Origin of the sequence: Arthrobacter sp. B1805, assembly GCF_002929745.1 — a bacterium.
In the GTDB taxonomy this organism is placed as follows: Bacteria; Actinomycetota; Actinomycetes; order Actinomycetales; family Micrococcaceae; genus Arthrobacter_D.
In genome coordinates, this window is sequence record NZ_PJIQ01000004.1 from 229471 (window position 1) to 286919 (window position 57449).

Annotated in this window: 51 protein-coding genes (2 of these 51 only partly in view); 18 read left to right on the plus strand and 33 right to left on the minus strand. The window is 69.0% G+C overall.

What is annotated here, in order from left to right; all coding sequences use genetic code 11:
• Positions 1-289, minus strand: the 5' end (the start) of a protein-coding gene (locus CXQ96_RS06570) for an ABC transporter substrate-binding protein (protein ID WP_104117220.1). 1004 nt of this gene lie to the left of the window's left edge; only the first 289 of its 1293 coding nucleotides appear in the window; the start codon lies at positions 287-289; its stop codon lies off the left edge, out of view.
• A 153-nt stretch (positions 290-442) separates the two neighbouring features.
• Here CXQ96_RS06570 and CXQ96_RS06575 point away from each other — a divergent pair, with 153 nt between their 5' ends.
• Complete coding sequence (locus tag CXQ96_RS06575; protein WP_104117221.1) at positions 443-1426, plus strand: acetylxylan esterase; 984 nt, start codon at positions 443-445, stop codon at positions 1424-1426.
• A gap of 90 nt (positions 1427-1516) precedes the next feature.
• Here CXQ96_RS06575 and CXQ96_RS06580 read toward each other — a convergent pair whose 3' ends face one another.
• The 5 genes from CXQ96_RS06580 to CXQ96_RS06600 all read right to left on the minus strand — a co-directional run bounded on the left by CXQ96_RS06580 (position 1517) and on the right by CXQ96_RS06600 (position 8715).
• Positions 1517-1966 carry a BLUF domain-containing protein gene (locus tag CXQ96_RS06580; protein WP_258058913.1) on the minus strand — a complete coding sequence of 150 codons (450 nt, stop codon included), beginning with the start codon at positions 1964-1966 and terminating at the stop codon, positions 1517-1519.
• Between the two features lie 172 nt (positions 1967-2138).
• Positions 2139-4703 (minus strand): rhamnogalacturonan lyase, encoded by a 2565-nt coding sequence (locus tag CXQ96_RS06585; RefSeq protein ID WP_104117305.1) that lies wholly within the window; start codon positions 4701-4703, stop codon positions 2139-2141.
• Between the two features lie 131 nt (positions 4704-4834).
• Positions 4835-5992 (minus strand): mannitol-1-phosphate 5-dehydrogenase, encoded by a 1158-nt coding sequence (locus CXQ96_RS06590; protein WP_104117222.1) that lies wholly within the window; start codon positions 5990-5992, stop codon positions 4835-4837.
• A complete protein-coding gene (locus tag CXQ96_RS06595; RefSeq protein WP_104117223.1) occupies positions 5993-7924 on the minus strand; it encodes a PTS mannitol transporter subunit IICBA in 1932 nt (643 codons plus the stop codon).
• Between the two features lie 62 nt (positions 7925-7986).
• Positions 7987-8715 (minus strand): TetR/AcrR family transcriptional regulator, encoded by a 729-nt coding sequence (locus CXQ96_RS06600; protein ID WP_104117224.1) that lies wholly within the window; start codon positions 8713-8715, stop codon positions 7987-7989.
• Between the two features lie 119 nt (positions 8716-8834).
• Between CXQ96_RS06600 and ptsP the strand changes: the two genes are divergently transcribed.
• A complete protein-coding gene (ptsP, locus tag CXQ96_RS06605) occupies positions 8835-10520 on the plus strand; it encodes a phosphoenolpyruvate--protein phosphotransferase (protein ID WP_104117225.1) in 1686 nt (561 codons plus the stop codon).
• A 191-nt stretch (positions 10521-10711) separates the two neighbouring features.
• Here ptsP and CXQ96_RS06610 read toward each other — a convergent pair whose 3' ends face one another.
• Both CXQ96_RS06610 and CXQ96_RS06615 read right to left on the minus strand, forming a co-directional pair.
• The gene (locus tag CXQ96_RS06610) at positions 10712-11659 is read right to left on the minus strand and encodes a DUF6807 family protein (protein ID WP_181036381.1); all 948 of its coding nucleotides are present in this window, start codon (positions 11657-11659) and stop codon (positions 10712-10714) included.
• A complete protein-coding gene (locus CXQ96_RS06615; RefSeq protein ID WP_258058914.1) occupies positions 11656-12804 on the minus strand; it encodes a Gfo/Idh/MocA family protein in 1149 nt (382 codons plus the stop codon). The genes CXQ96_RS06610 and CXQ96_RS06615 overlap by 4 nt, the downstream gene beginning before the upstream one ends.
• 171 nt (positions 12805-12975) lie before the next feature.
• On the opposite strand from CXQ96_RS06615, the gene CXQ96_RS06620 reads away from it, so the two are divergent.
• The 5 genes from CXQ96_RS06620 (at position 12976) to CXQ96_RS06640 (ending at position 16318) form a co-directional block, all read left to right on the plus strand.
• Positions 12976-14028, plus strand: coding sequence for a LacI family DNA-binding transcriptional regulator (locus tag CXQ96_RS06620; RefSeq protein ID WP_104117226.1), 1053 nt, complete (start codon positions 12976-12978; stop codon positions 14026-14028).
• Positions 14029-14206: 178 nt separating this feature from the next.
• Positions 14207-14533, plus strand: a complete 327-nt coding sequence (locus CXQ96_RS06625) for a hypothetical protein (RefSeq protein WP_104117227.1) — start codon at positions 14207-14209, stop codon at positions 14531-14533.
• A gap of 41 nt (positions 14534-14574) precedes the next feature.
• Positions 14575-14871, plus strand: a complete 297-nt coding sequence (locus CXQ96_RS06630) for a hypothetical protein (RefSeq protein WP_104117228.1) — start codon at positions 14575-14577, stop codon at positions 14869-14871.
• 88 nt (positions 14872-14959) lie between these two features.
• Complete coding sequence (locus CXQ96_RS06635; protein WP_104117229.1) at positions 14960-15259, plus strand: hypothetical protein; 300 nt, start codon at positions 14960-14962, stop codon at positions 15257-15259.
• A 240-nt stretch (positions 15260-15499) separates the two neighbouring features.
• Positions 15500-16318 (plus strand): SRPBCC family protein, encoded by an 819-nt coding sequence (locus CXQ96_RS06640; protein ID WP_104117308.1) that lies wholly within the window; start codon positions 15500-15502, stop codon positions 16316-16318.
• Positions 16319-16394: 76 nt separating this feature from the next.
• On the opposite strand, the gene tsaD is transcribed toward CXQ96_RS06640, so the two are convergent.
• From tsaD to alr, 5 genes are read right to left on the minus strand one after another with little or no spacing between them, the layout of a single operon-like run.
• Positions 16395-17480, minus strand: a complete 1086-nt coding sequence (tsaD, locus tag CXQ96_RS06645) for a tRNA (adenosine(37)-N6)-threonylcarbamoyltransferase complex transferase subunit TsaD (protein ID WP_104117230.1) — start codon at positions 17478-17480, stop codon at positions 16395-16397.
• On the minus strand, positions 17477-17923 hold the full coding sequence (gene rimI / locus CXQ96_RS06650; protein ID WP_104117309.1) for a ribosomal protein S18-alanine N-acetyltransferase: 447 nt from the start codon (positions 17921-17923) through the stop codon (positions 17477-17479). Before rimI ends, tsaD begins: the two co-directional genes overlap by 4 nt.
• 17 nt (positions 17924-17940) lie before the next feature.
• Positions 17941-18621, minus strand: coding sequence for a tRNA (adenosine(37)-N6)-threonylcarbamoyltransferase complex dimerization subunit type 1 TsaB (gene tsaB, locus CXQ96_RS06655; protein WP_104117231.1), 681 nt, complete (start codon positions 18619-18621; stop codon positions 17941-17943).
• A 9-nt stretch (positions 18622-18630) separates the two neighbouring features.
• Positions 18631-19179, minus strand: coding sequence for a tRNA (adenosine(37)-N6)-threonylcarbamoyltransferase complex ATPase subunit type 1 TsaE (tsaE, locus tag CXQ96_RS06660; RefSeq protein WP_104117232.1), 549 nt, complete (start codon positions 19177-19179; stop codon positions 18631-18633).
• Positions 19163-20329: an alanine racemase gene (gene alr, locus CXQ96_RS06665; protein WP_308662602.1), complete on the minus strand. Its 1167-nt coding sequence runs from the start codon at positions 20327-20329 to the stop codon at positions 19163-19165. The genes tsaE and alr overlap by 17 nt, the downstream gene beginning before the upstream one ends.
• A 209-nt stretch (positions 20330-20538) precedes the next feature.
• Between alr and CXQ96_RS06670 the strand changes: the two genes are divergently transcribed.
• The gene (locus tag CXQ96_RS06670) at positions 20539-21030 is read left to right on the plus strand and encodes a GIY-YIG nuclease family protein (RefSeq protein ID WP_258058923.1); all 492 of its coding nucleotides are present in this window, start codon (positions 20539-20541) and stop codon (positions 21028-21030) included.
• 94 nt (positions 21031-21124) lie between these two features.
• On the opposite strand, the gene CXQ96_RS06675 is transcribed toward CXQ96_RS06670, so the two are convergent.
• Both CXQ96_RS06675 and CXQ96_RS06685 read right to left on the minus strand, forming a co-directional pair.
• The gene (locus tag CXQ96_RS06675; protein ID WP_181036382.1) at positions 21125-21301 is read right to left on the minus strand and encodes a DUF1508 domain-containing protein; all 177 of its coding nucleotides are present in this window, start codon (positions 21299-21301) and stop codon (positions 21125-21127) included.
• 270 nt (positions 21302-21571) lie between these two features.
• On the minus strand, positions 21572-22708 hold the full coding sequence (locus tag CXQ96_RS06685; RefSeq protein WP_104117235.1) for a PfkB family carbohydrate kinase: 1137 nt from the start codon (positions 22706-22708) through the stop codon (positions 21572-21574).
• 123 nt (positions 22709-22831) lie between these two features.
• On the opposite strand from CXQ96_RS06685, the gene CXQ96_RS06690 reads away from it, so the two are divergent.
• A complete protein-coding gene (locus tag CXQ96_RS06690; RefSeq protein ID WP_258058915.1) occupies positions 22832-24202 on the plus strand; it encodes a 6-phospho-beta-glucosidase in 1371 nt (456 codons plus the stop codon).
• Here CXQ96_RS06690 and CXQ96_RS06695 read toward each other — a convergent pair.
• The 9 genes from CXQ96_RS06695 to glmS form a co-directional block, all read right to left on the minus strand.
• Complete coding sequence (locus CXQ96_RS06695) at positions 24150-25010, minus strand: HpcH/HpaI aldolase/citrate lyase family protein (RefSeq protein WP_181036383.1); 861 nt, start codon at positions 25008-25010, stop codon at positions 24150-24152. The genes CXQ96_RS06690 and CXQ96_RS06695 overlap by 53 nt on opposite strands.
• A gap of 16 nt (positions 25011-25026) precedes the next feature.
• Positions 25027-25536, minus strand: coding sequence for a GNAT family N-acetyltransferase (locus tag CXQ96_RS06700; protein ID WP_104117237.1), 510 nt, complete (start codon positions 25534-25536; stop codon positions 25027-25029).
• A gap of 143 nt (positions 25537-25679) precedes the next feature.
• A complete protein-coding gene (locus CXQ96_RS06705; RefSeq protein WP_104117238.1) occupies positions 25680-26885 on the minus strand; it encodes a diguanylate cyclase in 1206 nt (401 codons plus the stop codon).
• 158 nt (positions 26886-27043) lie between these two features.
• Positions 27044-28798, minus strand: a complete 1755-nt coding sequence (gene treZ, locus CXQ96_RS06710; RefSeq protein ID WP_104117239.1) for a malto-oligosyltrehalose trehalohydrolase — start codon at positions 28796-28798, stop codon at positions 27044-27046.
• Complete coding sequence (treY, locus tag CXQ96_RS06715) at positions 28795-31107, minus strand: malto-oligosyltrehalose synthase (protein WP_104117240.1); 2313 nt, start codon at positions 31105-31107, stop codon at positions 28795-28797. The genes treZ and treY overlap by 4 nt, the downstream gene beginning before the upstream one ends.
• 59 nt (positions 31108-31166) lie before the next feature.
• Positions 31167-33353 (minus strand): glycogen debranching protein GlgX, encoded by a 2187-nt coding sequence (glgX, locus tag CXQ96_RS06720; RefSeq protein WP_104117241.1) that lies wholly within the window; start codon positions 33351-33353, stop codon positions 31167-31169.
• A 146-nt stretch (positions 33354-33499) separates the two neighbouring features.
• Complete coding sequence (locus CXQ96_RS06725; protein WP_104117242.1) at positions 33500-35059, minus strand: NAD(P)H-hydrate epimerase; 1560 nt, start codon at positions 35057-35059, stop codon at positions 33500-33502.
• A 44-nt stretch (positions 35060-35103) separates the two neighbouring features.
• Positions 35104-35475, minus strand: a complete 372-nt coding sequence (locus CXQ96_RS06730) for a holo-ACP synthase (protein WP_104117243.1) — start codon at positions 35473-35475, stop codon at positions 35104-35106.
• 54 nt (positions 35476-35529) lie between these two features.
• On the minus strand, positions 35530-37470 hold the full coding sequence (gene glmS, locus CXQ96_RS06735) for a glutamine--fructose-6-phosphate transaminase (isomerizing) (RefSeq protein WP_104117244.1): 1941 nt from the start codon (positions 37468-37470) through the stop codon (positions 35530-35532).
• 61 nt (positions 37471-37531) lie between these two features.
• Here glmS and coaA point away from each other — a divergent pair, with 61 nt between their 5' ends.
• Positions 37532-38509, plus strand: a complete 978-nt coding sequence (coaA, locus tag CXQ96_RS06740) for a type I pantothenate kinase (protein ID WP_258058916.1) — start codon at positions 37532-37534, stop codon at positions 38507-38509.
• Between the two features lie 26 nt (positions 38510-38535).
• On the plus strand, positions 38536-39411 hold the full coding sequence (locus CXQ96_RS06745) for a D-alanyl-D-alanine carboxypeptidase family protein (protein WP_258058917.1): 876 nt from the start codon (positions 38536-38538) through the stop codon (positions 39409-39411).
• A gap of 83 nt (positions 39412-39494) precedes the next feature.
• On the opposite strand, the gene CXQ96_RS06750 is transcribed toward CXQ96_RS06745, so the two are convergent.
• Both CXQ96_RS06750 and CXQ96_RS06755 read right to left on the minus strand, forming a co-directional pair.
• Positions 39495-40382 (minus strand): CAP domain-containing protein, encoded by an 888-nt coding sequence (locus CXQ96_RS06750; protein ID WP_104117246.1) that lies wholly within the window; start codon positions 40380-40382, stop codon positions 39495-39497.
• Positions 40383-40566: 184 nt separating this feature from the next.
• Positions 40567-41169, minus strand: coding sequence for a GNAT family N-acetyltransferase (locus CXQ96_RS06755; RefSeq protein WP_104117247.1), 603 nt, complete (start codon positions 41167-41169; stop codon positions 40567-40569).
• Between the two features lie 199 nt (positions 41170-41368).
• Here CXQ96_RS06755 and CXQ96_RS06760 point away from each other — a divergent pair, with 199 nt between their 5' ends.
• From CXQ96_RS06760 to CXQ96_RS06770, 3 genes are read left to right on the plus strand one after another with little or no spacing between them, the layout of a single operon-like run.
• Entirely contained in the window at positions 41369-42745 is a 1377-nt protein-coding gene (locus tag CXQ96_RS06760) for an MFS transporter (RefSeq protein ID WP_258058924.1), read from the plus strand.
• Positions 42746-42748: 3 nt separating this feature from the next.
• Positions 42749-44938: a molybdopterin oxidoreductase family protein gene (locus CXQ96_RS06765; RefSeq protein WP_104117249.1), complete on the plus strand. Its 2190-nt coding sequence runs from the start codon at positions 42749-42751 to the stop codon at positions 44936-44938.
• On the plus strand, positions 44935-46458 hold the full coding sequence (locus tag CXQ96_RS06770) for an FAD-dependent oxidoreductase (protein ID WP_104117250.1): 1524 nt from the start codon (positions 44935-44937) through the stop codon (positions 46456-46458). Before CXQ96_RS06765 ends, CXQ96_RS06770 begins: the two co-directional genes overlap by 4 nt.
• A gap of 46 nt (positions 46459-46504) precedes the next feature.
• Here CXQ96_RS06770 and CXQ96_RS06775 read toward each other — a convergent pair whose 3' ends face one another.
• Genes CXQ96_RS06775 through nirB form a run of 3 tightly spaced genes read right to left on the minus strand, consistent with a single transcriptional unit; the run spans position 46505 to position 51354 of the window.
• Positions 46505-47626, minus strand: coding sequence for a uroporphyrinogen-III synthase (locus tag CXQ96_RS06775; protein ID WP_104117251.1), 1122 nt, complete (start codon positions 47624-47626; stop codon positions 46505-46507).
• The gene (gene cobA, locus CXQ96_RS06780; protein ID WP_104117252.1) at positions 47623-48687 is read right to left on the minus strand and encodes a uroporphyrinogen-III C-methyltransferase; all 1065 of its coding nucleotides are present in this window, start codon (positions 48685-48687) and stop codon (positions 47623-47625) included. Before cobA ends, CXQ96_RS06775 begins: the two co-directional genes overlap by 4 nt.
• 3 nt (positions 48688-48690) lie before the next feature.
• On the minus strand, positions 48691-51354 hold the full coding sequence (gene nirB / locus CXQ96_RS06785) for a nitrite reductase large subunit NirB (RefSeq protein WP_104117253.1): 2664 nt from the start codon (positions 51352-51354) through the stop codon (positions 48691-48693).
• A gap of 225 nt (positions 51355-51579) precedes the next feature.
• Between nirB and nirD the strand changes: the two genes are divergently transcribed.
• Together nirD and CXQ96_RS06795 are read left to right on the plus strand one after the other, a co-directional pair.
• A complete protein-coding gene (gene nirD / locus CXQ96_RS06790; protein WP_104117254.1) occupies positions 51580-51942 on the plus strand; it encodes a nitrite reductase small subunit NirD in 363 nt (120 codons plus the stop codon).
• A gap of 18 nt (positions 51943-51960) precedes the next feature.
• Complete coding sequence (locus tag CXQ96_RS06795; protein WP_104117255.1) at positions 51961-52773, plus strand: sirohydrochlorin chelatase; 813 nt, start codon at positions 51961-51963, stop codon at positions 52771-52773.
• Here CXQ96_RS06795 and CXQ96_RS06800 read toward each other — a convergent pair.
• From CXQ96_RS06800 to rplM, 4 genes are all read right to left on the minus strand, one after another.
• A complete protein-coding gene (locus CXQ96_RS06800; protein ID WP_104117256.1) occupies positions 52756-53373 on the minus strand; it encodes a DinB family protein in 618 nt (205 codons plus the stop codon). The genes CXQ96_RS06795 and CXQ96_RS06800 overlap by 18 nt on opposite strands.
• Positions 53374-53419: 46 nt before the next feature.
• A complete protein-coding gene (gene glmM, locus CXQ96_RS06805; protein WP_104117257.1) occupies positions 53420-54778 on the minus strand; it encodes a phosphoglucosamine mutase in 1359 nt (452 codons plus the stop codon).
• Between the two features lie 223 nt (positions 54779-55001).
• On the minus strand, positions 55002-55499 hold the full coding sequence (rpsI, locus tag CXQ96_RS06810; RefSeq protein WP_104117258.1) for a 30S ribosomal protein S9: 498 nt from the start codon (positions 55497-55499) through the stop codon (positions 55002-55004).
• Between the two features lie 40 nt (positions 55500-55539).
• Positions 55540-55983, minus strand: a complete 444-nt coding sequence (rplM, locus tag CXQ96_RS06815) for a 50S ribosomal protein L13 (protein WP_104117259.1) — start codon at positions 55981-55983, stop codon at positions 55540-55542.
• An 847-nt stretch (positions 55984-56830) separates the two neighbouring features.
• Between rplM and CXQ96_RS06820 the strand changes: the two genes are divergently transcribed.
• Both CXQ96_RS06820 and CXQ96_RS06825 read left to right on the plus strand, forming a co-directional pair.
• Positions 56831-57280, plus strand: coding sequence for a hypothetical protein (locus CXQ96_RS06820; RefSeq protein WP_104117260.1), 450 nt, complete (start codon positions 56831-56833; stop codon positions 57278-57280).
• 161 nt (positions 57281-57441) lie between these two features.
• On the plus strand, positions 57442-57449 hold the start of the coding sequence (locus CXQ96_RS06825) for a Flp family type IVb pilin (protein ID WP_258058918.1). The gene runs 229 nt beyond the window's last position; 8 of the gene's 237 nt are visible here — the first part of the coding sequence; the start codon lies at positions 57442-57444; the stop codon falls past the right edge of the window.

Here is a 57449-nt window from a genome sequence, read left to right on the forward strand (position 1 = left end):
ACCCGCCGCCCGCAGCTTCGGTCTGGCGCTTCTCCCAGTAGGAGGGGTAGTCCGTGAACGTGTCGTTGATCGTGATGTTCGGGAACTTCTCCTCGAACGCAGCGATCGCCTTGTCGTAGCGGGCCGCGCGATCGTCATTGCCCCAGAACGTGTAGTTGAGCGTGATCTGCTCTTCGGTGTCGAGGGCTGCTGGCTCGCCCCCGCCGCCGCCGCAACCGGTCAGGACCAATCCTGTGGCGGCTAGGGCTGCGACGCCCGTGAGCGTGCGCCGTGAGAGTGTGCGGAACATCTTTGTCCTCCTGGAAAACTTCTTCGTCAGCCATCGTGGAACGCCTTCGGGAAAGCGTTATCCACAGCGTAGATTGAATCGTATCAACGGTCAACAGCCGGTTTGTGTCCGGGCTCTATCTTCGCCTATCCGTGCTGTGGCAGGATGCAGCCCATGCCACAATTCGATCTCCCTCTGTCCGAACTGCGGACCTACCTTCCCCAGCGCGAGGAACCCGCCGACTTCGACGGCTTCTGGGACCGCACGCTCGCTGCGCAACGTCCGTACGTCGCCGCTCCCCGCTTCGAGGAGGTCGACGCCGGCTACACCCAGCTGGTCACGGAGGACGTCACTTTCGCCGGCTACGACGGCGAGCCCATCAAGGCCTGGCTGCTGACGCCGCGTCACCTCACCGGTCCCCTGCCGACGGTCATCACCTACATCGGCTACGGCGGCGGGCGGGGGCTGCTCGGGGAATGGACCGGGCTCCCCAGCGCGGGCTTCGCCCACTTCGTCATGGACCTGCGCGGACAGGGCTCCGGGCACCGCACCGGCGATACCACGGATGGAGGGTTCGCCGGGCCGCACCTCGGCGGCTTCATGACGCTCGGTATCAGCAGCCCCGACTCCTACTACTATCGGCGCCTCTTCGTCGATGCGGTGCATGCCGTCGAAGCCGCCCAGGCGCATCCTGCCGTCGATCCCTCCCGCGTCGTCATCTCCGGCGGGAGCCAGGGCGGCGGCATCACGCTCGCCGCCGCCGCCCTCACCCAGCGCGTGAACGACGTCCCACCCGTCGGCGCCATCGTCGATGTCCCATTCCTCGCCCACATGCGCCGCGCCACCGAGATCGTCGACACGGCCCCCTATTCGGAGATCGCACGGTACCTGGGCACACGGCGCAACGACGTCGAGACCGTGTTCCGCACCCTGAGCTACTTCGACGGAGTGAACTTCGCGGCGCGCGCCACGATGCCTGCGATGTTCTCGGTAGGACTTCTCGACGCCGTCTGCCCGCCATCCTGCGTCTTCGCCGCCCACAACCACTATGCGGGGCCCAAACGCATGAAGGTCTACCCCTACAACGGGCACGAGCAGGGGGGCGCCTTCCAGGACGTCGAGCACCTGGCGTTCATCAACGAACAGGTCCGGACCTGACGCGCTGCCGACGGTGACACTGCTATCGCCGGCTCGGATTGTCACCCGTCATCGTGTGATCGGCAGAGGCGTTGGTCGTCACCGCAGGCGTCACCTCAGCTGGATGGCGCGATCCTGGAACCATCGGATCAGCTCGCGCAGGGCGCGGACCGATCGCTGGGGATCGTCGTCGTCCTCGACGTCGGACAGGGTCGCGCGATACCCGGGAATCTCGTCCGCCATCCTGTCGGACACGGGCTCGTAGCCCATCGTCCAGTCGGGGAAGTACCGCCGGTCGATGGTCTCCTGGAGGAGTATGCGCACCTCGAGGTGACGGGGATCAGCGGCGATGACCGACATACGATGACGCAGTGCATCCTCGGGGCCCTCGAGCACCTGCAGGAAACGCCCTTCGCGGTAGAGCAACATCCCCGTGAGCTGCGAGCGCGCATTGTTCTCGCGGCAGAGGACCAGTAGCGCCCCGAGATCCTCGTCCGTGAAGGGGTGCGCTGCACTGCTCGAGTAGACGATCGACAGCAGGTTGTTCTCGGGAAGGGTCATGCTGCCCAACCTACCGGGGCCGCCAGGCGGTGGGCGAACGAACCTTTCCCTTCCGCTGGGCCATCGTTCCCCCGCCCTGGGGCGGTAGCATCGGGCGCCTGCGGAAACAGCTCCGGCAGGGCCGCGTGCCCGTCCGCACGCGACCCTGCCGGAGGTTCGTTGCCCGACGCCGTCAGTCCAGCGTGGAGCGGACCTTCGACCCTGCGTACGCGAGCTGGATGCGCGCGTCCTCCGAGACGGTGCCGGGCTTCTTCTGCTCCAGCCGTCCGAGGAACTTCTCGAGCGCCCTGGCGGCGTTGCCGGCCTGGTCGCGTTCGACCGCACGCTGAGCCTGGTCGAGCGACGCCCGCAGTTGCTGGACGGCCGGCCCGGATACCTCTCCCGCGACGACGAGCGCCTCGTACTGACGCTGCAGGGCTGGAAGCGCGCCCGGCAGGTAAGCATCGGGGACGGGAACACGGGTGAAGTCGGTGTCCGACGCGAGGTAGAAGCCCGTGTACGCGGGCTGGTTGTAGGCCGTGTTCTGGCGAGCAGTCTCGGCACGGTATTGCGGATCGTGCATCAGGGTGTACAGCTTGCGGTCCGTCACCTCGGTGCTCATGAAGATCCGGATGGCCGAGCTGTCCGCAGTCCGGACCAGCAGCTCCTCGCGCCAGTCACCGAGGACGTCGGCCACGAGCGAGGGGTTTCCCTTGGTTCCGTTGTTGGTCCGGGTGCCCGTCGCCGTCAGGAGCCGCCCCCGGCGTGCGTCGTCGATGGTCGGCGTCTGGTTGCCCGACCCGTTGACGAGTTGCGTGGTGCCGTCGGCTGCCCACCGGATGCTCATGTTGGTTCCGTACCCACTGCCGGGGAGGACCCGCCCGGCAGCCGATCGCAGGCCCACGGCCCAGTTCTCGATCCCGCGGACGGTGGGATCGACGTCGCCGATCATCCCTCGACCGGTGTCCTTGCCGGTATATCCCCCGAACAGCACCTCGCCGGTCGAGGCGTCCCGCATCGCCCAGCCGTACGGCGCGCCCGTCGCTCCCTCGTGGACGGAGAAGATCTCCTGGCCCGGGCGGTCCGGATCGATATCGGTGACGTGAATGGCATCTCCGTGACCGAGCTTGGCCTCCGTGCCGGGTGCCGCACTGCCTTCGGGGAGCGTATCGAAGGAGCTGTACAGCAACGAGCCGTCATCGTCGATGGTCGCGCTTCCGTAGACGATCTCCTGCCTGCCGTCGCCGTCGACGTCGAAGGCGCTGAGGGAGTGGAAGCCCTGGCCTGCGAGGGTGCCGAACTCCTCACTGCTCCCCGTTCCGCCATGGGGGCCGCTGTTGAACGGATTGGCCATGGGCACGTGACCGGAGTCGACGACCCAGTCCTGCGTCAACTGCTCGCCGTCCCAGCTGTAGGCGACGACGTTGGCGCGCGTGTAGTAGCCCCGGGCGAAGACGGCGGAGGGGTTCTGCCCGTCCAGGTACGCGACACCGGCGAGGAAGCGGTCCACCCGGTTGCCCGGCTCGATCCGCGACATCGCGTAGTCGCCCCACAGCAGGCCGTCGTCACCGCGGCCGGGCTCGTACGGGACCGTCTCCAGTTCCGCTCCGGTCGCTCCGTCGAACACGCTCAGGTACTCGGGGCCGTCGAGGATGAAGCCCTCGAAGGCGCGCAGGTTGTTCCGGGCGCTGCGTGCCGGCGCGTAGACGTCCATGAAGTAGTCCGCCATGGCGCGGGCATCGGCGTCGGACAACGGGTAGTCGTAGCGTTCCTCGATACCGAATGCCGCCTCGAGCGTGCGGGGCCAGGTGCCGGCCTCCACCTCGGGGTGGTCCTGCCAGCCCTTGAACAGCCCGACCACGTGCTCGTAGTAGCCGCCGGCGCTCAGCCTGTAGTCGTCCTCGTTGGTGAACCCCGCAGCGATGTCCGCCTCCGGAAGCGTCACGTAGCTCTCGGACGTGACGTCGCCGGCGGGCCCGTACGTGGTGGTCTTCGTTCCCGGCGCCGTCTTGAGCATCAGCTCGGATCGGCCGTCGCCGTCGAAGTCCGACACCATGAACTGGGTGTAGTGCGCGCCCGACCGGATGTTGACGCCGAGGTCCACGCGGCTCAGCAGGCGCCCCTCCCCCGTGTAGGTGTCGATGTAGGTGGTGCCGGTATACCCGATCTGGGAGACGTCCTTCGAGTTCGAGGGCTCCCACTTGACGAAGTACTCGTACGCGCCGTCACCGTCGACGTCCCCGACACTCATATCGCTCGCCGAATAGGTGTATGCCTCCCCGGTCGGTGTTACGCCGTCCGCCGGTTTCACGAGGGGCAGGTCCTTGGACGCCTGGGTCCACGGGGTCACCTCCGCGCTCACCTCGACTTCCACTCCGCCCACGACGGCGCCGACGCTGTATTGCGCGCCGGCGGCAGCGGCGCCGACCACGGCTGTGTCGAGATAGTTGGTGCTGTTCGTGACCGTACCGATCGCTTCACCGTTGCGGTAGACGGTGAAGTCGGTGCCGGTGAGGCCGTCCGCCGTCGCACCCGCCACCTCGGTCGCCTTGAGCCGCCAGCTGAGGAAGACTCCCTGGGGCGTTGCGGCGGCGACGAGCCCCCGGTCGAGGTATTCGAGCTGCACTCCGCCGATGGGAGCGGCGTTCCCGGTGCCGTGCCCCTGGGCCATCGCGGGAACGGCGAGTCCTGAGAGGGTCAGCACGACCCCGGTGGCGAGGACCGTGCACGTCGAAACCGCTGACTTGATCGAACTCATCATTGAATCCCTTGGTTGGAAAACGCTTTCCATTTCCAACCTAGGGTTGGACGCGGTCCCCGTCAAGGGTAGGGAACGGAAAAAGAGGGAGCAGCTTCTGCTGCTCCCTCTCATCTCCTGCTGGTCGTGCGCTATTCGCTAGGGTGCCCCGGCGCGTGCTGGGCGATGAGGTCCCGCACCGGGCCGTAGAGCGGATGATCCGCTCCGAGACCCGTGATCGACGTCGTCGCCTCCCCTGGCTCCTGGCTCGCGAGGATCTCCGCCAGCGCCGTCACCTCGGGATCATCGGGCGCGGAGAAGGACAGCGCCGCACGCATCGCCTCGAGCAGCGCCGCCGGGTGGATGCCCGCCTCCGCCAGCTCGGCAGCAGGGCCGACGAAGCGTTCCTTCCGGCTCAACTTGCGCAGTGGCGCCCGTCCGACACGCACCACGGTGTCCGGCAGGTGCTGGTTCGTGAAGCGCCGCAGGATCTTTCGAACATAGGCCTCCTGCTCCGAAGGATCGAAGCCGTGCTTGGACACCAGGAGCTGCTTCGTCTCGTCGAGCACGGCGCGCACCTTGCCGGCGATGGCGTCGTCGGCCATGGCGTCCGCGATCTTCTCGACACCCGCAGCGTAGCCGAAGTAGGCCGCCGACGCGTGACCGGTGTTGACCGTGAAGAGTTTGCGCTCGATGTAGGGTGCGAGGTCGTCGACGTACGTCGCCCCCGGGATCTCGGGCGCGCTGCCCTTGAACGGCGTGCGGTCGATGACCCACTCGAAGAAGCTCTCGACCGTGACGTCGAGTCCCTGCCCGGGATCCTGGTTCGGCACGATGCGGTCGACGGCGGTGTTGGCGAACACCGCCCGGGACGCCAGGTCCAGCGAGGGGCCGTCGTACACCTGCTCGACCTCACGGTGCAGGATGTCCGTCGCGTTGATGGCGTTCTCACACGCCATGACCTGCAGCGGTGCCAGCTCGTCACTGCGCCGGGCAATCGCCCGGGCGATGACCGGCGCGAGGAACTTCAGCACGTTCGGGCCGACCGCGGTGGTCACGATGTCCGCCGTCGCGATCTCGGCGATGACGTCGTCCTCCTGCGAGCGTGAGTTGAGCGCACGGTAGTTGTCCACCGTCTTCACTGCGGGTGCGTCGCCCACCTCATGGACGTCGTAGCTGGGCGTCGTGGCGAGCTGGTCGATCAGTGCGTCCGCGACATCCGCGAACACCACCTCGTACCCGGCCTCGTGGAGCAGGAGCCCCACGAAGCCGCGCCCGATGTTGCCGGCACCGAAATGTACTGCCTTCACTTAAGCGTTGACCTTTCCGAAGAGGGCAAGGACCTCGTCCACCGAGGTGGCCTCGTCGAGCTTGGCCACCTGGTCCTTGTCGGAGAACACGCGAGCGATCGCGGACAGGATGGACAGGTGCTCGTTGTTGACACCGGCGACGCCGACGACGAACTTGACCTGCTTGCCATTCCAGTCGATGCCCTCGGGGTAGCGGACGATCGAGACGGCGGACCGCTTGATCAGGTCCTTGGCCGCGTTCGTCCCGTGCGGGATCGCGAGGAAGTTGCCCATGTAGGTCGGGACGGACTTCTCGCGCTCGTGCATCGCTGCGACGTAGTCGGAATCCACGGCACCACGCTCTACCAGCAGGCGGCCGGCCTCGTTGATGGCGTCCTCCTGCGTGGTCGCGGTGCCGCTCAGCACGACGCTCTCCTGCGCGAGGACATCGTGAGCGCTCCCCGCATCAGCCTCGGCAGCCACTGCGGCGGGCGTGGGGTTCTTCGGGTCGACTCCGCCGTCGGCCGAGGCGCTGGCACGCACGAGCTCCACGATCTCGTCGTAGCGGGGGCTGTTCATGAAGTTATCGACGGCGACGTGCGTGGCACTCTGCGTCAGGGGCTCGGCGCGGGCGGCGAGGTCCTGGTGCGTGACGACGACGTCGTAGTCGTCCTTCAGGTTCGAGATCGCGAGGTTCGTGACCTTGACGTCCGGGAACCCTGCTGCCTTGATCTTGTTCCGGAGCACCGATGCACCCATGGCCGACGAACCCATGCCTGCGTCGCAGGCGAACACGATGTTCCGGATAGGGCCCTCGGTCGCTGCGGAGGAGCGGAAGCTGCCGGCTACCGAGCTCTTCTTGCCCTTGAGGCCTTCCATCTTCGAAGCCGCACCGGCGATGTCGTCGTCCGTGGACTTGGTGGTCTTCAGGATGACCGAACCGATCAGGAAGGAGACCGCAGCAGCCATCAGGACGGAGAGGGTGACACCGACGAAGCTGTCCTGGGCCGTAGCCGCGTACACGGCGATGATGCTGCCGGGCGCCGCCGGGGAGCGGAGACCCGCGCCGGTCAGCACGAGCGTGAAGATGCCGGCCATACCGCCACCGATGACGGCGAGCACCATGAGGGGCTTCATCAGGACGTAGGGGAAGTAAATCTCGTGGATGCCTCCCAGGAACTGGATGATGATCGCTCCGGGTGCGGATGCCTTCGCCATGCCGCGGCCGAAGACCGCGTAGGCGAGGAGGAGTCCGAGGCCCGGGCCGGGGTTCGCCTCGAGCAGGAACAGGAGGGACTTGCCCGTCTCCGTCGCCTGCTCCGTGGCCAGCGGCGTGAGCACGCCGTAGTTGATGGCGTTGTTCAGGAAGAGGATCTTCGCCGGCTCGATCAGGATGCTGGTGAAGGGCAGGAGGCCGGTGTTGACGAGGAAGTCCACGCCCTTGCCTGCAGCGTCACTGAAGAGCGTGACCAGCGGGCCGACGGCGAGCAGGCCGAAGACCGCCATGAACGCGGAGAAGATACCCGCGGAGAAGTTGTTGACCAGCATCTCGAAGCCGGGGCGGATCTTGCCGTCCCAGATCGCGTCGATCTTCTTCATGAGGAACGCGGTCAGTGGTCCCATGATCATCGCGCCGATGAACATCGGGATGTCGGTGCCCACGATGACACCCATGGTTGCGGCCGCACCCACCACACCGCCACGGACGTCGTAGACCATCTTTCCGCCGGTGTACCCGATCAGCAGGGGCAGGAGGAAGGTGATCATGGGGCCGACAAGGGCCCCGATCGTCTCGTTCGGGAAGTATCCGGCCGGGATGAACAGCGCCGTGATCAGGCCCCACGCGATGAACGCGCCGATGTTCGGCATGATCATCGCCGAGAGGAACGACCCGAATTTCTGGACACGGACCCGGGCACTGGTGCCGGACCTCGCTTCTAGTTGTGTTGCCACATTCTTTCCTTACCGTTGTCCCCGCAACCTTGCGGGGAGGGATGGGTTGTCGGCGGGAAGCGTCAGCTTCCCGACCTGCTGGAGATGCGCTGGAGCCATTCGAGGAAGAGCTTCAGTTCGGAGCTGGACAATTGGTCGGGGTGCGAGGACTGCAGTGCCGCGTTGAGCGCGATCGCCGCGACGACGACGGAAGGGGTGCCCTCCGTCTGCGTGGTGGGATCGCCCTCGGAATCCGTGGCGACCGCCGAGATCACGGCCTCCCGCGTCATGGCCGAGAGCTCGAGGTTGCGCTTGGCCGCCGGTTCCGCGATCAGCATGAGGGTCACGCCGATGTTGGCGGCGAGCATGCTGCGCGCCGCTTCCCGCGGTGACACCACGAGGCGGGCCGCTGCGGCCGCCCGCGCGAGGACCTCCTCGAGGAACGCCTCTGCGCTGGCCACCATGGACGGCCTGCGCTCGGGCCTGATGTTGCCGAACATCACGAGATAGAGGTGCGGATGGTCGAGGCCGAACTGCACATGGTTGTCCCAGTGGTTCCGGAGGTCCTCGATCGGTTGCCCCGACGCCGGGAGTCCCCGCTCGGCGTCCAGGTATTCCGAGAACCCTTCCGCGACGACGGCGTCGAACAGGCCCTCCTTGTCACCGAAGTGGTGGTACAGCGTCGGTGCTGTGACCCGGGCGGCCTGAGTGATCTGCCGGGTCGAGACGGGCTCGCCGTTGGACTCCGCAAGCAGTGCTGCGGCTGCCTTCAGGAGCCTCGCCTTAGGCGCTGGTTCGCCTACTTTTTTCATGCCTGCTACCGTAGCACCTATAGCACTGTTATATGAACCAGGTCACAAATAGTTTTTGCCTGTCGCGGCACAATGGTGTTAGACCGAGACCACCACCGGCAAGGAAACGAGGACATTCGATGGAGAATTTCACAGGGGTCGGAGTCAGTCCCGGACGCGTGATCGGTCCCGTCCGCCATATGCCGCCGTCGGTCGGTGAACCTGCGGCAGGTGAACGTCATGACACGCCCGACGCCCCGGAGGAAGCGGTCGCTGCTCTCAAGACCGCGTCGAAGGCTGTCCAGGAAGAACTGAAGCGCAGGGCCGAAGCCGCCAAGGGTGACGCCAAGGCCGTCCTGCAGGCGACGTCCCTCATGGCCGCGGATCCCATGTTGCTGAAGTCCGCCACCAAGCTCATCAACAACGGCACGTCGCCGGCACGAGCGGTGTGGGAGGCCGGCGCCTCGGTCGCCGAGATGCTCCACAACCTCGGCGGCTACATGGCCGAGCGCACCGCGGACGTGCTCGACGTCCGTTCGCGCATCGTCGCCCAGCTGCGGGGACTCCCGGCGCCCGGCATCCCGTCCTCGGACACGCCCTTCATCCTGGTTGCCGAGGACCTCGCCCCGGCGGACACCGCGACACTGGACCCCGCGATGGTCCTCGCCCTTGTCACCTCGGGCGGTGGCCCGCAGTCACACACCGCGATCATCGCCCGATCCCTCGGACTTCCCGCCGTCGTCGCCGCCACGGGCGTCGATGACATCGACGACGGCGCCGTCGTCTTCGTGGACGGAGCGGCCGGAACGATCGCGCTCGATCCCGGGGCGGACGAGGAAGCCGCCGCCGAGGCATACAAGGCTGCCGCCGCAGCGCTGACGGTGTTCGACGGCGTCGGTGTCACCTCCGACGGACACGAGGTTCCCCTGCTGGCCAACGTGGGCGGAGCGAGGGACGCCGTCAAGGCTGCCGAGGCGAAGGCCCAGGGCGTCGGCCTGCTCCGCACGGAGTTCTGCTTCCTCGGGCGCGACACCGAGCCGACGGCCCAGGAGCAGGTCGAGGCGTACAAGGGCGTCTTCGACGCCTTCCCGGGTCAGAAGGTCGTCGTGCGCACGCTTGACGCGGGCGCCGACAAACCGCTGCCGTTCCTCACCGACTCCACCGAGCCCAACCCCGCGCTCGGCGTCCGGGGCTACCGGACCGATCTCACGTCTCCCGGCGTCCTCGAGCGCCAGCTCCAGGCGATCGCGGATGCCGCCTCGCAGTCGAGCGCGGACGTGTGGGTCATGGCACCCATGATCTCGACCGCGGAGGAGGCGGCCGACTTCGCCAAGCTGTGCAGCAACGCAGGCCTGCAGACGCCGGGCGTCATGGTCGAGGTGCCCTCGGCGGCGTTGATGGCCGAGGCGATCCTCGGTGAGGTGGCCTTCGCGAGCCTCGGTACCAACGACCTGACGCAGTACACGATGGCCGCGGACCGACAGCTCGGCTCGCTGGCCGCCCTCAACAACTCGTGGCAGCCGGCGGTCCTCCGCATGGTCAAGCTGACCGTCGAGGGCTCAGCCGCCGAAGGGCACGCGAAGCCCGTGGGAGTCTGTGGTGAGGCAGCAGCGGACCCGGCCCTCGCCGTCGTCCTCGTGGGACTCGGCGTCTCCACGCTCTCGATGACACCGCGCGCCCTCGCCGGTGTCGGTGCCGTCCTGAACAGCGTGACCCTGGCGGAGGCACAGCGGATCGCCGGGATCTCCGTTGCGGCACCAACTGCCGCCGAAGCGCGTGAACGGGCGCGGGCCGAGCTGCCCGTGCTCGAATCGCTCGGGCTCTGACACCCGGCTGCTCGTGGCCGCAGCTTCACGGCGGCCACGGGCGGCACCGTGCTGGAAGGAGCGCCACCCCTGGCGATGACAGCCCTTCGTCCGGACACCGGCAGCCAGGAAACGAACGGCTCGAGCTGCGCCCAACAGAGCGTGACGCCGGGCCATGAGGACCAGCCAGGGCCGGCTTCGTCAGGCCCAGCCTAGGGTTGCACTGCCCCTGCTGCCCCTTCTGCCCCTTCTGCCTCCGCCGCCTCCCCGATCGCGGCGTCCTGCACCCGTCCGTCAGCGACCAGGAGGGACCAACCCCACTCGGCTGCTTCATTCGCTCCAAGTCGCATCTCCGTATGGAAGAAGGGCGCCGCGCACAGCATCGGCGTCCCGGCGGTGCGGACGAACCACGGGGTGGGAGCGCCCGGATTGTCCGTTGCCGCCACCATGAGGACGGACGCCTCGTTCGCCCGGAGCGCAAGCCAGGACCGTTCGCTCCCCATGGCCTCCTCCTCGCTCACGGTGCCGGCACCGACCCCCTGTCCGACCGGCGGGGTACCGACGTCCTGCCCCACCGGCGGGGCGATGATGCTCGCGCCGTCGAAGGATACGGGTAGGCGCAGGAAGAACCCGCCGTAGCCCGCGTTCGGGCGGCCCGCCGTCGTCGGGCTGCCGAACGCCAGTGGTCCGCCGCTGGTATTGGTCCAGCGGCTGCGCACGGACGTGCGGAACCATTCGGCGTCACCGGCCTGCACCGTGTCCGCGGTCCAGGTCCGTTCCTCGACGAGGATGGGCTTCCCGTCCGCCGCGCGCCACTCGAGCTGCTGCTCCGTCCCCGCGGGTCCGTGTCGGCTGCCCACGACCCGCTGCGTGCCGTTGTTCGGCAACTGCACGTAGCCCTGCCCGGCCTGGTAGGTCGGGCCGCCCCAGAGATTGACCGGGTGCTGCTGGGCGTCGACCGTGATGTTCGAGATCGCGATGCCCAGGCCCCAGTGCCAGGGGTGGTCCGCCGGGCGGTAGTCGGCGACGTTGCGGCCAGACGGCGTCGTCACCGGGTACATGAAGGGCCGGGGCGAGTGGACGGGGGGCTCACCGCCGCCGTCGTGCAGGATCCCGGCCGGCCTCCCGTCGGCGGTCGTGAGGGGCGCGGAGGAGGTCACGTCGACGGTGCGGCCGCGTGGACTGCCGCCCGCGCGTCGATGACCGGAGCAGCCAGCCCTCCCCGGAGCGCGGGATCGGCGAGGTCCTCGCGTGCTACCCAGCGGTCCTCGCGGGCGGAGGCATACATGCCGGTCACGATCTCGAGCGCCCGGGCAGGGTTGCCGACGATGTCCGGCATGCCGTGGCCGACCAGCAGCGACGAGTAGATCTCGGCGAACAGGGCGTCGTGCCCGCTGGGGACCTCGTGCACGGGTAGTTGCCAGGACGCCGCCGTGCTCCCGTCCACATGGGGCGCGGGGGTGATTCTCCAGTGCGCGTGTCCGTGCCCGTACAGGTGTTCCAGCTCGATGGTCGCGTTCTCCGTGTCGATGCGGAGCAGACTCGATTCCCGCGGCGCGAGGACGGTGGACACCACCGATGCCACCGCTCCCGATGCGAAGACGAGGGAGGCGTGCGAGAGATCCTCCGTCTCGACGTTCCGCTCCAGACGCCACATGGTTGCGTGGACGGCGGACCACTCGCCGAGCAAATACGCCAGCAGGTCGATCTGGTGGCTTCCGTGGCTGAGCGTGGTGCCGCCGCCCTCGGTGGCCCACGTGCCACGCCACGGCACGGAGAAGTACTCGGCCGTGCGGTACCAGTGCGTGTGGCACAGCGCGGAGAGGGTCCGCCCGAAGGCACCGGAGTCGAGAAGTGCCTTCACATGCGCGGCGGCCGACCCGGAGCGCTGCTGGAAGACGACGGCGAGGCCGCGCTCCGCGGCACGGCCGGCATCGAGCATGGTATCCAGCTGGGCGAGGCTGAGCGCGGCGGGCTTCTCGACCACCACGTGCGCGCCTGTGCCGAACCCCGCGGCGGTCTGCGCCGCGTGGCCGCCGGGCGGCGTGCAGATGTGCAGGACATCGAGGGGCTGGGCTTCCAGCATCTCGTCGAGTCCCGGAAAGCGCGAGGGCACCTCATAGGTTCCTGCAAATGCCGCGAGGTTGGCCTCGGTCGGATCCGCGGCGGCCACCAGTTCCACGCCGTCGATCAGTCCCAGGGCTCTGGCGTGAAGGTGCGCAACGCCTCCTGTACCCAGGATCCCCACTCGCAGGGGAGCTGTCGGGGCGGCCGGGACGCCGGCTGCGGCACTCTGCAGGGGCACGGATCCTCCATCTGCGTACGCGGGTGTGCGGTCCGGCACACCCTAACAGAGAAAGCGCTTACCGAGCAGGCGTGGGTGCCGAGGGACGCCGAAGATGCCGTGCGACAATGGCCCTTTGAACCGAGGGCACAGCCTCTATGGCCGGTGCCCGCACCATCAGGAGTGGAAGCGATGTCGGCACCGGCCAGCAAGAGTCCAGCGACATTGCACGACGTCGCCAGGGAGGCCGGCGTCTCGCTCGCCACGGCGTCGCGGTCCCTGAACGGCAGCGCCCGCAAGGTCAACGAGGCCTACCGGCAACGCGTGGTCGAAGCGGCGCAGCGGCTCGGCTACACGACCAACCTGTTCGCGCAGGCGGTCGCGAAGGGCAGCACCACCACCGTGGCGCTCCTGGTAGCGGATATCGCCGACCCCTATTTCTCGAGTATCGCGGCAGGCGTCATCAACGCCGCGAACGAGGAAGGGCTCGTCGTGACCATCGCCGTCACCGGTCGTGACACCCAGCGCGAGCTCGATACCGTGCGGGCCCTTCGCGGGCAGCGGCCGAGGGTCATGATCCTGGCCGGTTCGAGGACCACGGGCTCGGCGTACGAGGAGCAGCTGCGGAGCGAGCTCGCGTCCTTCGAGGACACGGGCGGCAAGGTCTCCTTCATCAGCCAGGACGCTGCTCCCTTCGCCACCGTCCTCCTCGACAACCGCGGAGGTGCGCGCGACCTCGCGGTGGCACTGGCCGAACTCGGTTATCGTGACTTCGCCGTCATCGCCGGTCCACGCGAGATCAGGACGGCGCAGGACCGGCTCGAGGGTTTCGCCGAAGGACTCGCCGAGCACGGGATCCCGCTCGCGCCGGAGCGGGTCGTCCACGCCGACTTCACGCGCGACGGCGGGTACCGCGGCGCCCAGGAACTGCTGGCGGCGGGAGCCGACGTCGACCTGGTGTTCGCGGTGAACGATGTCATGGCCGTGGGGGTCGTGTCGGCACTGCGCGACGCCGGCATCGAGCCCGGCAGCGGGATCGGAGTGGCGGGTTACGACGACATCCCGACCGTCCGCGACATCACGCCCGCCCTCACGACCGTGCGGATACCGCTCGAGGACGTAGGGCGCCGGGCACTTCAGCTCGCCACCGGTTCCGCCTACGACGACGGAGTCCCGGACAGCGGCGAAGGCCCCGCACCCATCCCTACGGAGACGGTCCTGCGGGGCAGCACTCCCCGGCGGTAGCTGTGTATCCCGCCGGGGAGTGCTGCCTAGGAAAGGCCGCACGCCCGGCAAGGATGATGTCAGCGGATCGGCGGCAACGCCTGATCGTGGTCCAGCAGAACGCCCTCGGAGCCAGGATCGAGCCTGGCATGACGTTCGGGGCAACGGATGGATCCTTTCTCCCCTTCCACTTATTTGGGTGCGACCCTCGGTCGTATCCGCGGGCCTGGTACTCACACAGGAGACCGCGCAGCACGCCGTGGACCTGCTGGCCCAGGTGGCGCACGAGACGATACCGAAGGCCGCAGGTGCAGGCGTCTCCCTCATCCACGAGTCACGGCGGATTGACGAGTACGAGGTCGAGGCGTACCTGACGGGGATCATGCAGCTTCCCCAGTCCGAGTGCAACCTCCTCGCCCTCGCCGTCAACGAGCTCATCGACGAGCTGCCGCCCAGGCGGCGCGCGCCGTTCAGCGATGACCTCCGGAAGGCCCACACCGGTGCCCGGGAGATCGGCAAGGCCTGATCACGATGGAAGGTGTCGGACGCACGTCGTACCCTCGTCGCATGGCAGAGAGACCGGGATGGCACGGCATCCCACCCAGCGCTGACAGGTACATCCCTCCCCTCCAGTCCGATGCCCCGACGGACGGCATCACCGAGCCGCTGAAATCGCCGGCACTCTGGGTGGAACTCGACTACCCCGACGGGTCGACACGCACCATGAAGGGTTTCGCCATGGCGTGGACCGGGAGCCTGGTCCTCGCCCAGTGGATCGAGTACTCCCGGGCGCGGGAGGCATGGGTGGAGGCTTCGCGCTGCCGACGTCGGGCCATGTCACCGCCCGCGACGCACGCCGCCTGAGCCCGGCCCACAGCAGGCGCCAGCCGCTCGCCTCGTAGAGTGGTGGCCATGGACACGCCCACCACACCCGCCGGGCCGGCAACTCCGCGTGGCTAGGGCCGCGGGCTGGCACGGGCTCCCGCCGACGACGCACCAGTTCATTCCTCCCCTCCAGCTCGAAGCGCCCAGGGAGGGGATCACGGAGTCCGTATCGCCTGCCCCTGCGCTCTGGGTGGACCTCGAATATCAGGACGGCTCCCGGCAGACCGTCCGCGGGTTCGCCATGGCCTGGACGGCTTCGGCGGTCCTTGCACAGTGGATCGAATTCTCGATCGCGCGGGAGGCATGGGTGCGCCCGGACCAATGCACCCGCCGCGAACTTCCGGACCGGAGCGGGCAGCCCGACTGACCGTTCGCCCTCCTGGCCCCCGGACGGGCCAGGACCCTAGCCGGCGGCGCCGGCCCATGATTTCACCGCCATCGTTCGCGGGGCACTTCGTGGCCGAGGAGACACCCGGACCCGTCGTCGATCTCCTGCGGAATCCCATTCGCCGCCGGCCGGTACTGGCCACAGCCGGGCACACGACATATGCTAAGCATGCTGATGAAGTGATCAGCTGACGTATCTCACCACCTTAAGGGAGGCATGATGAGCACGAAGGTCGAAGAAACCGTTGTAGTGAATCTTCCAGTGACGACCGTGTACAACCAGTGGACTCAGTTCGAGGAGTTCCCCCAGTTCATGGGCGGGATCAAGCAGATCACCCAACTGAGCGACGACCGCCTCGAGTGGGTTGCGGAGATCGGCGGCATCCGTCGGCAGTGGGAAGCGAAGATCCTGGAGCAGGTACCGGACCGCAAGGTGTCCTGGGCAGCCACCGAGGGTGCGACCAACGCCGGCACCGTCTCCTTCGAGGACCTCGGCGGCACCACGCGCGTCAACCTCGTCCTCGAGTACGAGCCCGAGGGACTCGTCGAGAAGGTCGGCGACAAGTTGAACGTCGTCGAAAACCAGGCCAAGGCCGACCTCCAGAAGTTCAAGGAGTTCATCGAGTCCGAGAGCTACGCCACCGGCGCATGGCGTGGAGCCGTGACCGGGCAGTCAGGGACCCCCACGGTCGAGGACGCCGAGCAGTCACGCGGTGACAGCGGCAAGGCCGGCGTGTCCGGCAAGGTGGCCGCAGGAGTCGGCGTCGCTGCAGCAGCGGCGGTTGCAGGCGTCGCGGCCGCAACGGCCGGCAAGGGCAACAAGGAGGAGGAGACCGTGGTGGACACGGTCCCCGTTGTGGACTCCGCACCCGTGGTGCCCGAGACCACGCCCGTCGTCCACGACGTCGACGTCGTGGACATCGACCCCGTACCCGCCGTGGACGGCGTCCCCGGGACGGGTGTCCCCTCCGACAGCCAAGGGCTTCAGGACGACACTCTGATCGACGGCGACCCGACGCACCGCCGGGGTACTCTCTAGCATCAGTTCCACGACTGCAGTGGGCCGGGCTCTCCATGAGCCCGGCCCACTGCCGCGTCGGCCGGACGGAGGGGTGTCAGCCTGCGGCGAGGACGATGTCCGTGACGGGCAGCGACGGGTTCGTCCCGAACGCGATTCCGCTCGGGCTGCCGCCGTTCATGACGATCTGCGCACCGAGCGCCGCGACCATGGCCCCGTTGTCGGTACAGAGCGACGGCGACGGAACGGTCAGGGTGATGCCCGCAGCGTCGCACCTCTCCCCCGTGAGCTCCCGCAGCCGTCGGTTGGCAGCAACTCCTCCGCCGAGGAGCAGATTCGTGATCCCGTTCTCCCTGCACGCCAGGACGGCCTTGGACGTGATGACATCCACGACCGCCTCCTGGAAGGACGCGGCGATATCGGCCACCGGCACCTCCAGCCCGGCTGCCTCGTACTGCTCCACCGCACGGGCCACTGCTGTTTTGAGGCCGCTGAAGGACCAGTCGTAGCGGTGCGGTCCCGGGTGCTCCGCCGTTCCCATGTACTTCGGCTGGGACAACCCCCGGGGAAAACGGATCGCTGTCGGATCGCCTTCCCGCGCCAGCCTGTCGATGGCAGGCCCGCCCGGGTAGCCGAGGCCCAGAATGCGCGCCGTCTTGTCATAGGCTTCGCCCGCGGCGTCGTCGATCGTGGAGCCGAGCAGTTCGACGTCGCTCGCGATATTGCCCACGCGCAGTATCTCCGTGTGGCCACCGGACACCAGGAGGGCGCCGAGATCAGGCGGCAGTCCGCCGGCGAAGGTGCCGCCCACCATGCCGACGCCGACGTGTGCTACGAGGTGGTTGATCGCATACAGCGGCTTGCCGGTAGCGACGGCGAGCGCCTTCGCCGCGGACACGCCCACCATGAGTGCACCGGACAGGCCGGGGCCCGCGGTGACCGCGATGGCGTCGATCTCCTCGAGCGTGACCGCGGCATCGGCGAGCGCCGCCCGCAGTGTCGGCACGAAGGCCTCCAGATGCGCCCGCGAGGCGATCTCCGGGATGACACCGCCGAAGCGCACGTGTTCGTCCATCGAGGAGGACACGGTGTTGGTCAGCAGGTGCGTGCCCCGGACGATGCCGACGCCGGTCTCGTCGCAGGACGATTCGATCCCGAGGATCAGGGGTTCGGTCCGGTTCACTGCTCTTCCCCTCCATCCGCCGGCAGCACGAGTCGCATGACCCACGCGTCCACGCCGTCGCGGTAGTACTTCTTCCTGGTGTGGATCTTCTCGAAGCCGAACCGCGTGTAGAGCACCTGCGCGCGGGGGTTGTCGGCCCGCACCTCGAGCATCACGTTGTCCGCGCCTCGCCGTCGGGCCTCGTCGAGCAACTCGGCGAGCATGGCCCGCCCGATGCCCCGACCCTCGAAACGCGGCAGCACCCCGATGGTCTGGATGTCCGCCGTCACGTCGACGACCATGAGGCCTGCGTAGCCGATCGCCTCGCCGTCGACCTCCACCACGATGTAGCGACGGGTGTCCGGCTGGAAGAACTCCGTGTAGAACATCTCCAGCGGCCAGGCATCGGTGGGGAACAGTTCGTTCTCCAGCCGGCCAATCGTCTCGATGTCCTCGAAGGCCATGTCCCGCAGGGTGAAGCTCACGCCGTCGCCCGCTTCCGGGGGCCCGGCACCTGGGCGTCCGACTCCCTCAGGTACAGCGGCGCGGTGTCGCGCAGCGCCTCGCCCGCGAGCAGTCGCAGCCGCGCCACGCGGCCCAGCGAGGCGGCGTCGGGATCGGCCCGTGCGAACTCCGGAACTCCGTCGACGTCACCCGGGTACAGGCTCGCGGCCCGCCCGACGAGGGGCTGCCCTTTCGGCAGGCCCGCCGCGGCACCGACCCGCGGTCCGTCGAGGAGCTCAGGCAGGGCGTGCCCGTCCGACGGCGCGCGGTATGCCGCCCAATACACCTCGCCGCGCCGTGCATCGGTTCCGGCGAGGAAGCTGCTCCCGGCCGGGAGGCTGCCGCTCGCGACGGCGTCGAAGGCGAGGGCGTCGAGGCTCATGACCCCGTGCAGGGGTACGCCCCAGACGAATCCGAGGGTTCGCGCGGTCACGAGTCCGGCGCGCAGCCCGGTGAAGGGACCAGGGCCGACCCCGGCGACGACGGCGTCGAGGTCCGTGCCGTCCACTGCGGCCTCCGCGAGGATGCGCCGCACCGCGGGAGCGAGCACCTCGGCGTGCGAGCGGGTGTCGGCGCTGCCGAACCGGGCTACGACGACGTCGTCTCGCAGGAGCGCGACCGTGGCCGCGGCGGAGGTGTCGATGGCGAGGAGAAGCACCCGTCCAGCCTAGTCGAGCGCGAGTGCCGACAGCCTGTCCCGCCAGCGGGGTCCGAAGCCCGAGACCGTGACGGTGCGCACCTCGTCTTCGCCGTCGTCGTCGAAATGCGTGACCAGCGTTCCGCTGGGTGCAGTGTCCGGGGTGCCACCGAGCGGACGCGTGATGTCGACGCGCAGCCAGCTGTCACTCAGGTGCTCGACCCGGCCCGCGCCCCACTCGATGACGGTGACGTTGGCTGCCATGGTCGATTCGAGATCGAGGTCGTCGACGGCGGCAGCGCTCTCGAGCCGGTACGCGTCCACGTGAACGAGCCCAGGGCCGTCGCCCGGAGCGGGGTGCTGGCGGACGAGCACGAAGGTCGGCGAGATGATGCGGTCCTCCACCTCGAGTCCGCGCCCGAGTCCCTGCGTGAAGGTCGTCTTGCCCGCGCCCAGCTCACCGGACAGGACCAGCAGGTCGGCAGGACGGAGGCATGGGGCGAGGCGGGCGCCGAGGGCCTGCAGTTCCGCGGCGGAGCGGACGTCGTACGTCGCGCTCCACTCAGGCTGCGCCGTCATCGGTCATCTCCTTCCGAGGCTCCTCCAGGTACACCCGCTCCACGCGGTCACTGATCCGGGTGACCACCTCGTAGTTGATGGTCTGCGCGGCAGCTGCCCAGTCCTCGACGGCAGGAGAGTCCGCGCCGCCGAACAGCACGGCCCGCTTGCCGAGGGGGCTGTCCGCGGAACCGACCAGGCCAGTCGTGCCGAAGTCGATCACGAGCTGATCCATCGCGATCCGCCCGACCACCGGATACATCCGGCCGCCCACCAGGACCGGCGCGCCGGTGGCGATGCGGGGAACGCCGTCGCCGTAGCCGACCGGGATGAGCCCGAGAGTGGTGGGTTTCTGGGTGCGGTAGGCGTAGCCGTAGGAGACTCCCTGCCCCGCCGGAACTTCCTTGCAGTTCGAGACAGTGGTGCTGAAGGTCATCACCGGCTGCAGACCGAGATCGGCAGAGCCCTGGTCGGAGAAGGGCGAGAGTCCGTAGATACCGAGGCCCACGCGCACGAGGTCGAAGTGGCAGTCGGGTCGCGAGAAGGTCGCAGGGGTGTTGGCCAGGTGACGGACCTCGACGTCGATCCCCGCGTTCTCCGCGGCGGCAACCGCCTCGCGGAATGCCTGTACCTGGAGGTCGGTCTCGGTTCGCGCGGGCTCGTCGGCCACCGCGAGGTGGGAGAAGATGCCGACGACGCGGATCAGCCCTTCCTCCTGGTATTCGACCGCCCTGCTGAGCAGGGCATCCCACTGGTCCGGCGGGCAGCCGTTGCGGCCGAGCCCTGTGTCGATCTTGAGGTGCACGATCGCGGGCCGTTCCAGTTCACGCGCGGCGGCGACGACGTGCTCCAGTTCCCACCCGGAGATGCCCAGGTCCAGCCCGTGTTCGACGCCGGCCGTGAAATCGGTGCCGGCGGTGTGGAGCCAGGCGAGGATGGGCGCTTCGACCCCGGCTCTCCGCAGCTCGACGCCTTCGCTGACGTGGGCGACGCCGAGCCAGGCCGCGCCTGCCTCGAGCGCGGCGCGTGCCACCGGGATCGCACCGTGGCCGTAGGCGTTGGCCTTCACGACGGCCATGACGCGGGCAGGGTGGGCGACGTCCCGCAGGTGCCGGATGTTGTGCCGCAGGGCGTCGAGGTTGATCTCTGCAGCACGTTCGGAGGAAGTCACCCGCCCCATTCTGCCAGTTGCGGGCCATGCCCACCCGTCCTCGCACGTCGGGGAATCGACCTGGCGGACCCCGGCGACGTGGTGATCGCGTTGTGTCGGTGGCGAGCGGCAGGATCGACGGCGTGATCCACGAACTGCAGGGTGATGGGCGGTGCGGGCTCGACGGTGAGGGGGGCGTGCCCTGCGCCCGGCCCGTCGACGGTACCCCTGTGCCGCTGTGCCCAGGTCACCTGGCCACCGTCATCGAATGGGCTGAAGCCGAGTTCGGTATCACCGATGTGCTGCCGGCGGCCTGCCCAGCCTGCGGATCGAGGATCGGTGTGCGATACCCCTCCGGCTGGGTCTGCGCAGCGTGCGAGTGGCGACTCGGTGACGCCCTGGACGACGGCCTTCCTGCGCCCCGGGTCGACGTCGTCTACTACATCCGGTTCAGGGACCGCATCAAGATCGGCACGACGGCGAACCCTCGCCAGCGGCTCGCCCGGCTCTGGCACGACGACCTGCTCGCCTTCGAGCAGGGCGATCGGCTGACGGAGCGCCGTCGGCACCAGGAATTTGCGGCGTGGCGGCTCGACCGCTCGGAGTGGTTCTCGGCGTCACCAGCACTCGAGGCTCACGTGGCCCGGCTTGCGGCCGGCGTCGAGGATCCCTGGGCGCGCTACGCGCGATGGCTCGGCGAGGCGGCAGCGCGGAGGGGATGACCGGCGCTACCGGCCCCGCGGGCGGCCTCCAACCCCTTTCCGAGGCGCAGCGGAGGCCGGACGCCACCCCGCAGGGTGGATGCGGGTCCGAGAGTCAGCTGAGGTCCGCGATGAGCGCCGATGCCGCGCAGTCCCGGATGCCGTTGATGCCGGCGACAGCGGTGTCCTTGTCGTCATAGGGTTCGCTCGTCACCAGGGTGGCGCCGTCGTCCCCTGTCAGCCGGAACCTGAAGTGTTCCTCTTCACGGTAGAGCTCGAATCGTCCTGCCACACGGTCCTCCTTCGTCGAGAAGCGCTGCGCCCCTGCTGACTGCAGGCGGGTAACGGAGACCCTTACGCCGACAGCGCCGTCACGCCCATGAAACCCGCTACCGTTTCCCGAAGCAACAGGAAATGTGACGCAGCGTGGCCTTGCAACCCGGCGCCGGGCTGTCGGCGCTCGCCGTTCCGCGCCGCGACCTCGATCCGTACCTCGCGATGGTGGAGGAGTTCGGTGCGCGTCGCGTGGTCGACCTCGGCTGCGGCACCGGCGCCGATCCGGTCACCGGTCGTTGGCCGGATCCCCCCGTGGCTCGGGCGGGCGCGACGACGGTGAGGCATCCGAGTGTCGTGCGATCGTCGCCGTCGCCCTTCGCACCGCCTCGATCGGGACATCGGACACCAGGTCTTCCAGGAAGGCGTATCGGCGCAGCCACTGCTTGCGGACACCGTCGCGCCCTGTGTTGACCCGATGCCACCAGTCCGCGATATCGCCCCAGCCGGGCGCAGCCAGCGAACCACCGACGTGCTGCACGGAGAGCGAGGCGCAGAGGTTCGCGAAGCTGAGCCGGTCCGCGAGCGGGAAGCCTGCGAGGTCCCCCATGACGAAGGCGGCCCCGAAGCAGTCGCCGGCTCCGGTCGGATCGAAGGCGGACACGGGCAGGGCAGGCACCCACTCCTCCTCCCCCGTGAGCGAGTCGATGGCCATCGCGCCCTGCTGTCCGACGGTCACCACGGCCACCGGCACGTGGTCGGCGAGCGAGTACAGGGCGGCCCAGGGATCATCGGTCCGGGTATAGGCCATGGCCTCGGTCGCGTTGGGCATGAACGCGTAGAAGTGCTCCAGCGAGGCCAGCGTCTCGGGCGCCCACTCGCCCGCCGGATCCCAGCCCACGTCCCCGAAGAGCTTGGTGCCGCCGGCCGCGGCCGCGCGCGCCCACGCCTCCACCTCCTGCTCCACCCCGACGACGGCGGCGCGGCACGACGGCGGCGTCCCGATCAGCTCGGAGGCACGCAGCGGCGACGGGTGGCCGTGCGTGACCATCGACCGGTCGTGGTGCACCGAGAGGGACACCGTGACGGGAGAATGCCACTGCCCGAACACCCGCGACCGCGAGAGGTCGACGTGCTCCTGGTCCTGCAGTACGTCCCAGTTGAACTGCCCGTACCCGTCGTCGCCGAAGGCTGCTGACAGCGTGGTCCGGAGTCCGAGACGGCTCGCAGCGATGGCCTGGTTGGCGATGCCGCCGGGGCTGGACCCCATGCCGTCGGTCCACACCTCCGTACCAGGAGACGGCAGCTGTTCGAGCCCTGTGAAGATGATGTCGAAGAACACCTGCCCTGCGAGCAGGAGGTCGAACTCCGGCCCGTCCGGACTGCGGGTGGCCGCCAGTGGATCGAAACGGTGCTGTTGGGACATGTACGGCACAATACTTGCAAGACCGCGGGATGCAGGTGCATCAGCCAGGACGATCAGTGCACCACGGTCACGACGGCGCCCCCGGCGGTCCGGAGTGCCACGACGACGGAAGCGGAGCGAGCCTTGCCATCATCGAGCGGACCCGGCGCCACCCTGGTCATCGTCGGCGGCGGAGGCTTCCGCGTTCCTCTGGTCCACCGGGCCCTGTCGGACGGGCCGTTCGCCGGGCTGGTGTCCGACGTCGTCCTGATGGACGCCCTGCCCGAACGGGCGCACGCCATCGCGCGTGTACTCGAAGCCCTCCCCGTGATGCATGGAAGGCCCTCGCCGTCCGTGCGCGTGGACACCCGGTTGGAGGACGCCCTGCCCGGAGCCGACATCGTGTTCGCAGCGGTGCGGAGCGGCGGAGCAGAGGGACGCATCCTCGACGAGCGGGTGGCACTGTCCGCCGGTCTGCTCGGGCAGGAGACCGTCGGCGCGGGCGGTATCTCCTACGCCCTGCGGTCCATCCCGGACATGATGCGGGTGGCCGGCGCGATGCGCGAGCTCGCCCCCGACGCGTGGCTGATCAACTTCACGAATCCGGCCGGCATGGTCACGGAGTCCCTCTCGACGGTCCTGGGCCCTAGAGTCATCGGGATCTGCGACTCGGCGTCGGGACTCGTGACGCGGGCCGCGCGCGCAGCCGGTGTGGACCTGCGCGGTTCCCTCGCCGGTGTCGACTACGTCGGCCTGAATCATCTGGGCTGGCTCCGCGGTCTCGGGGGTGCGGTGGACGACCACCTCCCGGCGCTCCTGGCCGATCCAGCCCGCCTCGCAGGGTTCGAGGAGGGACGCCTGTTCGGTCCGGATCTCCTCCGGATGCTCGGGGCCGTGCCCAACGAGTACCTCTTCTACTACTACTTCCACCGCGAAGCGCTTCTCTCCATCCGCGGCGCAGACAGGACGCGCGGAGAGATTCTCCGGGACCAGCAGCAGGACCTCTATCCCCGACTGCTCGCCGCCGACGCGCCGCTCGCCGTCTGGGAGAACGCCCGACGCGAGCGGGAGTCCGGCTATCTCGCGGAGGCGCGCTCCGGGGATGAGGAGCGTGACGAGGCGGACCTCGCCGGCGGAGGGTACGAGCGTGTGGCCCTGCAGGTGATGCGGGCACTTCTGACGGGACAGCGTGCGGAGCTGATCCTGAACCTCCGCAACGCATCGACCTTTCCCGAGCTCCCGGAGGACGCCGTCGTGGAGGTCCCCGCCGTCGTCGACTCGACCGGCGCGCGCCCTCTGCCGGCCGCCGCCCTGACCTCCCACCAACTGGGTCTCATGTCAGCCGTCAAGGCGGTGGAGCAGGACACCATCCGCGCTGCGGTCCACGGCGACCGGGATGCGGCCCTCCGCGCCTTCGCCCTGCACCCCCTGATCGACTCGTTCCACTCGGCGGCCCAGGTCCTCAGGGGGTATGAGCAGGCGTTCCCTGCGCTGGGAGCGTCCTGGTCCGCTTGACGTCCTGGTCCGCGAACATCCTCTGCTGCAGGGTCTGCGCCCCGAGTTCCAGCAACGCTGTGTCGGTGGTCGCCGCAATCCATTGGAAGCCCGCCGCCGCCAGGAGTGCGGCGCGTTCGGGAGTGCCGGCATACGCACCGGCCGGAATGCCGGCGGCACTGCACGCCTGCACTATGCGCGGCAGCGGTGCGGTCCTCTCCCCGGCAGCGAGCAGGCCGTCGACGTCGGTGCCCAGCGCGAGCGACAGGTCGAACGGACCGACGAAGATCATGTCCACCCCCGGAGCTGCGGCAATGGCCTCGACGGCGTCGAGTGCGGCGGTCGTCTCGATCATCACCGAACACAGGGGAACGGCGTGCGTGCCGCCGTCGGACCCGGGTCTGTGCACGGGCCGGCTCCCGTGCAGCGGCCCCCAGCTCCGCTCACCGTGGGGAGGGTAGCGACTTGCCGCGACCGCCTGGCGCGCGTCCGCCACGGTGCCGACGAGGGGGACGATGATCCCGTCCGCGCCGGCGTCCAGCGCCCTGCCGATCAACGCCGCATCATTGGCCGCCACCCGTACGAGCATGGGCGCGCCTCCGGGTGGTCTGCCTCCGAGGGAGTTCCTGAGCGACCGGTCGTCGAAGTGGCCGTGCTGCGCGTCGAGCCCCACCCAACCGACGCCGCTCCGCCCCAGCTCGGTCGTCAGGCGGGGTTCGCCGAGCGTGGCCCAGGCACCGAGCAGCGGATCGTGTTCAGTAGCTCCGGACGTCATCCCCCATGATGCCCTCGCCCGGCGGCTCTCCGCCATGGTCCACTCCGATGTCACTCCCTCCTGCTGCTGCCTACAGGACGCGGTGCATGATGTAGAGGGCGGTCGGTCCCGCCGTCGGATGGACGAAGGCGCCGGGCACCGTGCCGACGATGGCGAACCCGAGCGACACCCACAGCGCGACCGCCCGCTCATTCGTCTGGACGACGGCGTTGAACTGCATAGCCGAGTAGCCCGCGGCCCGTGCTTCTTCCATGACGTGGGCTGCCAGGGCCCTGCCGATTCCCCTGCCGCCGGCCTCGGCGGCGACGAGGAAGGACGCGTTGGACACATGTGAGCCATTGCCTCCGCGGTTGGCGTGCAACTGGGCCGTTCCCACCACGCGGTCGGTCTCACTGTCCACGACCACGAAGACGGTCAGCGTGGGATCGGGCCCCGAGGCGCCGGGGAGCCACTCGCGCCGGCCTGCGTCCTCGTCCATCGACATGTCCCAGCAGTAGGTCTCCCCCGCCCTGGCCACCGGCTCCATGATGGACCAGATGGCGGGCCAGTCGTCTGCCTGCGCCGTCCGGAACGCCAGCATCAGGCGTCCACGGCTCGGGCCCAGTGGCCGGTGTCGGCGCCGACCGCGAATCCGTCGATCGCCTGCAGTTCGCCGGAGTGGTAGGTCATTTCCTCATCCTAGGCGAGGCGGAACGATCGGACGCGGACTCACGAAGCCACTGTCTACTGGATTCGAAGATGGCCCGACGGCGGCTCCGCCGAGGAAGCGGGCCCCTCACCGGCAGGGCGTATGGCCCGCATCGACTTGTCCCGGCCGCTGGCCTTGGCCGCATAGAGCGCCTGGTCCGCCGCGGCGATCACGGCATCGATGTCGTAGGCACCGGGACCGAGCGTAGCGATACCGTAGCTGACGGTCGGCATCTCGAACCCGCCCGGCACCGAGTGTCCACGAAGCGCCATGCTGACGTCGCGGGTGATGTCCTCACTTCTGGCGACCGACGCACCGGGAAGAAGGAAGATGAATTCCTCGCCGCCGTAGCGCCCCACGAGGTCGGTGGACCGTACGGTCTCGATGCACGCCGCCGCGAATGCTTTCAGCACGGCGTCCCCCGCTGCGTGGCCGTGGGTGTCGTTGACCGACTTGAAGAAGTCGAGATCGGCCAGGATCAGCGTGCCGCGGGACTCGGTCCTGGCGAGACGGTCGGCCTGCACGAGCGCGAGGTCGAGGAATCCTGAACGGTTGAGGAGCCCGGTCAGGGAGTCCCTGTCCGCCCGGGCCCGAAGATCGGTAGCGATCTGCTCAGCGCTGAGGGCGGCGGCGCTGAAGGCGACGACCACGAGCAGGAGCATCATCACGAGCGTCGTGATCTCCGAGCCGAAGTAGGTGGTGAAGACATAGCCGTCCTGGCCGCCCGCCACGAAGGCCAGGCCGCGCGCCAGGTAGAGGACCGACACGAAGGCGGCTGCGACGGCCAGGGGCATCTGCACCCTGCTGTAGCTGCTGGGCAGGCGCCACAATTCCCAGGCGGCCAGACCGATGGTCAGGGACATCATGCCGAGGAACACCGGCCCGCCCGACCAGGTGTTGGTGGCCGGACTGTCGACTGCCGAGGCCAGCAGCGTGATGAGGGGCGCCGCAGAGAGCTGCAGCCAGGCAGGCTCCCGGGTGCGCAGGGTCCGCGCCCCGGCCCAGACGCTGACCGCACCCACGACGATGAGCGTGTTGGCCATCGGATTGGCCCACGCCTGATGGACCGTGCCGTCCAGCAGATAGCCCCAGGATCCCGTGAAGAAGAACGCGACGGCCGCGCACCACCACGCGCTGTAGGCGGACCGTGTCTGGCGGAACGAGACCGTGTAGAACAGCGCGAAGAGAGTCACGGCGATCGCGCCGAATGCTACCCGCAGTGTCGCTAGGTCCAGATTCATGGTCTTCCTGCCGCCTCGTGCTTCCGGTGTCCCGTCACTCGCTCGGCGTCAGGATCGGCCTTCCCCCCGGAAGGATCTCCAGCCCAGTATGCCGCAGGGGTCCGACTCTCCGACCTGTTGGCAGACCACTCCTGCCGAAACCCTTGCAGAGTCCTGACCTACGCGGAGGCCAAACTGAGGACGAGCGACGCGTGCGGCGGCAGTTGCACCGAGTCGGCCAGCAGTCCGACGCCGTCGACCGTGGACAGCAGGACCTCGGCGTCGGCGCCCTGAAGGGGCACGGTGACCATCGCGTCGCCCAGGTTCAGGACGACGGCGGTGCTGCCGCGGTGGAGGACGATCCAGCGGTCCTCCTCGTCGAAGTCGACGGAGATGCTGCCGAAGTCAGCGTCCCGCAATTCCGGCCGGGCGCGGCGCAGTCGGATGAGGTCGCGGTAGGTGCCGAGCAGCTCGGCGTGGTGCCCCTGCTCCGCCTCTGCCCAGTCGAGCTTCGCCGAAGCGAACGTCTCCGGATCCTGCGGATTCGGCACGTCCTCCGGACGCCAGCCCATGCGCTCGAACTCCTTGAGCCGCCCCTCGGCCGTGGCCTTCCCGAGCTCCGGCTCCGGGTGGGACGTGAAGAACGGCCACGGGGTGGACGCTCCGTACTCCTCGCCCATGAAGAGCATCGGCGTGAACGGGCCGAGGATGTTCAGGACAGCGGCCTGCGCCAGTTGCGCCGGGTTCAGCGTGGCACTGATGCGGTCACCGGCAGCCCGGTTGCCGATCTGGTCGTGGTTCTGGGTGGCGACGACCAGCTGCAGCGGCGATACGCGCGACGGATCGATCTCCCGGCCGTGGTGCCGCTCCCGGAAGGACGAGTAGGTCCCATTGTGGAAGAACCCCTTCTCGAGGACCTTCGCGAGCGCACCGACGGAGTTGAAGTCGAGGTAGTACCCCTCGGTCTCGCCCGTGAGGTTGACGTGGACCGCGTGGTGGAAGTCGTCGCTCCACTGTCCCGCGAGGCCGTACCCGCCGACGTCGCGGCCCTGGATGAGGCGCGGATTGTTGAGGTCCGATTCCGCGATGAGGAACAGCGGCTTCCCGAGCTCCTTCGCGCACTCGTCGGTCCGGGTGGCGAACTCCTCGAGGATGTGGACGGCACGCTCGTCGTGGAGTGCGTGCACCGCATCGAGGCGAAGACCGTCCACGTGGTAGTCCCGGAACCACATGAGCAGGTTCTCGACGACGTACTCACGCACCTCGTCCGACTGCGGTCCGTCGAGGTTCAGGGAGTCACCCCACGTGTTCGACATGCCCTCCGTGAGGTACGGAGCGAAGAGGCCGAGGTAGTTCCCGCTCGGGCCGAGGTGGTTGTGGACGACGTCCTGGATGACGCCGAGGCCCTTCTGGTGTGCGGCGTCGACGAAGCGCTGGTACGCCGCCGGGCCGCCGTAGGTTTCCTGGACCGCGTACCAGAGCACACCGTCGTAGCCCCAGTTGTGCGTGCCGTTGAAGGCGTTGACGGGCAGGAGCTCCACGTACTGCACCCCGAGATCCACGAGATGGTCCAGCTTGCCTATGGCAGCATCCAGCGTGCCCTCCGGCGTGAAGGTGCCGAGGTGCATCTCGTAGATGACTCCGCCGTTCATGCCCGGCGACTGCCACGACTCGTCCTGCCATTCGTGGGCGGCGGGATCGAAGGTGCGCGAAAGCTGGTGCACGCCCTCGGGCTGGCGGCGTGAGCGGGGATCCGGCACGGGAGTGTCCGCACCGTTGACGAGGTAGCCGTACGAGACATCGCCGGTTACGGCCGGAGGGTCGACGGGGTGCCACCACCCACCCTCCGCCTGAGTCATCGGGTACTCGGTGCCGTCGGCGACGAGGGTGAGGGAATCGGCGCGGGGCGCCCAGACGTCGAAGGTCGAGCTCATGATGCGTCCTCCTGGACCAGTAGGGCTGCGGGGAAGGTTGAGAAAAGATCGGCGGCGCGGACGGTGCCTCCGCTGACGGAAGCGCCGGTCAGCACGCAGGTGTAGGTTCCCTGCGGAAGTTCGACCGTGGTGTCTCCCCACCCGCCGCGCTGCTCGAGTCCGTAGGGTAGGCGTGTGATCAGGGTGATGGCTCCCCCGCGGTCGAAGCCGAAGACGTGGTCCGCAGCCTCGCCCGAGGAGGCGACGGCCGTATAGCCGGTGAAGAGCTCGGGGCGGTCACGGCGCAGCTTGAGGGCGCGTGACACCACGAGCAGCTTGGCATGGGCGTCCGGACCGATCTGGGGCAGTGCTCCGAAGTTGAGGTCCGTCAGCACCTTGCGGCGGGCGTCGTAGTCGACCTCCCGACGATTGTCGGGATCGACGAGGGAAGTGTCCCAGAACTCGGTGCCCTGGTAGACGTCCGGCACGCCGGGCATGGTCAGCTGGAGCAGCTTCAGCCCGATGGAGTTGGACCACCCCGCGGCCTGGATGCGATCGACGAGGCCTGAGATGAGTGCTGCGACGGCCTCATCGTCGAAGGCGGCGTCGACGGCCGCGTGCATGCCGCGCTCGAACTCCTCGTCCGGCGCTGTCCAGTGGGTGCTGAGGTCCGCCTCGCGCGAGGCCTTCTCGGCGTAGGCGTGCGCGCGTTCCCTGCTCAGGGGCCAGGCCCCGATGAGTGACTGCCACAGCAGGGGCGCGAACGTGGGGTCCTTGATAGGTGCCAGGTCCTCGAGCTGTGCGAGGATGCCGGTCCATTCCCCGGCGAGTTCCGAGAGGACCGAGATGCGGGTCCGGGTGTCCTCGCTGCGCTTGGTGTCGTGGGTGCTGAGGGTGGTCATCGCGAGGGGGCTGTCCGTCTCGCGTTCGAGCAGGCGCCGGTGGAGTTCCAGTGGTGCGATCGAGAAGATCGCCGGGTCCGCGCCTACCTCGTTGAGCGAGACGAGCCGTGAGTACCGGTAGAACGCGGTGTCCTCGACGCCCTTGGCCATGACCATGCCCGAGGTCTGCTGGAAGCGCCGCGCGAGTTCCGTGAGCTCTCCGGAGCCTTCGAGGAACGGGTTCAGGAGCGGGTGGAGCGCCGTGATGGTGTCCGCGAGGTCGGGCCGGCGCACCTGGGCGTCCCGCACCGCCTCAGCGAGGTACTCGGCGCCGCCCGGCAGGTAGCTGCGGTAGACCGGGAAGCAGGTCAGCAGCTCGGCGATGGCGTCGGCTGCCGCAGCGAAGTCGAGGTTCGCGCTTGCCGGGACGAGCCGTGCCAGGCGCAATACCTCGGACCGAAGGATGCCGTCCGCGATCCCGCGCTTGGTCCCGTGGATCATCTCGTGGAACGGATCGACGGGCACCGACGCGGTGAGGGCGTGTTCCCCCGCCGGGTCGGTGAAAAGCCTGTCGATGTCCGCCAGGGCGTCGTACCCGGTGGTTCCCTCCGTCGCCCAGTCGGCTGGGAGCTTCTCGCCCGGCTCGAGGATCTTCTCCACGAGGACGTAGGCTCCGCCCGTCAGCGTACGAAGGTCCTCGAGATAGCCCTTCGGGTCCGCGAGCCCGTCGGGATGGTCGATGCGCAGGCCGTCCACAAGGCCCTCGTCGAACCACCGCTTGACCTCGCTGTGGCTCTCCTCGAACACCCACGGCACCTCGACGCGCAGGCCTGCCAGGGTGTTGACGCCGAAGAAGCGCCGGTAGTTCAGCTCGCTGTCGGCGCGCCGCCAGTTCACCAGCTCGTAGTGCTGGCGCGCGTGCACCTCGGCACCCGTATCACCCGGATGCGCCGTGCCCTCGGCGATCGGGTATCGGTTGTCGTAGTAGCGCAGTTCGCCGTCGACGACCGAGAGCTGGTCCAGCTCGTTCTCGCCGTCGCCGAGGACCGGGATCCGGATACGCCCGCCGTTGGCGTCCCAGTCGACGTCGAACACCTCCGCCATGCGCGAGCTGCGGCCCTCCTTCAGGAGCTGCCACCACCAAGCATTGTCGGCGGGCGTCTCGATGCCCATGTGGTTCGGCACGATGTCGACGAGCACTCCCATCCCGGCCGCCCGGGCGGCCTCGCTGAGCGCAGCGAGGCCGCCCGGTCCGCCCCGGTCGGGGTCCACGGTGGTGGGGTCCGTCACGTCGTAGCCGTGGCCCGACCCCTTCTCCGCCGTGAGGATCGGCGACAGGTACACCCAGTCCACCCCGAGGTCGTGGAGATACGGCACCAGGGCGGCTGCCCGATGCAGGTCGAACTCGCTCCGGATCTGTAGCCGGTAGGTCGATTTCGGTGTCAACACGTGGAAGTCCTCCTGGACGGGGTTGGCTGGGTGTGTCTGGCGGGCGGTGCTGGGTGCTGCTAGGCGGTGCCGGTCTTGGCCGTGACCTCGTTGGCGAGGATCGCCAGGGACGCCGCGACCGAGTGGTCGAGGTCCTCGACCTCGGAGTGCGCCCGCAGGACCACCATGGACTTCCCCTCGACGGTGACGACCGCACCCGCCGGGATGGCCTCGCTGTCGGCGTACTTGCCGGCGGTGTCGATCACTTCGTCCCACGACGTGCCGTACTCGTCCGACGGGATCGTGAAGTCGACGGCCTCGTCATGGGCGTTGAAGTACAGCAGGAAGTTCGCGTCGACGATTCGCTGGCCGCGTGCGTCGCGGCCTTGGATGCCCTGGCCGTTGAGGAAGACGCCGATCGAGCGGCCGAAACCGCTGTCCCAGTCCTCGGGGGCCATGAGCTCGCCCGTGGTGTCGAGCCACACGATGTCCGGCAGGGCCTCGCCCTCGCCGCGACGGACCGGCCGTCCGTCGAAGAACCGGCGACGGCGGAAGGTCGGATGCTCGGACCGCAGGCGATTGACCGCAGCGGTGAATTCGAGCAGGGGCTGGTCCATCTTGTCCCAGTGCACCCAGCTCAGTTCCGAGTCCTGGCAGTAGGTGTTGTTGTTGCCCTCCTGCGTCCGGCCGAGCTCGTCGCCGTGCAGCAGCATCGGCACACCCTGCGACAGCAGGAGGGTCGCGATGAAGTTGCGCTGCTGCCGGACGCGGATCGCGAGCACCTCGGGATCGTCGGTGGGGCCCTCGACGCCGCAGTTCCACGAGCGGTTGTGCGATTCGCCGTCGTTGTTGTCCTCGCCGTTGGCCTCGTTGTGCTTCTCGTTGTAGGACACGAGGTCGCGCAGCGTGAAGCCGTCATGGGCCGTGACGAAGTTGATCGAGGCGACGGGACGCCGCATCGAGTGCTCGTAGAGGTCCGCCGAGCCGGTGAGGCGTGAGGCGAACTCGCCGATGCTGGAGGGCTCACCACGCCAGAAGTCGCGGACGGTGTCGCGGTACTTGCCGTTCCACTCGGTCCACTGCGGCGGGAAGTTGCCCACCTGGTAGCCGCCGGGTCCGACGTCCCACGGCTCCGCGATGAGCTTCACCTGCGAGACCACCGGATCCTGCTGCACGAGTTCGAAGAAGGCCGAGAGGCGGTCCACCTCGTAGAACTCGCGAGCGAGGGCGGAGGCGAGGTCGAAGCGGAAGCCGTCCACGTGCATCTCCGTGACCCAGTAGCGCAGGGAGTCCATGAGCAGCTGCAGGGAGTGCGGGTTGCCGACGTTGAGCGAGTTGCCGGTGCCTGTCGTGTCCATGTAGTACTGCTTGTCGTCCTCCACCAGGCGGTAGTAGGACGCATTGTCGATACCGCGCATCGAGAGCGTCGGCCCCATGTGGTTGCCCTCGGCCGTGTGGTTGTACACGACGTCGAGGATGACCTCGATGCCCGCGAGGTGCAGCTCGCGCACCATCGCCTTGAACTCCTGGACCTGCTCGCCCTGGTCGCCCGTGGAGGTGTACTTGTTGTGCGGCGCGAAGAAGCCGATGGTGTTGTAACCCCAGTAGTTCGAGAGGCCCTTGTCCTGCAGCGTGCTGTCGTTCACGAACTGGTGGACGGGCATGAGCTCGATGGCCGTCACGCCGAGCTTCTGCAGGTGCGCGATGACCGAGGGGTGCGCCACGCCTGCGTAGGTTCCGCGCTGCTCCTCGGGGACGTCCGGGTGGAGCTGCGTGAGTCCCTTGACGTGGGCCTCGTAGATCACGGACTGGTGGTAGGGAGTCCGCGGCATGCGGTCGCCGTCCCAGTTGAAGAACGGGTTGACGACGACGCCGAGCATCATGTGCGGCGCGGAGTCCTCGTTGTTGACGGAGTGCTCGTCGCCGAAGTTGTAGCCGAACAGCGCCTGGTCCCAGTCGAGGTCCCCGGAGATCGCCTTGGCGTAGGGGTCCAGGAGGAGCTTGTTGGGGTTGCAGCGGTGTCCCTCGGCCGGGTTGTTCGGGCCGTGGACCCGGTAGCCGTACTTCTGTCCGGGGGTCACGTGGGGGAGGTAGCCGTGCCAGACATAGCCGTCCACCTCCTTGAGCTCGACGCAGGTCTCGTTGCCGTCGTCATCGAAGAGGCAGAGGACGACGGACTCCGCGATTTCGCTGTAGAGCGCGAAATTCGTTCCCGTGCCGTCGTAGGTTGCTCCCAGGGGATACGCATCGCCGGGCCATAGTTCCATGAGTTCTCCTTGTGTCTTCTGCCGGGGCCGCCACCTGGACGGCCTCGGTGTTACTCGCAGGCTTCGGGGTCCTGGTGCCCCGCGTGCTTGCTCCATACATAGCGCATTCATCTGTCGGTCGGGTTAATTCCGATCCGTTCCACACCTCACGTCACTGCGGCTAGGCGTCGCTCCTCGAGGAGGTCCCCGACCACGGCACCGATCTCGGCAGGGAGCTCGGACACCACGATCGGCCCTCCCCGCGCCGCGCGCTGCCCCGCCCTGCCATGGATCAGCGCTCCTGCCGCCGCGATCGCCGCCCACAGGTCCTCCTGCGCGACGCCGACTCGGCCTGCGGCTCCCTCGTCCTCCGCCAGCGTCGCCGCGAGTGCTCCGACGATCCCGGAGAGCGTGTCCCCGGAACCGGCGGTGGCGAGCCAGGGCGTGGCATCGGCCTGCGCGAACAGTGTTCCCGACGGTGCAGCCACGACGGTGGTGAAACCCTTGAGCAGGACGGTGGCGCCGGTGGTCTCGGCGGCCCTCAGCGCGAACCTGGCCGGCTCGGCTTCGATCTCGGAGCGCTCGGCGTCGATCCCGCGGTCGGCGAGCAGCTGCCGCAGCTCGCCGGCATGCGGCGTCAGGACGACCTGCGGCCCCACGCGCTGCGGGACCTCTGCGAGAGCGCCGGCATCGACGACGACGGGGAGGCCGGAGGCGATGGCATCGACCGCGCGCTGGCGCTGGTCGTCGTCGTCGACGGCACCGGGCCCGACGAGCCATGCCTGGGAACGCGCATCAGCGACCGAGCCGGAGGAAGCCACCACCTCCGGGTTGCGCTGGTGGACGAGCGCCGCGACGACGTCCGGCCCGAGATAGCGCACCATGCCGACGCCGGTGGCGAGGGCGGCGCCCACGGCGAGCGCGGCGGCACCCGGGTAGCGGGCGGACCCGGCCGCGACGCCGAGGACACCGCGGGAGTACTTGTGGTCCCGCGGCCGGGGCAGGCGCAGCAGGGCAGCGACATCGCCGTCGAGCATGCTGTGCGCAGCCGGGGTGAAGGCTGAGAGGTCGAGCCCGATGTCGACGACGTCGAGCTCACCGGCCACAACGGCGCCGTCGCCGATGAGCAGGCCCGGCTTCGCGGCTCCGAAGGTGACCGTCGCGTCGGCGGACAGGACGGGCCCGTCGACGACACCGGTGTCCACACCGATCCCGCTCGGGAGGTCGCAGGCGACGACGATCGTGGACCGGGTCCTTCGCGGGCCGGCGACGCTGTTGAACGACTGGACGAAGGCCCGGGCGGAATCCCACAGGCCGCCGCTGGACCCGGTGCCGAGTACGCCGTCGATCAGGACGTCCGCGGCAGCGGCATGGGCGGCGAGGTCCGTGGTGTCGGCGTCGTCGAGCCTGATCATGGTTCCGCCGGCGGCGACGAAGGCGTCGAGGGAGGCGGCGTGCACGCGGTCCGAGGTGAGGATCGCCGTTGCTCCCGCTCCCCTGCGCAGGAGCCGCTCCCCCGCGTACAGGGCATCCGCACCGTTGTTGCCGCTGCCCGCCAGCACGACGACGGTTGCCCCGTAGGTGCCGCGACCGGCGTCGCGCAGCAGGCCGAGCACGACGCCGAAGAGCCCGTGGGCGGCCTTCTGCATGAGGGCGTCGCCGTGCCCGGCATCGATGAGGGGTGCTTCCGCAGAGCGGACGTCACCACCGGAAAAGGCCTTGAGCATATGGTCGAGCTTAGCGGTAAGCCGGCCGATAATCAGTACGGTTACTATTTTCGGCGGGACGGTGTAGTGCCTTCGGCCACCACCATGGCCGTGGCCAGCCCGCCATCGTGGCTGATGGACAGGTGCCAGGTCTCGACGCCCCGCGCACGCGCAGCGTCCGCGACCGTGCCGTCGACGACGACGGACGGTGCGCCGGCGTCGTCGACCTCGATGGTGCAGTGCTGCCAGTTCATTCCGACGGGGGCGCCGAGGGCCTTGGCGACAGCCTCTTTCGCAGCGAAGCGCGCTGCGAGGGAACGTGTGTTGAGCTGGCGCTCCGACGGCACGAAGAGGCGTTCGACCAGCGCGGGTGTGCGCTCGAGCTGCTGCCGGAAGCGGTCGATGTCCACGACGTCGACCCCGATGCCGACGATCACGCCGTACCCCGTCGTGGTGCTGCCCGGCGGGTCCGCGGCGGCACCGGCGTGGAACTACTCAACCGTGACCGACTTCGCCAGGTTGCGGGGCTGATCGACGTCGTAGCCCTTCGCGCTCGCGAGGGCGAGGGCGAAGATCTGCAGGGGGACCGTCGTCAGCAGCGGGGCGAGCAGGGTCGGGGAGGCCGGAACGTAGAACACGTGCTCCGAGTACGCCTCGACCGAGGTGTCGCCCTCCTCCGCGATGACGATCGTCACCGCGCCGCGCGCGCGGATCTCCTGCACGTTCGAGACTACCTTCGAGTGCAGCGAGTCGCGGGCACTCGGGGACGGCATGACCACCACGACGGGCTGGCCGTCCTCGATCAGGGCGATCGGGCCGTGCTTGAGCTCGCCCGCGGCGAACCCCTCCGCGTGGATGTAGGCCAGTTCCTTCAGCTTCAGCGCACCCTCCATAGCCACGGGGAAGCCCACGTGGCGACCGAGGAAGAGCACGGATTTGGCATTGGCCATGTCCGCGCCGAGCTGCTTGATCTTGTCGGCGTCATCGAGGATGGCCTGGATCTTGGCCGGGATCTCCGAGAGGTCGGCAAGGACGTCGGCGATCTCGTCGCGGTACTTGTTGCCGCGCAGCTGCGCGAGGTACAGCCCCAGCAGGTATGCGGCGGTGATCTGCGCGAGGAAGGCCTTGGTCGAGGCGACGGCGATCTCCGGGCCGGCGTGCGTGTACAGGACGGCATCCGATTCCCGGGGGATCGTCGAGCCGTTGGTGTTGCAGATAGCGACGACCTTGGCGCCCTGCTCGCGGGCGTACCGGACGGCCATGAGCGTATCCATGGTCTCGCCGGACTGCGAGATGGCGACCACGAGGGTCTTCTCGTTCACGATCGGGTCGCGGTAGCGGAACTCGTGCGACAGTTCGATCTCGGTCGGGATGCGGCACCAGTGCTCGATCGCGTACTTCGCCACCTGGCCGGCGTATGCGGAGGTACCGCAGGCCAGCACCACGATCTTGTCGACCGAACGCAGGATCGACTCGTCGATGCGCAATTCGTCGAGGACCAGGTTCCCGGAGACGTCCGAGCGGCCGAGCAGGGTCTGGCCGACGGCGTCCGGCTGGTCGTGGATCTCCTTCTCCATGAAGGAGTCGAAGCCGCCCTTCTCCGCTGCGGCGGCGTCCCAGCTCACGTGGAACTCGGTACCCTCGGCCGGAGCACCGAAGAAATCGGTGATGACGACGTCGTCGGGCGTGATGGTCACGATCTGGTCCTGGCCGAGTTCGACGGCGCGGCGCGTGAAGTCGATGAAGCCGGAGACGTCCGAGCCCAGGAAGTTCTCGCCGTCGCCCAGCCCGACGACGAGCGGCGAGTTGCGCCGACCGGCGACGACGGTGCCCGGCTGGTCCTGGTGGATCGCGAGGAGGGTGAACGCGCCCTCGAGTCGCTGGCAGGCCTGCTGCAGGGCGAGGGTGAGAAGGTCACCCTCGGCGCCGCTCTCCACGAGCCCGCGGTAGAGGTAGCCGACGAGTCCGGCCGCGACCTCGGTGTCCGTGTCCGAGATGAAGGTCAGGCCTTCACCCGTGAGTTCGGCCTTGAGCTCGGCGTAGTTCTCGATGATCCCGTTGTGGATCAGCGCGAGCTTGCCGCCGTCCGCCAGGTGCGGGTGCGCGTTCTGGTCGGTCGGCCCGCCATGCGTCGCCCACCGCGTGTGGCCGATGCCGGTCAGCGACCGCGGCAGCGGGTCGGCTGCGAGCTCGTCGACGAGGTTGGTCAACTTGCCGGCCTTCTTGCGGGACTCGATGCCGGCCGGAGTGATGACCGCCACGCCCGCGGAGTCGTAGCCGCGGTACTCGAGGCGCCGGAGGCCCTCCATGACGACGTCGAGTGCGCCGTGCTGCGCTTCGGACGGTTCCTGCTCGAAAGCCGGGGCGACAGATTTCAGCGCCGACGATCCCTGGCCGTGGTCCCGGCCTACATACCCAACGATTCCACACATGGCATCAAGACTACCGGTGGCTGTGTTTGTTAATGCGCAGGGCACCGGGCAGAATCGTGAGGTGAATGACAGGAGCACGGGTACCCAGCAGGCCACCGGTGCCGAATCGATCACGCCCTTCGTCGAGCTCGACCGCCCCATGTGGTCCCGGCTGTCGCACGAGATCCAGAGCCCGCTCAACGTCGAGGACGTGCAGCGGCTTCGCGGCCTCGGCGACGCACTGAACCTCGACGAGGTGCGCGAGGTCTACCTCCCGCTCTCCCGTCTCCTGAACCTCTACACGGCCGCGGCCGGGCAGCTTCACGCGGCCACGAACACCTTCCTCGGTGAGAGCACCACGCGGACGCCCTTCGTCATCGGCGTCGCCGGGTCCGTGGCGGTGGGCAAGTCGACGACGGCGAGGGTGCTGCGCGAACTGCTGCGGCGGTGGCCCGACACGCCGAATGTCGAGCTCGTCACGACCGACGGCTTCCTGTATCCCAACGCGGAGCTCGAGCGGCGCGGCCTCATGCAGCGCAAGGGATTCCCCGAGTCCTACGACCGCCGCCGCCTGCTGCGCTTCGTGAGTGAGGTCAAGAGCGGCGCGGCCGAGGTGCGCGCGCCCTGGTATTCGCACCTCACCTATGACATCGTGCCGGGCCGTGAGGTCGTCGTCCGGCGGCCCGACGTGCTGATCGTCGAGGGGCTCAACGTCCTGGCGCCCGCTCGACCGCGCCCCGACGGCATCACCGGTCTCGCCCTGAGCGACTTCTTCGACTTCTCCATCTACGTGGATGCGAAGACCGCGCACATCGAGCAGTGGTACATCAACCGGTTCCAGTCACTGCGCTCGAGCGCGTTCGCCGATCCGGAGTCCTACTTCCACCGGTACGCGAAACTCACGGACGAGGAGGCGCGGCTGACGGCCAAGAGCATCTGGGAGCGCATCAACGAGCCCAACCTGGTGGCGAACGTCCTGCCCACGCGCGGCCGGGCCCAACTCGTCCTGACGAAGGACGCCGATCACTCGATCCGCCGCATGCTGTTGCGGAAGACCTGACGGTGCGCTCCAGGCGTAGTGCTGCCATGGCGGTCCTCGTGATCGGACTCTCTGCCTGCTCGCCGTCCGACACCGCGACGGACCCGGTCGAGGCACCGGGTTCGACGGGGACCACGGACGCCGCGCCGGACTCCGCTGCAGGGTCCTCCCCCGGATCCAACCGGCCGCCGCCACCGGCGGCGTCCGGCGGGGCCGCAGACCTTCCCGCCCCTGCCGGCGTTCTCCCCGCACCGGCCCAGCGCGAACCCGTCCCCGCGGTCAGCGGCCCCGGGACTGCCGAGGGTCCGACGGCGCCCCCGCCGGCCGCGGACCTGCATTCAGATCCCGGGTCCGTCGACGTCGTCGTGAACAAGCGCCGCCCGCTCGAGCCGCTGGACTTCGCTCCCTCCGACCTGCGTCAACCCGACGTGGCGACGGCCACCGACAATGCGCTCCTCCGCCCCGACACAGCTGCTGCGGTCGAGGAGATGTTCGCGGCTGCGGCAGGGGACGGCGTCGGGCTGGTCATCGTGAGTGGCTACCGCTCGTTCGCCAACCAGGAATCCACCTACGCCTACTGGGTGGGAGAGTACGGCGACGCCGCCGGCGCGGACACGGTCTCAGCGCGTCCCGGATTCTCGGAACACCAGACGGGACTCGCTTTCGACATCGGCCAGGCCGACGGCGCCTGCACTCTCGTCCTGTGCTTCCGCGACACACCCGCTGCCCAGTGGGCCGCAGCACATGCCGCCGAGTTCGGGTTCGTCCTCCGCTATCCGGCCGGCTTCCACGAGATCACCGGCTTCTCGGCGGAGTCCTGGCACTTCCGCTTCGTCGGCAAGGACGTCTCCCTCGCGATGAGGTCGGCCGGGACCCAGACGCTCGAGGAGCACTTCGGGCTGCCTGCGGCGCCGTCGTACTGATCCTCACCCGGGCTCTTCGTCCGCGTGCTCCTGAAGCACGCCGCCGTCCGCGGGCGGGCTCACCGCCCGCCCGCAGGCGGGAGTCAGGGCAGCGGCTTGACGATGTTGGAACGAACGGATTCGGGGCTCGAGCCGATCTTGTTGGTCTCGATGATGCTGACCGTGTAGGCGACGCCCGGCTTGAGGTTGGAGATCCTCGCACTGGTCGCAGTCGCGGAGACGGATCCGCTCAGGACCTTCTGCGTGCCGGAATAGACGGTGATGGTCTGGCCCGTCAGCGGTGAACCGCCGTCACTGCCGCGGGTCCAGGTGACGGTGGCGGACTTGCTGCCGGCGGTGGCCCGCACGTTGGTGGCCGCCGAGGGCTTGGTAGCGACGACCGTGGAGGTGCTGTACCCCCCGAAGTTCACCGTCGCGTAGGTGGCATAGCGCACGACCCCGTTGGCGTCGTAGACGGCCTTCGTGTTCGTCACGCCGATTCCGATGTGCGTGAACTTGGTGCTGACCATGTTGGCTTCATGCCCCGGGGAGTTGATCCACTGGGTCATCACCTGCCGGGCGCCCTCGACTCCTACCGTCGTGTTCGCCGCGATGTTCTCCGCCGCCGCGGACCATCCCGACGGGATCTGCGCGGAGTAGTTGGGGTTGTGCTTGAACTCGCCGGTCGTCGCCATCGTGTTCGACCAGTCCTGAGCCACCCGGGACAACCGCGCGTCGTACGCCAGCGCCGGCAGCCCCTTGGACGCACGATAGGCGTTGTGGCGATCGAGCACGACCGCGATCTGCTCGGCGGTGGCCTCGGTGTACTCCACGGCCGCCGTCGACGTGCTCTGCGCGGGAGCGGTGGTTCCGGGTGCGGGCTCTACGGCCCATGCACCTCCGGTACCGGCGAAGGTGACAACTGCCGCGGTCGACACTGCGACCAGAGCCTGCTTGATGTTCGTCCTCATGATGAGACCTGTTCCGTTCATCGGCTACCCCTGCCTGCCAGGGACTTCAAGCGTACCGACCCCCACCCCCATGACGCGGCGTCCCCGGACGTGCACCTGCGCGAGTACCATGGCGCCCATTGCCGGGCAGGGGTGGCCGAACGTCGTCGCGGACCGCCGCGGATCGTCGCTGGCCGGGCACGGATCGTTGCGGGCCACCAACGGTCTAGGCGGACATCCGGTGCACCAGTCCGTCGCGGACCATCGGCCACTCGTGGGCGAGGATCGAGTAGACCACGGTGTCCCGCAACTCCCCGTTCCGCGCGCGGGTGTGGCTGCGCAGCACACCGTCCTGCCGCGCGCCGAGCCTCGTGATCGCTTCGCGTGACTGGTGGTTCAGCCAGTGCGTGCGGAACTCGACGGCCGGGCACCGGAGCTCCTCGAAGGCGTGCCTCAGGAGCAGGTACTTGGACTCCGTGTTGGTTCCCGTCCGGTGGGCCGACCTCGCGTTCCAGGTCGAGCCGATCTCGAGGCGGGGTGTCTGCAGATCGATGTTCATGTAGGTCGTCATCCCGATGATCCTGCCGGAGGCACCGGTCGCCGGGTCCACGAGGCGCGTCGTGAACGGAAGCATGGACTGCGCGTCCCGCAACGCGAGCCGCCGCTCGATCTCCTGCCGCATGTCCTGCGGCTCGGGGACGGACGTGTACCAGAGCTTCCAGAGGTCGCCGTCGCGGGCGGCCTCGACGAGCCCGTCGTGGTGGTCGGACGCGAGCGGTTCCAGGACGACGCAGCGACCGCGGAGAGTGATGGGTTCGATGGACAGCATGGACCGACCCTACTGGGACCGGAGCGGCACGCGGCAGCCCCTGGTCTCACAACACCTGCGAAGCACGGATAGGTGAACGTCACGGAGCGTTTACGCAGCGCGCCAGGACTGGAAACGCGCGCTCACTAGCCTCGGGGAAAAGCAGGAACACCACCCCCGGAGGATTTCAGTGAGCATCGACGAAGCAGCATCCCCCACCCTGACCGCGGGTCAGCCCGCGAGCGCACCACCGCTCAGCCACCGACCCGGCCGCTGGATCGACAACTGGGACGCCGAGGACAACGATCAGTGGAGCAGCGTCGGCAAGTCGATCGCCAAGCGGAACCTCCAGTGGTCCATCGCCTGTGAGTTCCTCGGCTTCGTGGTGTGGCAGCTCTGGTCCATCGTGGTGGTCTACCTGCCTGCCGCAGGCTTCACCTTCTCGACGTCGCAGATCTTCTGGCTCATCTCGATGCCCTCGCTCGTCGGCGCGACGCTCCGCATCCCCTACACGTTCATGGTGCCGAGGTTCGGCGGCAGGAACTGGACCATCATCTCCGCCCTGCTCCTCCTGATCCCGTCCATCGGGCTCGCCCTCTGCGTCTCGAACCCGGAGACCCCGTTCGGGGTGATGCTGGCCGTTGCGGCACTCGCGGGCTTCGGCGGCGGCAACTTCGCCAGCTCGATGGCGAACATCACGTTCTTCTATCCGGCTCGCGAGAAGGGCTGGGCACTGGGCCTCAACGCAGCGGGAGGAAACCTCGGCGCCGCCGTCGCGCAGCTCGTGGTGCCCATCGCCGTCGCCCTCGGCGCGGCCGCCACACTGAACCTTCCACTCGCGGGCTGGATCTGGGTGCCGCTCATCCTGGCCGCGGCCTTCGGCGCCTGGAAGTACATGGACAACCTGTCGAACGCGAAGACCGACTTCGCCGGCTCGCTCGCAGCCGTCCGGGAACCACACCTCTGGATCATGGCGCTGCTCTACATCGGCACCTTCGGCTCGTTCATCGGTTTTGCCGGCGTCTTCCCGAAGCTGATCGTCGATTCGTTCCCGGAGTTCTCGACCATCGCGATGGGACCGGCAACCCTGTCCCTCGCGTTCCTCGGCCCCTTGGTCGGTTCCCTCGCCCGGCCCTTCGGCGGCCGGCTCGCCGACCGCTTCGGCGGGGCGTTCATCACCGTGGCCGCCTTCGCGGTCATGGCAGCCATCGCCCTGTCCGTGGTCTGGACGCTCCCCCTGTCCAACTTCTGGCTCTTCCTCGGACTCTTCCTAATCCTCTTCGCAGCGGCCGGCGCCGGCAATGGCGCCACGTACCGGATGATCCCGGTGATCTTCGCCCGGCGGGGCGCGGCGGCAGGGTCGGCGGAGCTCCGGGAGTCCGTGAGCACCGCCCGCAAGTCCGCAGCCGCCCTCGGGCTCATCTCCGCAGTCGGAGCCTATGGCGGCTTTCTGATTCCACAGGTACTCAACGCCTCGAAGGGCGCCTCCGGCAGCTACGACGGCGCGTTCTACGGCTTCGTGGCCGGATACGTCGTGATGCTGGCGGTCACCTGGTTCTTCTACCTCCGCCGCTCGTCGACGCTGGGCAAGGTCTGACCCATGGCGGAGACGGCCGGGACCGAGACACACTGCCCCTATTGCGCCCTCCAGTGCGCCATGACCGTGACGGCGGGCCTGGCCGGCCACACCACCCCGGCCGGCAAGGGTGGCCGGGACGGCGGCGTGGCGGTCACCGGCCGTGACTTCCCGACCAACCGGGGCGGTCTCTGCCGGAAGGGCTGGTCCGCGGCCGAGCTGCTCCGCCACCCCGACCGGCTCACCGCTCCCCTGCTGCGGGCCGGCGACGGCGTCCTGCGTGAGGCGACCTGGGACCACGTCCTCGACCACATCAGCGAGCGCGTCCGGAGCATCCAGGCGCAGCACGGCCGGGACTCGGTGGCGGTTTTCGGCGGGGGCGGCCTCACCAACGAGAAGGCGTACACGCTCGGCAAGTTCGCCCGGCTCGCGCTCCGCACCTCACGGATCGACTACAACGGGAGGTTCTGCATGTCGTCCGCCGCGGCCGCCGGGAACAGGGCCTTCGGCGTCGACCGGGGCCTCCCGTTTCCCCTCGAGGACCTCGATGACGCCTCCGTGGTCCTGCTCCTCGGATCGAACGCGGCCGACACCATGCCGCCCTTCGTCCAGCACCTCCGGGGCGCGCAGGCCGCCGGCGGGCTGATCGTCGTCGACCCGCGGCGCTCCGCGACCGCCCGCCTCACCGAGCTGGGCAGGGGTGTCCACCTGCAGCCCACTCCCGGCACCGACCTCGCGCTCCTGCTCGGACTGGCCCACGTCGTCGTCGCCGAGGGCCTCGAGGACCGCCGTTTCCTCGATGCGAGGACCAGTGGCTACGACGACGTCGCCCGCGGACTCGCGCGCTGGTGGCCCGAGCGCGTGCAGGGCCTCACCGGTGTTCCGGCGACTGCGATCCGTGCGACGGCGAGGCTGCTCGCGCGCGGCGCCCGCAACGGTGCCGAGGGCGGACCGGGTGCCTACATCCTCACGGGGCGCGGCATCGAGCAGCACGCCGACGGCACCGACACCACCACTGCCGCCATCAACCTCGCGCTGCTGCTCGGTCTTCCGGGCACCACGCACAGCGGGTACGGGACCCTCACCGGGCAGGGGAACGGGCAGGGCGGTCGTGAGCACGGACAGAAGTCCGACCAGCTGCCCGGTTACCGCAAGATCACCGATCCGGCGGCCCGCTCCCACGTCGCCTCCGTCTGGGGGGTGCCCGAGGACGCCATCCCCGGGCCGGGCCTTCCCGCCGTCGCCCTGCTCGCATCCCTCGGCCGGGAAGGCGGGACCCGTTGCCTCTTCGTGCACGGCGCGAACATCGCCGTCTCGGCCCCGAATGCCGCGACGGTGATCGACGGTCTCCGCTCCCTCGATCTCCTCGTCGTCTCCGACTTCTTCCTCTCGGAGACCGCAGCGCTCGCCGACGTCGTCCTGCCGGTCCTGCAATGGGCCGAGGAGGAGGGCACCGTGACCAACCTCGAGGGCCGGGTCCTCCGGCGTCGCCCCGCTGTCCTTCCTCCTGCAGGTGCCCGCAGCGAATTGTGGATCATGCGCGAACTCGCGCGGCTGCTCGACGCGCCCTCCCTGTTCAGCGAGGACCCCGCGACCATGTTCGACGAACTCGCGCGAGCGAGTGCCGGTGGACCTGCCGACTACTCAGGGCTCGACTACGAGGTGCTCGACGGCGGGAGCCCGGCGTACTGGCCGTATCCGAGCGGAAGCACCGGCACTCCGCGCATGTTCCTGGCGGCCTTCGCCCACCCGACGGGGCGCGCCGTGCTGGTGCCGGTCTCGCCGCGCGTGGACGCGAACGCAGCGCGTGTCCCCGCTCCCCTGCTCCTCGCGACGGGCCGCCTCCTGGAGCACTACCAGTCGGGCACGCAGACACGGCGTGTCCCGGAGCTGCTCGCGGCCCAGCCCGGCGCCCGCGTGCAGCTCCACCACGCCACCGCTCAGGACCTGGGGATCAGCCAGGGTGAGGCCGTCGTCGTCACGAGCATGCACGGCGAAGTACACGCCGTTGCCGACCTGACGGCGGACATCCGCCAGGACACCGTCTTCCTCGCCTTCCACTACCCAGGATCGGGAAGCGCGAACCTGCTGACCGGCAGCTCCACGGACCCGGTCTCGGGCATGCCCGAGTTCAAGACGACTCCGGTCCAGGTATCGGCCCTGTCCGCCCATGCGCGCCGCGGCGCCGCGCACCAACCGGAGGTCTTCGCATGAGGGACGCCGCTCCTTCCGCCCCGGAGCGGATCGTCGTGGTGGGCTTCGGCCCTGTCGCCGCCCGGCTCGTCGAGCACCTCGAACCACTCGTCGCGGCGGGCACAGTGGCACTGACCGTGATCGGCCAGGAGCAGGACGCAGCGTACAACCGCGTGCTCGTCGCGGATGTCGCCGTCGGACGTACCCCGGAGGCAGCCATCCGGCTCGCGGATGCGGCTGCGTTGAGGGCCATCGGGATCGACGTGTTGCTCGGCGCGCGCGTGGCGAGGGTGGACCGCCCCTTCCGGCGGGTCCTGCTCGACGACGATCGAGCGATCGGTTACGACCGCCTGGTGCTCGCCACCGGTTCGCGTCCCCTGGTGCCACAGCTCGACGGCCTGGACGGCGAACTCCCCCTCCCGCAAGGCGTCAGCTTCCTCCGTGATCTCCGGGATGCGCGTGCCGTGTCGGCAGCCCTGGCCTCACAGCGCCGCATCGTCGTGCTGGGCGGCGGCATCCTCGGCATCGAGGCAGCCCTCGCCGCCGCCGAGGAGGGAGGCCGCGTCACGCTCGTCCACAACGGCCGGGCGCCCATGGAACGATTCCTGGGAGACGGCGCCAGGGTTCTGGCCACGGCGCTGACCCGGGCCGGCGTGACCCTGGTGGCCGGCACCTCCACCGGGATCACGCAGACGGAAGGCCACTTCTCGGGACTCACCCTCGAGGGAGGAACAGTGGTGGAGGGTGGCGCCCTCGTGCTCGCCTGCGGTGTGCGACCGCGGACCGAACTCGCCGACGGTTGCGACCTGAACACCGCAGCGGGCATCCTCGTGGACCACGAACTCCGCGCGCTCGATACGCGGGACATCTGGGCGATCGGCGATTGTGCTGAGGTGCGCTGCTGGGACGGTTCCTGCGCGGCATGCGCCGGCGTCACGACTCCGCAGGGCCTCATCGGGCCGGGTTGGCAGCAGGCCGACCAGCTCGGCCTCGCCTTCGCGGCGGAGCTCACCGGCATGCCTCCCGGCGTCACCGGTGCTCCCGACCGTCGCGACGCCGTGCTCGTCCTCAAGGCCCGTGGCGTCGATGCCGTCACCGCAGGCGAGGTCGATGCCGATCCGTGGTCCGTGGAGCCCGGGCTCGCTGTCGCGGTCTGGGCCGATCCGGGACACGGGCGCTACGCCAAGATGATCACGCGCGACGGCGCCCTGACAGGACTGGTCTGCGTCGGCATGCCTCGGACCGGCGCCGAGCTGGTGCTGCTCTTCGAACGCGGGAGCGAACTCCCCGCCGACCGCTCGAGCCTCCTGCGGCTCGACAGCATCGAGGGAGCCGCCGCCGCCATGCCTCCGGGGCCGGACGCGACTCTGTGCCGGTGCGCGGGAGTGACCCGGGGCACGGTGCAGAAGTCCGTGGCGACGGGGTGTGCTTCGGTGAAGGACGTCTCGGGGGACACGCGGGCGGGAACCGGTTGCGGCGGGTGCCACGACGACATCCGGGCCGTGATCGAGCAGCACTTCGCGGTGGCGGTGACGTCATGACGAGTGCTGCCGGCAGATCCCGGGACCGCGCAACAGCACGCGCGAGCTATACGTGCAGTCGGTATCCCCGCTTGACCACGGTCTCCACCAGGGCAGGATCGGGAAGGGACTTCCGCAACCGGTTGACGTTCATGTCGAGCGCGTGGCCCGCTCCGGTGTGTGCCAGGAGGTTCGTCAGTGCGTCGCGGCTGAGGACGGCCCCCCGCGCCGACAGCAGCGCCTTGAACAGCACCAGCTGCGCGGGCGCCAGGTCCACCTGGACCTCGTCCACCCGCACGGACCTGCCGCGCACCTCGACATAACCGGACCGTGTCCGGAGTTGCTCCACGTGGTGCTCCGCTAGGTGATCGCAGACGAGGCGGATCAGCGCTCCCATCCGGAAGCGCTCGGGCACGATCGGCTCGATGCCGGCATCGATCAGCGGTTGCGCGGTCACCGGGCCGACGGCGGCGGCGAGGACGCTCCGGCGGAACCGCTGGATGAGCTCGTCCTGCAGGCCCTGCTCCGCTGCGGTGCTGAACAGGGCATCGACCGCCGGGGCGCTCGTGAAGGTGACGCAATCGAGTTGGCCTCCGCACACCGCGTCGATGAGTCTGGGAAGGCGTTCGGAGCCCTCCGGCTTGATCCAGCGGTAGGGAGTGACGGTCAGGATGGTCGCGCCGGCTGCCCGCAGCCGCTCCAACTGGTGTGCGTCGGCGTAGGCGTGCAACTGGACCCCGATCGTGAGCCCCGAGAGGTCCTGCTCGAGCAACTGGTCCACGAGGGTCGCCGTCGTCTCGTCGGAGCTGATGCCGACGTCGTCGAGTCCGGCAGCGCGCACGGCTCCCCTGGCCTTCGGGCCCCTCACATGGATACGCCCGTTACCGAGGACATCGAGGAGGTCATCACCCAGCCCCGCCGCGTCCGCGGCCTCGAACCAGCGACGCATCCCGTACGCCGTCGTGATGAGGAAGAGGTCCGGCCGGGCCGCAACCATGGCCGCCGTGTCGGCGAGCAGCTCGACGTCCTCGGCGATGGGCGCGATCTTCAGTGCCGGGGCATGGAACACCGAGGCGCCGCGCCGCTCGAGGGCATCGATCAGGTCACCGGCCCTCCGGTCGGAGGTGACCCCGATCCGGAAGCCGGCGAGCTGCCCTCCCGCCGTATCCGGGCGGATCGTCTCGGTCATGACGCGAGCGATTCCGTCAGGCGTGCGAGCTGCGCCGCTCCACCGCTCAGCTCCAGACCCACCCGCACCACCTCGCCGATGACGAGGACGGCCGGGGATTGGCACCGGGCCGCGCCCGCCGCCGTCACGATCGTGGAGAGGGTGCCGGCCGTCGTCCGCTGGGACGTGCTGTAGCCGCGCTCGACGACCGCGACCGGCATCTCCGGCCGCATCCCCGCGCGGGCGAGACCGGCGACGAGCTGCGGAAGCGTCGAGACGCCCATCAGGACGACGATCGTCCCGCCGAGGCCCGCGAGGTGGAGGTGTTCCTCCTCGGTGAGCGGTGCGTGCCCGGAGACGACGGTGAACATGGCACTGACGCCGCGGTGCGTCACCGGGATGCCGGCGGCGGCCGGTACGGAGATCGCGGAGCTGACCCCGGGCACCACCCGGCACGGCACCTGCGCCGCGAGGCACGCGGCGAGCTCCTCGCTGCCGCGCCCGAAGACGAAGGGGTCGCCACCCTTGAAGCGCACCACATGGCGGCCGGCGAGCGCGTGGCTCACGAGGAGCTCGTTGATGCCCGCCTGCGGGACGCGGTGGTGACCGGGAAGCTTGCCGACGTCGACCAGTTCCGCCGCCGGGGCCAGCTGTGCCAGGGCGTCGGTCGGCGCGAGGCGGTCATAGAGCACGACGTCGGCCTCGCGGAGGGCCGCCACCGCGTCGAGGGTCAGGAGTCCGAGGGCACCCGGTCCACCGCCGATCAGGGTGACCGCGCCGGTGTCCGTCGCTCCGGTCTCCCGGGTGAGCAGGATGCCGGAACGACGGCAGCGCTCCTGCAGGGCGTCGAAGGCCTGGTCTGCGCGTGCAGCCGGTGGGCGCTGGCCCGCCCTGCCCGACGGCGGGTCGACGACGACGGCCAGCACTGCGCCGTCCAGCACCGTCGCCGTGCAGGCAGCTGCGCTGGGGCGCAGGTCCACCTCGGCGCCGGCGGCCCGATAGCGGGCGGCGATCCTCCGTGACGGCCTGGCGTCCCCGGCCACCACGACGCGGCGACCAGTCAGATCGATCTCCAGTTGCACGGTTCAGCCCTCCAGGGTTCCTGATGCGGCGCGGACGGGGATCGCCGCTCCGAGGTTCACGCGTCCGGCTCCGGCCTCAATCTCCTCAGGAGTGGCCGGCCGCTGCTGGCCACGCTCCTCGACCAGGACGATCGACTGGTCCGCGGCATCCGGGGCATTGACGAACGACCTGAAACGGCGGAGCCGGTCGGGGTCCTTGAGCGTTGCCGCCCATTCATCCTCGTAGTGCTCGACGTGGCGCGCCATCGCTTCCTCGAGGTCCTCCGCAATGCCGAGGGAGTCGTTGATGACGACGTCGCGCACGTGGTCGAGGCCGCCGTCGAGGTCGTCCATCCAGCGTGCGGTCCGCTGCATGCGGTCTGCTGTCCGGATGTAGTACATGAGGTAGCGGTCGATGTATCGGATGAGGGTCTCACCGTCGAGGTCCTGGGCGAGGAGTTGTGCGTGGGCGGGCTGGAACCCGCCGTTGCCGCCGACGTACAGGTTCCAGCCCTGGTCGGTGGCGATCACACCGACGTCCTTGCTGCGCGCCTCGGCACATTCCCGGGCGCATCCCGACACACCCATCTTGAACTTGTGCGGCGCGCGCAGTCCCCGGTAGCGCAGCTCGAGATCGATCGCCATTGCCACAGAGTCCTGCACGCCGAACCGGCACCATGTGGAGCCGACGCAGGACTTCACGTTCCGCAGCGCCTTGCCGTAGGCCTGGCCCGATTCGAAGCCCGCCTCGACGAGGATCTTCCAGATCTCGGGGAGCTGCTCGAGCCGGGCGCCGAAGAGGTCGATCCGCAGGGCACCGGTCAGCTTCACGTACAGCCCGAACTGCTCCGCGACCTGGGCGATCACCGCGAGCTTCTGCGGCGTGATCTCTCCACCGGGGATGCGGGGCACCACCGAATAGGTGCCGTTGCGCTGCATGTTCGCGAGCGCGCGGTCATTGGTGTCCTGCAGCATGCCGCGGCCGCCGTCGAGCACGTACTCGCCCCGCTGGGTGGCCAGGATCGAGCCTATGGCCGGCTTGCAGATGTCGCAGCCGTGCCCGCCCTTCGCCTCCTCCGAAGCCCCGAAGCGCCGGAGGATCTCCTGGAAGGACGCGAGATCGAGGGCCTGGATCGCCTCGAACAGCTCGGGCCGGGACATCGCGAAGTGTTCGCAGATGCCCTTGGAGACGGTGCGGCCGGCCTTCGTCAGCTCGGTGTCGAGAAGCTTCTTGAGCATCGGCACGCACGAGCCGCACTGCGTCCCGGCGCGGGAGCACGCCTTCAGCGTCGGCATATCGAGGGCCGGCTCCACGGCCGTCCCGTCCGCGTCCACCCCGTGCACCGCCGAGCGGCACGCACCGGCCGTGACGTTGTTGCAGGAGCAGAGGATGACGTCGTCGGGCAGCTCGGACGGCGGAGCCTCGCCTCCCCCGGCCGAGGAGAGGTAGGCACCCGGCTCGGCGGGGAGCTCGCGACCGAGCAGGGGCCTGAGCGACGAGTAGGGAGCGGCATCGCCGACGAAGATGCCGCCCAGCAGTGTCTTCGCGTCGTCGGTCACCACCAGCTTCTGGTACAGCCCGCGTGCAGGGTCTGCGTAGACGATCTCGAGGCTGCCCTCGGCCTCGGCGAGGGCGTCGCCGAAGCTCGCGACCTCGACGCCGGAGAGTTTGAGCTTGGTCGCGGTATCGAATCCGGGGAAGGTGGACAGCCCGCCGAGGATGCCGTCCGCGCACACCTCGGCCATCGCGTTCGCTGGGGCCACGAGCCCCATGCTGATGCCCTCATAGCTCGCCACTTCGCCGATCGCCCAGACCCCCGGCATCGTGGTCTCGCAGCCCGCGCTGATGACCACGCCTCCGCGGGGGGCCACCTCGAGTCCGGCGTCCCGCGCGAGTTCGTCACGCGGCCGGATCCCGACGGCGAAGACCACCAAGTCCGCCGGCAGGACGGCACCGTCGCTCAGGGCCACGCCCGTCACGCGGCCGTCAGCCGTCTCGATCGAGGTAGGAGCGCCACCGCAGTGGATGCCCAGTCCCTTCGCCGCGATGAGGCGGCCGAGCGCCTGGCCCCCTCCCTGGTCGAGCTGCGCGTTCATGAGCCAGCCGGCCCGGTTGACCACGGTCGACTCCGCTCCGAGGTGCTGGAGCCCTCCCGCGGCCTCGAGGCCGAGCAGTCCGCCGCCGATGACGACGGCCCGCGGTGCCCTGCCGAGATCGGTGGCGAGGCGGGCCGTCTCCGTCCGTAACCACTGGACGTCGTCGAGCGTGCGGTACACCGCGGCGTGCTCACCGCCCGGCAGTGGCAGCCGCACGGCGTCCGAGCCGGTGGCGAGGACGACGTCGTCGTAGGCGTACCTCTCCCCGGAGGCACCCAGGACGCATCGGGCGGCGAGATCCAGCCGCACTGCGCGCTCACCTGTGACGAGCCGGATGGCGGGTTCCCGCCACATGAGCTGCTCACCGAGACTGAGGTCGACGTCGCCGGTCAGCGCGCTGCTCAGGGCCACGCGGTCGTAGGGCGCGTAGGACTCCTCGGTCAGCACGGTGATGTGGAGGCCGTCCGTGCCACGTCGCCAGAGGGCTTCGACGAACCGGTGTGCCGCCGGTCCACCGCCGACCACGACGATGCGGCGTACTGCGGACGTGGCGCCGCCCTGGGCGGGCCGGGGTGGTCTGGTCTCGCTCATGTGGTGCCTTCCCTCCGGACCCGGGCGGTCCCGTTGCTGCTACCACAGTACGAAGGCGCAATTTCTCCTGTGTGTCATGGATGTATCGCAAAGTTAACTTCGGGCTCACACCCCCGGTCCGGGTGCGTGAGGGGTAAGTTACCGGGGCGCAACAGCACCGGGACGTGCGCGACACGAGGGCTGGCTAGCGTGGTGCGGGAAGCACCAGCCACCGAGGAGACCGCCATGACCGAGCTCATCCTGCAGCGTCCCGCCACCACTCAGGCCCTGTGGGTCGGTGTCTGTCGACTCGACGACCTCGAGGAATGCTGGGGCGAGGCAGCACTGGTGGGCCACGAGCAGATCGCACTGTTCCGGTTGCCGGAGCGCCGGGTCTACGCCGTCACCAACATTGATCCGCGGACGGGTGCTGCCGTCATGGCCCGCGGCATCGTGGGGTCCCGTGGTGCGTCACCGACGATCGCCTCCCCTCTCCACAAGGAGGTGTACGACCTCTCGACCGGTGAGTGCCTGTCCGGCGGTGAGGGACTGCGGGCCTACCCGGTGCGGTGCGTCGGGGGCATCATCGAGGTCGATGTTGCCGCCTGAGCGCTCGCGGATGCTTCAATGGCAGGCATGACCGTCGAGAAATCCGACCGTGGTGGCGCCCCCATCCTCATCGCCTGCGCGCACGGCACGGACAACCTGCAGGGACGTCGCGAGATCGACGCCGTACGCGCCGGCATCGCCGCCCTGCGCCCGCACCTCGAGGTCCTCGAGGCCTATGTCGATGTGCAGGACCCCGATCTCGTGGACGTCGTCGCGTCCCTTCCCCCGGGGCGCCCGGCGGTGATCGTGCCGCTGCTGCTGTCGGTGGGCTACCACGTGAAGGTGGACATCGCGCGGGCAGCTGCGAGCAGGCCGCACACGATCGCCGCGCTACCGCTCGGCCCCGATCCGCGCCTCGCGCACGTTCTGCAGCGCCGTCTCGCGGAGGCCGGGGTGGACGACGGTGATGCCGTGGTCCTGGCGGCCGCCGGGTCCTCGGATGCCTGCGCCGCGGAGGACGTCGCCGAGATCCGGGCCGTCCTCGCCGAGCTCAGGACAGGTCCCGTGCGGCCCGGATTCGGGTCGAAGGCGACTCCGTCGGTGCCCGACGCCGTCGCCGACGTCCGCGGTACCGCCGGTTCCCCGGTGGCGCTGGCCTCCTACCTGCTTGCTCCCGGGTACTTCCACGACCAGCTGGCAAAGGCCGGTGCCGATGCGGTCAGCGCACCCCTGCTGCCGAGTCCTGTCGTCGCGGAGATCGCCCTCGCCCGGTACGACGACGCGGCCGCCCGCCTGGCCGACGGCCCTCGGCGGGAAGGCGCTCCGTGTCCCAGGCCGTGCAGCGCCCGCGTGTCGATGTGCGTCCGGAGTGGCTCAGTCCAGCCGGCCTGATGCTTCCCGGGCCGCGGCTTCGACCCGCTGGGCGTGCAGAGCCCGGGCCGGTGCGGACAGCCCTCCGAGGTTCGGATCGCCCGCCCCTCGTCCGATCGATCCGTCGATGAGTTCCCGCAGGATGTCCGCGTGGCCTGCGTGCTGGGCCGTTTCCGCGACCACGTGGACGAGGATCTGGTGGAGGGTCACGGCACGCCGCTCCTGCGGCCACCACGGCACCTGACCGGCGGAGTCCAGCGACAGCGCCTCGATGGTTGCGTCACTGTGTTCCGCCGACATCCGATGCAGCGTGAGAACGTCGTCACGGGACTCCGCCGGCGTGGCCCACATGTCCGCCTCCGGCTCCGCGTCGTCGTTCATCCACGGCATCGGTATGGCGCTGGGACGCCCGAACACGTCGCCGAAATACTCCAGCTGCACGGACGCCACATGCTTCACGAGCCCGAGCAGATTGGTCCCCGAAGGCACCAGCGGCCGCCGGATGTCGTATTCACCGAGGCCGTCCAGCGTGCCCGCGAGGTCGGAGCGCCGTCGGCGGAGGTAGTCCAGCAACGTGGCCTTCAGCGGATCCTGGTGCCCTTGCTGCCTGCTGTCGCCCATGGACGCACTGTAGTACCGACGCCCGATGCGGAGGAAGCAGCGGGGGCTATGCGACCGGTTCCAGGGAGAGTCGCTCCTGCACGGTCGCGGCGAGTTCTTCTGCGATGCGCTCGGCGGTCCCGGTATCTGCCGCCTCGACCATCACGCGCACGACGGGCTCAGTGCCGGAGGGTCGCAGGAGCACCCTGCCCGTCTCCCCGAGCATTGCCTCTGCCGCGCGAACAGCCGCCTGGAGCCCCTCGTCGGAGTTGGCCGCCGCGCGGTCCACGCCCTCGACGTTGATGAGGACCTGCGGGAGCTTCGTCATGACTGCGGCGAGTTCCTTGAGGCTCTTGCCGGTCTCGGCCATGCGCGCAGCGAGCTGGAGGCCTGTGAGGACGCCGTCACCGGTGGTGGCGTACTCGGCGAAGATGACGTGGCCGGACTGCTCGCCGCCGAGGCTGTACCCGCCGTCGCGCATGCCCTCGAGGACGTAGCGGTCCCCCACACCGGTCTCCTTGATGGTGATGCCGGATTCCCGCAGCGCGATCTTCAGCCCGAGGTTGCTCATCACCGTCGCCACGAGGGTGTCCTCCTTGAGCTTGCCGGCGTCCTTCATGGCCAGTGCCATGACGGCCATGATCTGATCGCCGTCGACCACGGTGCCTTCGTGATCCACGGCAAGGCAACGGTCGGCGTCGCCGTCGTGGGCTACGCCGATGTCGGCGCCATGCTCGAGGACGGCCGCCTGCAGCTTCTCGAGGTGGGTCGAGCCGTACCCGTCGTTGATGTTCACACCGTCCGGCTCCGCGCCGATCACGACGATGTCCGCGCCGGCGTTCCGGAAGACCTCGGGGGAACAGCCACTGGCGGCTCCGTGCGCGCAGTCGAGCACGACCTTCAGGCCGTCGAGGCGGTGAGGGAGCGTCTGGAGCAGATGGACGACATAGCGGTCCTCCGCGTCGGCGAAACGCTGGATCCGCCCCACGTCTCCCGCTACGGGCCGCAGCCTCGCGTTGGCCATCTCGTCCTCGATGGCGTCCTCGAGGGCGTCACTGAGCTTCTTGCCGCCGCGGGCGAGGAACTTGATCCCGTTGTCAGGAGCAGGATTGTGCGAGGCGGAGATCATGACGCCGAAGTCCGCGTCGAGATCGGCGACGAGGAACGCGGCGGCCGGGGTCGGGAGGACCCCTGCGTCGTAGACGTCGACGCCGGAGCTGGCGAGGCCTGCCTCCACGGCTGCGGCGATGAATTCCCCGCTGATGCGGGGATCACGGGCGATCACGGCGGTGGGCCGTCGTCCACCGTCCACGGCGTTGTGCCCGAGCACGACGGCGGCGGCCTGGGCCAGCTGCAGGGAGAGTTCCGCCGTGATCAGGCCATTGGCCAGGCCGCGTACACCGTCGGTGCCGAATAACTTGCTCATCGTTGATCATCCTAGGTGAAGAACATGAGACCGCTGAGGTGGGTCTCCAACAGGTTAAAGCACGAATGCCCGCCCGGAACCCGGACGGGCATTCGACGCGTGTCCTCAAGGCGCATACTCCTTGTTCCCAGCCCCACACGATAGAGCGTGGAGCCAAGAGGCAATTTTTGCCGAGGGGACCCGAGCGGCATCGCGCCTGCGATGCCGCTCGGGGAAGGCAAAATTACCTCTTGGAGTACTGAGGCGCCTTGCGTGCCTTCTTGAGACCAGCCTTCTTGCGCTCGATGACGCGGGCGTCACGAGTCAGGAAGCCTGCCTTCTTGAGGGCGGGGCGGTTGTTCTCGCGGTCGATCTCGTTGAGCGTGCGAGCGACACCGAGGCGGAGTGCTCCGGCCTGGCCGGAAGGTCCTCCGCCGTGGATGCGGGCGATGACGTCGTAGGCGCCGTCGAGCTCGAGGAGCTTGAACGGGTCGTTGACTTCCTGTTGGTGCAGCTTGTTCGGGAAGTAGTCGGCCAGCTCGCGGCCGTTGACGATCCACTTGCCGGTGCCGGGGACGAGGCGAACTCGAGCCACGGCCTCCTTGCGGCGTCCGACTGCTCCGCCGCCGACAGTCAGCGCGGGGCGCTCCTTCGCGGTGGCCTCGCTGGCCTCGGTGGACTCTGAGGTGTAGCTCGTGAGCTCCTCAGTGGGTTCATTCAGCTCTTCAGTGTTCTGAGCCACGGTTCTCCTTGAAGTGATTTCTTAGTGTTGGTGGCCAGGACTACTGGGCGACCTGGGTGATTTCGAACGTCTTGGGCTGCTGTGCGGCGTGGGGGTGCTCCGCGCCGCGGTAGACCTTCAGCTTGCCGATCTGCTGTGCTGCCAGCGAGTTCTTGGGAAGCATGCCGCGGATAGCCTTCTCGACTGCGCGCTCCGGGTTCTTCTCCAGGAGTTCGGCGTAGTTCGTGGACTTCAGGCCGCCCGGGAAACCCGAGTGGCGGTAGGCACGCTTCTGCTCGAGCTTGGCGCCGGTGAGGGCTACCTTGTCAGCGTTGATGATGACAACGAAGTCGCCCATGTCCATGTGGGGAGCGAAAGTCGGCTTGTGCTTTCCGCGCAACAGGATTGCGGTCTGGCTGGCAAGACGGCCGAGGACAACATCGGTTGCATCAATGACGTGCCACTGGCGGGTGATGTCGCCTGGCTTCGGGGTGTACGTACGCACGGTTATGGCCTTCGTTTCTATTTCGGTGTCGCCCACCTCCGCGGAAACCTCCGCGCCTGTGGGCTCAGCTTATTCATGCGTTACCGGAACTTCAGGTGAGGGCTGAAATACGACCAGTTATCCCGTAATCTCGGCTCCGCCCCCGGGCCAGGTGGTTCTGCAACTAAACCGCTCCGTGGGGCGCAGACGTATCGAGCTGGGATACGCACAACGACTACCAAGATTAGCCTGCTGGTGCGCCTCAGGTCAAAATGGGCGGGAAGGCGTCCATCCGCTGGATGGGATGGCCGGAAATGCCGCCTAAGGGAAGGTCCGGACGTGGGTTCGCGGAAGCACGACGCACCACCGATTCCGGCCTCCGCCAGAGCCTGGCTGACAGCGGCGCTCACCCTCGTCGTCGTCCTGGTTCTCCTCTTCTATCCCCGCGTCGCGTCGGACGGGGCTCTGCGATCCTCTGCGCGTGCCGACGCTGGCACCGGCCGTGATCGTCGTCCTGGCCGCCGTGCTCTTCGCGCTCGTCCTTCCGCGCCCCGTGCTTGGCCTCGAGTCACTCCGCCCAGTGCGCATGCGCCATTCACTGTTCCTTGCGACCCGGCGAGTGGGTCGCCGCCCCTCCCCTGGTACCCGGTCGTCTTCGCCGTGGCAGTAGCCGTCAGCGCGGGGACAGCGGGTGCCGCCGTGCTGGGCAGCGCACAGGCCTCGGGCCGGGCAGCGGCGGCGCTCCAGAACGGCGGCGACGTGCGGGCGGTGTTTCCGTCTGCCTCGGACTCACGGATCGCTGTTCTGTCTGACAGGGCCGTTCCTCCGGAGGGGGCTGTGGCTTCTCGCGTGCTGAGGATGCCGACCGATGTCGATGGAGTGGCCGCTGAACTGGTCGCCTCGATACGGCAACGTGCCCGGACCACTCACAGCACAGGACGTCGTCGATGCCGACCGTCTGAGTGATGCCCTGCAGTCGTCCGTCGACGTTCCGGAACCGGCGCTCGACCTGCAACCCACAATCCGGCAGGTACGCCTGCAGGTCGCCTGGCAGCCCGAGCCCGGGCTGCCGCCCGAATCGGTCGCAGGACTCCTGGGCACCCTCCGCTCCTTCCTGGGATCGGAGGCCGCGGTGCTCATCCTGGTCGACCACCCCATGGGTGCAGCGGCGGCTGACCGCGTGATCGACCCGTCCTCCTCCAGTTCCGCTGCAACAGCACCCCGTCCTGCCGGACGGCGTGCTGTTGCAACGACACACGACGTCATCGAGGTGCCGCAGGAGTACAGAAAAGGCCAGCGGACGGTGGACGAGCACTAGGTAGAGGCAGGGCAAGCGCAGGTTCTGCGCACTGCTCGTGCAGGATTGCGAGCATTCACTCAGGATCAGGGCAGTTCGGGATTCCTCGGCGATCCCGTTGCTACTTTTCTGGCAGTGCTGGCGCTGGGTCAGCCGCTCGGAAGCCCCTTCAGGAGTCCCACATGTTCCT

What these genes read in the sequence shown, in the direction of transcription:
- CXQ96_RS06575 (WP_104117221.1), top strand. Translation starts at nt 443, where the DNA reads ATGCCACAATTCGATCTCCCTCTGTCCGAACTGCGGACCTACCTTCCC.
- CXQ96_RS06580 (WP_258058913.1), bottom strand. Translation starts at nt 1,966, where the DNA reads ATGACCCTTCCCGAGAACAACCTGCTGTCGATCGTCTACTCGAGCAGT.
- CXQ96_RS06585 (WP_104117305.1), bottom strand. Translation starts at nt 4,703, where the DNA reads ATGAGTTCGATCAAGTCAGCGGTTTCGACGTGCACGGTCCTCGCCACC.
- CXQ96_RS06600 (WP_104117224.1), bottom strand. Translation starts at nt 8,715, where the DNA reads ATGAAAAAAGTAGGCGAACCAGCGCCTAAGGCGAGGCTCCTGAAGGCA.
- ptsP (WP_104117225.1), top strand. Translation starts at nt 8,835, where the DNA reads ATGGAGAATTTCACAGGGGTCGGAGTCAGTCCCGGACGCGTGATCGGT.
- CXQ96_RS06620 (WP_104117226.1), top strand. Translation starts at nt 12,976, where the DNA reads ATGTCGGCACCGGCCAGCAAGAGTCCAGCGACATTGCACGACGTCGCC.
- CXQ96_RS06630 (WP_104117228.1), top strand. Translation starts at nt 14,575, where the DNA reads ATGGCAGAGAGACCGGGATGGCACGGCATCCCACCCAGCGCTGACAGG.
- CXQ96_RS06640 (WP_104117308.1), top strand. Translation starts at nt 15,500, where the DNA reads ATGAGCACGAAGGTCGAAGAAACCGTTGTAGTGAATCTTCCAGTGACG.
- rimI (WP_104117309.1), bottom strand. Translation starts at nt 17,923, where the DNA reads ATGGCCTTCGAGGACATCGAGACGATTGGCCGGCTGGAGAACGAACTG.
- tsaE (WP_104117232.1), bottom strand. Translation starts at nt 19,179, where the DNA reads ATGACGGCGCAGCCTGAGTGGAGCGCGACGTACGACGTCCGCTCCGCC.
- CXQ96_RS06685 (WP_104117235.1), bottom strand. Translation starts at nt 22,708, where the DNA reads ATGTCCCAACAGCACCGTTTCGATCCACTGGCGGCCACCCGCAGTCCG.
- CXQ96_RS06700 (WP_104117237.1), bottom strand. Translation starts at nt 25,536, where the DNA reads ATGCTGGCGTTCCGGACGGCGCAGGCAGACGACTGGCCCGCCATCTGG.
- CXQ96_RS06705 (WP_104117238.1), bottom strand. Translation starts at nt 26,885, where the DNA reads ATGAATCTGGACCTAGCGACACTGCGGGTAGCATTCGGCGCGATCGCC.
- treZ (WP_104117239.1), bottom strand. Translation starts at nt 28,798, where the DNA reads ATGAGCTCGACCTTCGACGTCTGGGCGCCCCGCGCCGATTCCCTCACC.
- glgX (WP_104117241.1), bottom strand. Translation starts at nt 33,353, where the DNA reads ATGGAACTATGGCCCGGCGATGCGTATCCCCTGGGAGCAACCTACGAC.
- CXQ96_RS06725 (WP_104117242.1), bottom strand. Translation starts at nt 35,059, where the DNA reads ATGCTCAAGGCCTTTTCCGGTGGTGACGTCCGCTCTGCGGAAGCACCC.
- glmS (WP_104117244.1), bottom strand. Translation starts at nt 37,470, where the DNA reads ATGTGTGGAATCGTTGGGTATGTAGGCCGGGACCACGGCCAGGGATCG.
- CXQ96_RS06745 (WP_258058917.1), top strand. Translation starts at nt 38,536, where the DNA reads ATGGCGGTCCTCGTGATCGGACTCTCTGCCTGCTCGCCGTCCGACACC.
- CXQ96_RS06750 (WP_104117246.1), bottom strand. Translation starts at nt 40,382, where the DNA reads ATGAACGGAACAGGTCTCATCATGAGGACGAACATCAAGCAGGCTCTG.
- CXQ96_RS06755 (WP_104117247.1), bottom strand. Translation starts at nt 41,169, where the DNA reads ATGCTGTCCATCGAACCCATCACTCTCCGCGGTCGCTGCGTCGTCCTG.
- CXQ96_RS06765 (WP_104117249.1), top strand. Translation starts at nt 42,749, where the DNA reads ATGGCGGAGACGGCCGGGACCGAGACACACTGCCCCTATTGCGCCCTC.
- CXQ96_RS06770 (WP_104117250.1), top strand. Translation starts at nt 44,935, where the DNA reads ATGAGGGACGCCGCTCCTTCCGCCCCGGAGCGGATCGTCGTGGTGGGC.
- CXQ96_RS06775 (WP_104117251.1), bottom strand. Translation starts at nt 47,626, where the DNA reads ATGACCGAGACGATCCGCCCGGATACGGCGGGAGGGCAGCTCGCCGGC.
- nirB (WP_104117253.1), bottom strand. Translation starts at nt 51,354, where the DNA reads ATGAGCGAGACCAGACCACCCCGGCCCGCCCAGGGCGGCGCCACGTCC.
- nirD (WP_104117254.1), top strand. Translation starts at nt 51,580, where the DNA reads ATGACCGAGCTCATCCTGCAGCGTCCCGCCACCACTCAGGCCCTGTGG.
- CXQ96_RS06795 (WP_104117255.1), top strand. Translation starts at nt 51,961, where the DNA reads ATGGCAGGCATGACCGTCGAGAAATCCGACCGTGGTGGCGCCCCCATC.
- CXQ96_RS06800 (WP_104117256.1), bottom strand. Translation starts at nt 53,373, where the DNA reads ATGGGCGACAGCAGGCAGCAAGGGCACCAGGATCCGCTGAAGGCCACG.
- glmM (WP_104117257.1), bottom strand. Translation starts at nt 54,778, where the DNA reads ATGAGCAAGTTATTCGGCACCGACGGTGTACGCGGCCTGGCCAATGGC.
- CXQ96_RS06820 (WP_104117260.1), top strand. Translation starts at nt 56,831, where the DNA reads ATGTCGATGGAGTGGCCGCTGAACTGGTCGCCTCGATACGGCAACGTG.